This is a genomic window from Methylorubrum podarium (assembly GCF_040270385.1).
GTDB lineage: Bacteria > Pseudomonadota > Alphaproteobacteria > Rhizobiales > Beijerinckiaceae > Methylobacterium > Methylobacterium podarium.
Map to the genome: position 1 here is coordinate 1 of NZ_JBELQE010000067.1, position 55748 is coordinate 55748.

Annotated in this window: 51 protein-coding genes, 1 pseudogene and 1 riboswitch (1 of these 53 running past the window's edge); of the genes and pseudogenes, 28 read left to right on the plus strand and 24 right to left on the minus strand. The window is 70.5% G+C overall.

The window, feature by feature from the left end; translation table 11 throughout:
* Window positions 1–362: 362 nt before the first annotated feature.
* Both aroB and rlmN read left to right on the plus strand, forming a co-directional pair.
* Window positions 363–2102, plus strand: coding sequence for a 3-dehydroquinate synthase (gene aroB, locus ABS772_RS11395; protein WP_350394587.1), 1740 nt, complete (start codon window positions 363–365; stop codon window positions 2100–2102).
* 95 nt (window positions 2103–2197) lie between these two features.
* Entirely contained in the window at window positions 2198–3475 is a 1278-nt protein-coding gene (rlmN, locus tag ABS772_RS11400) for a 23S rRNA (adenine(2503)-C(2))-methyltransferase RlmN (RefSeq protein WP_350394588.1), read from the plus strand.
* A 386-nt stretch (window positions 3476–3861) separates the two neighbouring features.
* Here rlmN and ABS772_RS11405 read toward each other — a convergent pair whose 3' ends face one another.
* Complete coding sequence (locus ABS772_RS11405; protein ID WP_350394590.1) at window positions 3862–5481, minus strand: phosphoenolpyruvate carboxykinase; 1620 nt, start codon at window positions 5479–5481, stop codon at window positions 3862–3864.
* 319 nt (window positions 5482–5800) lie between these two features.
* On the opposite strand from ABS772_RS11405, the gene recR reads away from it, so the two are divergent.
* From recR to truA, 7 genes are all read left to right on the plus strand, one after another.
* Complete coding sequence (recR, locus tag ABS772_RS11410; RefSeq protein WP_350394591.1) at window positions 5801–6406, plus strand: recombination mediator RecR; 606 nt, start codon at window positions 5801–5803, stop codon at window positions 6404–6406.
* Window positions 6407–6643: 237 nt separating this feature from the next.
* Window positions 6644–7849, plus strand: coding sequence for a glycosyltransferase family 87 protein (locus ABS772_RS11415; RefSeq protein ID WP_407942984.1), 1206 nt, complete (start codon window positions 6644–6646; stop codon window positions 7847–7849).
* A 9-nt stretch (window positions 7850–7858) separates the two neighbouring features.
* The gene (locus tag ABS772_RS11420; protein WP_350394595.1) at window positions 7859–9232 is read left to right on the plus strand and encodes an FAD-binding oxidoreductase; all 1374 of its coding nucleotides are present in this window, start codon (window positions 7859–7861) and stop codon (window positions 9230–9232) included.
* Window positions 9232–9969: an SDR family oxidoreductase gene (locus tag ABS772_RS11425; RefSeq protein WP_350394597.1), complete on the plus strand. Its 738-nt coding sequence runs from the start codon at window positions 9232–9234 to the stop codon at window positions 9967–9969. The genes ABS772_RS11420 and ABS772_RS11425 overlap by 1 nt, the downstream gene beginning before the upstream one ends.
* Window positions 9970–10110: 141 nt before the next feature.
* Window positions 10111–10629 carry a peptide deformylase gene (locus tag ABS772_RS11430; RefSeq protein ID WP_238256260.1) on the plus strand — a complete coding sequence of 173 codons (519 nt, stop codon included), beginning with the start codon at window positions 10111–10113 and terminating at the stop codon, window positions 10627–10629.
* A gap of 9 nt (window positions 10630–10638) precedes the next feature.
* Complete coding sequence (fmt, locus tag ABS772_RS11435) at window positions 10639–11580, plus strand: methionyl-tRNA formyltransferase (protein ID WP_350394599.1); 942 nt, start codon at window positions 10639–10641, stop codon at window positions 11578–11580.
* 53 nt (window positions 11581–11633) lie between these two features.
* On the plus strand, window positions 11634–12392 hold the full coding sequence (gene truA / locus ABS772_RS11440; protein WP_350394601.1) for a tRNA pseudouridine(38-40) synthase TruA: 759 nt from the start codon (window positions 11634–11636) through the stop codon (window positions 12390–12392).
* Here truA and dapE read toward each other — a convergent pair.
* Window positions 12377–13540 (minus strand): succinyl-diaminopimelate desuccinylase, encoded by a 1164-nt coding sequence (gene dapE / locus ABS772_RS11445; protein ID WP_350394603.1) that lies wholly within the window; start codon window positions 13538–13540, stop codon window positions 12377–12379. The genes truA and dapE overlap by 16 nt on opposite strands.
* Before the next feature lie 157 nt (window positions 13541–13697).
* On the opposite strand from dapE, the gene ABS772_RS11450 reads away from it, so the two are divergent.
* Window positions 13698–14522, plus strand: coding sequence for a HesA/MoeB/ThiF family protein (locus ABS772_RS11450; RefSeq protein WP_350394605.1), 825 nt, complete (start codon window positions 13698–13700; stop codon window positions 14520–14522).
* Here the strand turns inward: ABS772_RS11450 and ABS772_RS11455 are convergent.
* The 5 genes from ABS772_RS11455 to rpmI all read right to left on the minus strand — a co-directional run bounded on the left by ABS772_RS11455 (window position 14470) and on the right by rpmI (window position 19753).
* Window positions 14470–15345, minus strand: coding sequence for a DUF1186 domain-containing protein (locus tag ABS772_RS11455; RefSeq protein ID WP_350394606.1), 876 nt, complete (start codon window positions 15343–15345; stop codon window positions 14470–14472). The genes ABS772_RS11450 and ABS772_RS11455 overlap by 53 nt on opposite strands.
* A 26-nt stretch (window positions 15346–15371) precedes the next feature.
* Window positions 15372–17795 carry a phenylalanine--tRNA ligase subunit beta gene (gene pheT / locus ABS772_RS11460; RefSeq protein WP_350394608.1) on the minus strand — a complete coding sequence of 808 codons (2424 nt, stop codon included), beginning with the start codon at window positions 17793–17795 and terminating at the stop codon, window positions 15372–15374.
* A 64-nt stretch (window positions 17796–17859) separates the two neighbouring features.
* Window positions 17860–18939, minus strand: a complete 1080-nt coding sequence (pheS, locus tag ABS772_RS11465) for a phenylalanine--tRNA ligase subunit alpha (RefSeq protein ID WP_350394610.1) — start codon at window positions 18937–18939, stop codon at window positions 17860–17862.
* A gap of 191 nt (window positions 18940–19130) precedes the next feature.
* Window positions 19131–19496, minus strand: a complete 366-nt coding sequence (gene rplT, locus ABS772_RS11470; RefSeq protein ID WP_153874972.1) for a 50S ribosomal protein L20 — start codon at window positions 19494–19496, stop codon at window positions 19131–19133.
* A 53-nt stretch (window positions 19497–19549) separates the two neighbouring features.
* Complete coding sequence (gene rpmI / locus ABS772_RS11475) at window positions 19550–19753, minus strand: 50S ribosomal protein L35 (protein WP_009863555.1); 204 nt, start codon at window positions 19751–19753, stop codon at window positions 19550–19552.
* A 604-nt stretch (window positions 19754–20357) separates the two neighbouring features.
* Here rpmI and ABS772_RS11480 point away from each other — a divergent pair.
* From ABS772_RS11480 to ABS772_RS11490, 3 genes are all read left to right on the plus strand, one after another.
* Window positions 20358–21491, plus strand: coding sequence for a glycosyltransferase family 4 protein (locus tag ABS772_RS11480; protein WP_238257973.1), 1134 nt, complete (start codon window positions 20358–20360; stop codon window positions 21489–21491).
* A 160-nt stretch (window positions 21492–21651) separates the two neighbouring features.
* On the plus strand, window positions 21652–23988 hold the full coding sequence (locus ABS772_RS11485; RefSeq protein WP_350394612.1) for an amylo-alpha-1,6-glucosidase: 2337 nt from the start codon (window positions 21652–21654) through the stop codon (window positions 23986–23988).
* A gap of 295 nt (window positions 23989–24283) precedes the next feature.
* Entirely contained in the window at window positions 24284–25051 is a 768-nt protein-coding gene (locus ABS772_RS11490; protein WP_350394613.1) for a carboxylesterase family protein, read from the plus strand.
* A 145-nt stretch (window positions 25052–25196) separates the two neighbouring features.
* On the opposite strand, the gene infC is transcribed toward ABS772_RS11490, so the two are convergent.
* Both infC and ABS772_RS11500 read right to left on the minus strand, forming a co-directional pair.
* Window positions 25197–25718, minus strand: a complete 522-nt coding sequence (gene infC / locus ABS772_RS11495; RefSeq protein WP_231346348.1) for a translation initiation factor IF-3 — start codon at window positions 25716–25718, stop codon at window positions 25197–25199.
* A 197-nt stretch (window positions 25719–25915) separates the two neighbouring features.
* Window positions 25916–27145: a glycosyltransferase family 4 protein gene (locus tag ABS772_RS11500; RefSeq protein ID WP_350394614.1), complete on the minus strand. Its 1230-nt coding sequence runs from the start codon at window positions 27143–27145 to the stop codon at window positions 25916–25918.
* A 138-nt stretch (window positions 27146–27283) separates the two neighbouring features.
* On the opposite strand from ABS772_RS11500, the gene ABS772_RS11505 reads away from it, so the two are divergent.
* Complete coding sequence (locus ABS772_RS11505; RefSeq protein ID WP_350394673.1) at window positions 27284–28069, plus strand: alpha/beta hydrolase; 786 nt, start codon at window positions 27284–27286, stop codon at window positions 28067–28069.
* Between the two features lie 44 nt (window positions 28070–28113).
* Here ABS772_RS11505 and ABS772_RS11510 read toward each other — a convergent pair whose 3' ends face one another.
* Window positions 28114–28398 (minus strand): BQ00720 family protein, encoded by a 285-nt coding sequence (locus tag ABS772_RS11510; RefSeq protein WP_052300104.1) that lies wholly within the window; start codon window positions 28396–28398, stop codon window positions 28114–28116.
* Between the two features lie 164 nt (window positions 28399–28562).
* Window positions 28563–28994, minus strand: coding sequence for an Hsp20 family protein (locus tag ABS772_RS11515; protein ID WP_238256887.1), 432 nt, complete (start codon window positions 28992–28994; stop codon window positions 28563–28565).
* Window positions 28995–29585: 591 nt separating this feature from the next.
* Between ABS772_RS11515 and ABS772_RS11520 the strand changes: the two genes are divergently transcribed.
* The 7 genes and pseudogenes from ABS772_RS11520 to ABS772_RS11550 all read left to right on the plus strand — a co-directional run bounded on the left by ABS772_RS11520 (window position 29586) and on the right by ABS772_RS11550 (window position 34133).
* The gene (locus tag ABS772_RS11520; protein ID WP_350394616.1) at window positions 29586–30092 is read left to right on the plus strand and encodes a Tat pathway signal protein; all 507 of its coding nucleotides are present in this window, start codon (window positions 29586–29588) and stop codon (window positions 30090–30092) included.
* 72 nt (window positions 30093–30164) lie between these two features.
* Window positions 30165–30866, plus strand: coding sequence for a MotA/TolQ/ExbB proton channel family protein (locus ABS772_RS11525; RefSeq protein WP_238256889.1), 702 nt, complete (start codon window positions 30165–30167; stop codon window positions 30864–30866).
* A gap of 87 nt (window positions 30867–30953) precedes the next feature.
* Complete coding sequence (tolR, locus tag ABS772_RS11530) at window positions 30954–31415, plus strand: protein TolR (protein ID WP_238256890.1); 462 nt, start codon at window positions 30954–30956, stop codon at window positions 31413–31415.
* Window positions 31416–31455: 40 nt separating this feature from the next.
* Window positions 31456–32601 (plus strand): TonB family protein, encoded by a 1146-nt coding sequence (locus ABS772_RS11535; protein ID WP_350394617.1) that lies wholly within the window; start codon window positions 31456–31458, stop codon window positions 32599–32601.
* A gap of 98 nt (window positions 32602–32699) precedes the next feature.
* Window positions 32700–33230: pseudogene (locus tag ABS772_RS11540) on the plus strand (metallophosphoesterase family protein); the annotation flags it as partial.
* Window positions 33231–33482: 252 nt separating this feature from the next.
* Window positions 33483–33809: a hypothetical protein gene (locus ABS772_RS11545; RefSeq protein ID WP_238254470.1), complete on the plus strand. Its 327-nt coding sequence runs from the start codon at window positions 33483–33485 to the stop codon at window positions 33807–33809.
* Window positions 33810–33992: 183 nt separating this feature from the next.
* Window positions 33993–34133, plus strand: coding sequence for a hypothetical protein (locus tag ABS772_RS11550; RefSeq protein WP_173807896.1), 141 nt, complete (start codon window positions 33993–33995; stop codon window positions 34131–34133).
* Window positions 34134–34161: 28 nt separating this feature from the next.
* On the opposite strand, the gene ABS772_RS11555 is transcribed toward ABS772_RS11550, so the two are convergent.
* Window positions 34162–34404, minus strand: coding sequence for a hypothetical protein (locus tag ABS772_RS11555; protein ID WP_238254471.1), 243 nt, complete (start codon window positions 34402–34404; stop codon window positions 34162–34164).
* A gap of 176 nt (window positions 34405–34580) precedes the next feature.
* On the opposite strand from ABS772_RS11555, the gene ABS772_RS11560 reads away from it, so the two are divergent.
* Window positions 34581–34955: a flagellar biosynthesis regulator FlaF gene (locus ABS772_RS11560; protein ID WP_350394620.1), complete on the plus strand. Its 375-nt coding sequence runs from the start codon at window positions 34581–34583 to the stop codon at window positions 34953–34955.
* Window positions 34956–35104: 149 nt separating this feature from the next.
* Here the strand turns inward: ABS772_RS11560 and ABS772_RS11565 are convergent, their stop codons facing one another.
* The 3 genes from ABS772_RS11565 to thiC form a co-directional block, all read right to left on the minus strand.
* Entirely contained in the window at window positions 35105–35452 is a 348-nt protein-coding gene (locus tag ABS772_RS11565; RefSeq protein ID WP_350394622.1) for a flagellar protein FlaG, read from the minus strand.
* A 140-nt stretch (window positions 35453–35592) separates the two neighbouring features.
* Complete coding sequence (locus tag ABS772_RS11570) at window positions 35593–35904, minus strand: hypothetical protein (protein WP_350394623.1); 312 nt, start codon at window positions 35902–35904, stop codon at window positions 35593–35595.
* Window positions 35905–36071: 167 nt separating this feature from the next.
* Complete coding sequence (gene thiC, locus ABS772_RS11575) at window positions 36072–37964, minus strand: phosphomethylpyrimidine synthase ThiC (RefSeq protein WP_350394625.1); 1893 nt, start codon at window positions 37962–37964, stop codon at window positions 36072–36074.
* Between the two features lie 73 nt (window positions 37965–38037).
* Window positions 38038–38143: riboswitch (TPP riboswitch) on the minus strand.
* 269 nt (window positions 38144–38412) lie between these two features.
* Between thiC and ABS772_RS11580 the strand changes: the two genes are divergently transcribed.
* The gene (locus tag ABS772_RS11580) at window positions 38413–38673 is read left to right on the plus strand and encodes a hypothetical protein (RefSeq protein WP_350394627.1); all 261 of its coding nucleotides are present in this window, start codon (window positions 38413–38415) and stop codon (window positions 38671–38673) included.
* Between the two features lie 9 nt (window positions 38674–38682).
* Here the strand turns inward: ABS772_RS11580 and trhA are convergent, their stop codons facing one another.
* Together trhA and ABS772_RS11590 are read right to left on the minus strand one after the other, a co-directional pair.
* Window positions 38683–39363 carry a PAQR family membrane homeostasis protein TrhA gene (gene trhA, locus ABS772_RS11585; protein ID WP_350394629.1) on the minus strand — a complete coding sequence of 227 codons (681 nt, stop codon included), beginning with the start codon at window positions 39361–39363 and terminating at the stop codon, window positions 38683–38685.
* Between the two features lie 326 nt (window positions 39364–39689).
* Window positions 39690–40835, minus strand: coding sequence for a COX15/CtaA family protein (locus ABS772_RS11590; protein WP_350394631.1), 1146 nt, complete (start codon window positions 40833–40835; stop codon window positions 39690–39692).
* Window positions 40836–41018: 183 nt separating this feature from the next.
* Between ABS772_RS11590 and ABS772_RS11595 the strand changes: the two genes are divergently transcribed.
* Both ABS772_RS11595 and ABS772_RS11600 read left to right on the plus strand, forming a co-directional pair.
* Window positions 41019–41225, plus strand: a complete 207-nt coding sequence (locus ABS772_RS11595) for a DUF2842 domain-containing protein (protein ID WP_009863569.1) — start codon at window positions 41019–41021, stop codon at window positions 41223–41225.
* Between the two features lie 100 nt (window positions 41226–41325).
* Window positions 41326–41784, plus strand: a complete 459-nt coding sequence (locus tag ABS772_RS11600) for a hypothetical protein (RefSeq protein WP_350394633.1) — start codon at window positions 41326–41328, stop codon at window positions 41782–41784.
* 9 nt (window positions 41785–41793) lie between these two features.
* Here ABS772_RS11600 and ABS772_RS11605 read toward each other — a convergent pair whose 3' ends face one another.
* Entirely contained in the window at window positions 41794–42846 is a 1053-nt protein-coding gene (locus ABS772_RS11605) for a polysaccharide deacetylase family protein (RefSeq protein ID WP_350394635.1), read from the minus strand.
* A 213-nt stretch (window positions 42847–43059) separates the two neighbouring features.
* Here ABS772_RS11605 and ABS772_RS11610 point away from each other — a divergent pair, with 213 nt between their 5' ends.
* Window positions 43060–44274 carry a GNAT family N-acetyltransferase gene (locus ABS772_RS11610; protein ID WP_350394636.1) on the plus strand — a complete coding sequence of 405 codons (1215 nt, stop codon included), beginning with the start codon at window positions 43060–43062 and terminating at the stop codon, window positions 44272–44274.
* 4 nt (window positions 44275–44278) lie between these two features.
* Here the strand turns inward: ABS772_RS11610 and ABS772_RS11615 are convergent, their stop codons facing one another.
* The 6 genes from ABS772_RS11615 to ABS772_RS11640 form a co-directional block, all read right to left on the minus strand.
* Entirely contained in the window at window positions 44279–44494 is a 216-nt protein-coding gene (locus tag ABS772_RS11615; protein WP_350394638.1) for a hypothetical protein, read from the minus strand.
* 157 nt (window positions 44495–44651) lie between these two features.
* Window positions 44652–48404 (minus strand): methionine synthase, encoded by a 3753-nt coding sequence (gene metH, locus ABS772_RS11620; protein WP_350394640.1) that lies wholly within the window; start codon window positions 48402–48404, stop codon window positions 44652–44654.
* A 76-nt stretch (window positions 48405–48480) separates the two neighbouring features.
* Window positions 48481–48714 (minus strand): hypothetical protein, encoded by a 234-nt coding sequence (locus tag ABS772_RS11625; RefSeq protein WP_350394641.1) that lies wholly within the window; start codon window positions 48712–48714, stop codon window positions 48481–48483.
* Between the two features lie 46 nt (window positions 48715–48760).
* A complete protein-coding gene (gene metF, locus ABS772_RS11630; RefSeq protein ID WP_238255037.1) occupies window positions 48761–49687 on the minus strand; it encodes a methylenetetrahydrofolate reductase [NAD(P)H] in 927 nt (308 codons plus the stop codon).
* Between the two features lie 45 nt (window positions 49688–49732).
* Window positions 49733–50761, minus strand: a complete 1029-nt coding sequence (locus tag ABS772_RS11635; RefSeq protein WP_238255036.1) for an ArsR/SmtB family transcription factor — start codon at window positions 50759–50761, stop codon at window positions 49733–49735.
* Between the two features lie 358 nt (window positions 50762–51119).
* Window positions 51120–52358: a patatin-like phospholipase family protein gene (locus tag ABS772_RS11640; protein ID WP_350394644.1), complete on the minus strand. Its 1239-nt coding sequence runs from the start codon at window positions 52356–52358 to the stop codon at window positions 51120–51122.
* 371 nt (window positions 52359–52729) lie between these two features.
* Here ABS772_RS11640 and ispG point away from each other — a divergent pair, with 371 nt between their 5' ends.
* Complete coding sequence (ispG, locus tag ABS772_RS11645; RefSeq protein WP_238255034.1) at window positions 52730–54058, plus strand: flavodoxin-dependent (E)-4-hydroxy-3-methylbut-2-enyl-diphosphate synthase; 1329 nt, start codon at window positions 52730–52732, stop codon at window positions 54056–54058.
* A gap of 289 nt (window positions 54059–54347) precedes the next feature.
* Window positions 54348–55748, plus strand: partial view of a potassium transporter Kup gene (locus tag ABS772_RS11650; RefSeq protein ID WP_350394646.1) — the 5' portion only. Its footprint extends 636 nt past the window's final position; only the first 1401 of its 2037 coding nucleotides appear in the window; the start codon lies at window positions 54348–54350; the stop codon falls past the right edge of the window.

Genomic DNA, 55748 nt, shown 5'->3' on the forward strand with positions numbered 1-55748 from the left:
GAGCCGCGGGGTGCGGGGGGGGCCGACACGCGGATCGGAGATCGGATCGCTCGCCTCCCTCTCGGTGTCGGTTCGGGTGACGGGAAGGGAGACAGATCCGTACGGCGACATGACTTTCCTGGCACTGAGACAACCAGCGTGGGGGCACTCGACCAGGCAAGCCTGATCGAGAGCGGTGCCGTCCCACGCGCTCGCGTACGAGCCTTCCCGTCCACGCGCCACTTTGCAACCCCTCCCGGTCCGGGTTTTTGTGCGGATCTCGGTTGGCGTACACGCAGAGCGCGATCGAGGGGCTTCCGGCGCGGCGTGGACGGCGATAGCCGACGCTTCGCCGCATCCGCAAAACCGTCTATGACCGCCCGATGACCCTGCCCCTGCCGCCGGCGCCACCGCCCGGCGAACCGATCGAAGCACGCCTGCGCCGCGGCCTTGGAGCCCGGTCGATCGTGCTCGTCGGCCTCATGGGAGCGGGCAAGAGCACGGTCGGACGCCGCCTCGCCGGCCGCCTCGGGCTGATGTTCAAGGATGCCGACCACGAGATCGAGGCGGCGGCCAAGCTCACCATCGCCGACATCTTCGCGATCTACGGCGAGGCAAGCTTTCGCGAGGGCGAGGAGCGCGTGATCGCGCGCCTGCTGCGCGAGGGGCCGATGGTGCTGGCCACCGGCGGCGGCGCCTTCATGCGCGAGGCGACGCGGGCGCGGATCGCCGAGGGCGGCCTCTCGGTCTGGCTCAAGGCCGATCTCGAGGTGCTGATGCGCCGCGTGCGCAAGCGCAACACGCGTCCGCTCCTCCAGACCGAGGATCCGGAAGCGACCATGCGCGCGCTGATGGAGGTGCGCCATCCGGTCTATGCCCAGGCCGACGTCACGGTGCTGTCCCGCGACGTCTCCCACGACCGCGTGGTGGAAGACGTGATGGAAGCGCTCGACGTCCACATCAATCCGTCCCGCGTGGCCCAGACGCAACATTTGACATTTTCCATGAAGCAACAACCCTCACGCGTGAACGTTCCCCTCTCGGGCGGGCGCGACTACGACATCCGGATCGGCCGCGGCCTCATCGACGCCGTGGGCGCGGAAGCGCGGGATCTCGGCGCCCGGGCCGCCGGCATCGTCACCGACGAGACGGTCGCCGGCCTCTACGGCGAGCGGGTGCGGGCGAGCCTGGAGGCGGCCGGTCTGCGCTGCGGGATCACCACCGTGCCCCCGGGCGAGGCCTCGAAGAGCTATGCGGAGTTCGCCCGCGTCTGCGACGGGCTGCTGACCCAGAGGATCGAGCGCGGCGACCTCGTCGTGGCGCTCGGCGGCGGCGTGGTGGGCGATCTCGCCGGCTTCGCGGCGGCGTCCCTGCGGCGCGGCGTCCGCTTCCTCCAGGTTCCGACGACCCTGCTCGCCCAGGTTGATTCGTCGGTCGGCGGCAAGACGGGCATCAATTCGCCGCTCGGCAAGAACCTGATCGGCGCCTTCCACCAGCCGCGGCTCGTGCTCGCCGACACCGCGACCCTCGACACGCTCTCGGAACGCGAGATGCGGGCGGGCTACGCCGAGGTCGCCAAGTACGGCCTGATCGGCGATGCCGACTTCTTCGAATGGTGCGAGGCGAACTGGGCCGGCATCTTCTCCGGCGGCCCGGAGCGCGACGAGGCGGTGGCCGCCTGCTGCCGCGCCAAGGCCGGCGTCGTGACCCGCGACGAGCGGGAGGACGGCGAGCGCGCCCTGCTCAATCTCGGCCACACCTTCGGCCACGCCCTGGAGCGGCTGACCGGCTACGACGCCGCCCGCCTCGTCCACGGCGAGGGCGTCGCGATCGGGCTGGCGCTGGCCTTCCGCTTCTCGGCCCGGCTCGGCCTCTGCCCCGGCCAGGATGCGGGCCGCGTCGCCAACCATCTCGCGCTCGCCGGCCTGCCGACCCGCCTGCAGCAGGTGCCGGGCGGCTGCGGCGACCCGGAGGCGCTCCTCGACGCCATGGCCCAGGACAAGAAGGTCCGCGACGGCCAGCTCACCTTCATCCTCGCCCGCGGCATCGGCCAGAGCTTCATCGCGCCGGGGATCGATTCCGCGGAGGTGCGGGCGTTCCTGGAGGAGGAGTTGCGGGGCTGAGCCGGCTTCGGAGGTCTCCCATTCCGGTGTGCGGTCGCGTTCCCGCCCGATTGCGCCTATATGAGAGCCGTTCCAGCTTCCTAAGGTCCTGAGCCATGGCGACGGCGTCGTTCGACTCCGCCCCGGGCGCATCGCGCGCCCTCCCCGCAATCGAGAAGGCCCCCGAGGTCACCGCCCTCTCGACCCTGCCCGGCCGCAAGGCCTCCCTCGTCGGCCTGACCCGCGAGGGCATCAAGCAGGCGCTCATCGGCATCGGCGTGCCCGAGCGCGAGACGCGGATGCGGGTGAGCCAGATCTGGCACTGGGTCTACGTGCGCGGTGCCCGCGACTTCGCCGAGATGACCAATGTCGGCAAGGGGCTGAAGGCGCAGCTCGCGGACCACTTCACCCTCGACCGGCCGGAGATCGTCACCGAGCAGGTTTCTCGCGATGGCACCCGCAAGTGGCTGCTGCGCATGGCGCCCACCGGCGCCCACGACCACAACCGCGGCGCCGAGATCGAGTGCGTCTACATCCCCGGCGACGACCGCGGCACGCTCTGCGTCTCGTCCCAGGTCGGCTGCACCCTCACCTGCTCGTTCTGCCACACCGGCACGCAGCGCCTCGTGCGCAACCTCTCGACGGCGGAGATCGTCGCGCAGCTCGTCGTCGCCCGCGACGCGCTCGGCGACTTCACCGGCCAGATGCCGGGCAAGGACGGCGGCGAGCCCGGCCGGCTCGTCACCAACATCGTGTTCATGGGCATGGGCGAGCCGCTCTACAACCTGGATGCGGTGATCGACGCCATCGCGGTGATGTCGGACCAGGAGGGCCTCGGCCTGTCGCGGCGGCGCATCACGGTTTCGACCTCCGGCGTGGTGCCGCAGATCGAGCGGCTCGGGCTCGAGGCCAACGCCATGCTGGCGATCTCGCTGCACGCCGTGCGCGACGAGCTGCGCGACGAGCTGGTGCCCCTGAACCGCAAATACCCGATCGAGCAGCTGCTCGACGCCTGCCGCACCTATCCAGGCCTGAGCAACGCCCGGCGCATCACCTTCGAGTACGTGATGCTGAAGGGCGTCAACGATTCCGACGCCGACGCCCGCGCCCTGGTGCGGCTGCTCAAGGGCATCCCGGCCAAGATCAACCTGATCCCGTTCAATCCCTGGCCCGGCTCGAAATACGAGTGCTCGGACTGGGAGCGGATCGAGCGCTTCTCCGAATTCGTCTTCAACGCCGGCTACGCCTCGCCGGTGCGCACCCCGCGCGGGCGCGACATCCTGGCGGCCTGCGGCCAGCTCAAGAGCGAGACGGAGAAGCTGCGGGCGCGGGCCCGGATGATGCTCGAAGAGGGCATGGGCGCCGAGGCCGTCTACGCCGACCAGGTCGACTGATTCTTTTGTCCGCTTGATTCCTTCGGTACTGTCTCCCCCGTCATCCCGGGGCCGCGCAGCGGAACCCGGGATCCATCCGTGATGCGAGGCTCACGGCCACGTCGAGGCCCGCCACCGTCATTCCGGGTTCGCCTTCGGCGTCCCGGAATGACGGTGGCGGGGGCTGAACCTCACCAATCAGCCGGAAACCGTATGCGTGGCCAGCCTCGCCGTCATGGCGAGGCGAAGCCATCCAGACCGCCGCCTTTTCCGGAAAGGGCGCACCGCTGGATCGCTTCGCCGACGCGCGCGATGACGACGGGTGATGCAGGCGGCAGCCCCCCGCTTCATCCTGCACCACCCCTACCCCTGACCCCTCCCCGCACGGGGGAGGGGAAGCGCGCTCGTTACGCCGCGATCGGGGCGGCGACCGGCTCGGCGGCGCGCACGTCGGCGTCGACGTGGCTCTCGAAGCGGGTGAAGTTCTCGCGGAACATCGTGACGAGGCGCGTGGCGGTCTCGGCAAAGGCTGCCTTGTTGGTCCAGGTCTCCACCGGCGAGAGCACCTGCGTCTCGACGCCGGGCACCTCGACCGGCACCGAGAAGCCGAAATACGGGTCGCGGCGGAACGCGGTCTGCGCCAGCGAGCCGTCGAGCGCCGCCGTGAGCAGCCGGCGGGTGACGCGGATCGGCATGCGCCGCCCGGTGCCGACCCCGCCGCCGGTCCAGCCGGTGTTGACGAGCCAGCAATCGACGCCGTGCTCGGCCATCAGCTTGCGCAGCAGGTTGCCGTAGACGCTCGGATGGCGCGGCATGAAGGGCGCGCCGAAGCAGGTCGAGAAGGTCGCCTCCGGCGCGGTCAGGCCGCGCTCGGTCCCCGCCACCTTGGCGGTGTAGCCGGACAGGAAGTGGTACATCGCCTCCGCGCCCGTCAGCTTGGCGATCGGCGGCATCACGCCGAAGGCGTCGCAGGTCAGCATCACGATGTTCTTGGGGTGCCCGGCCCGCCCGGTGGCGCTCGCGTTGGCGATGAAGTCGAGCGGGTAGGCGCAGCGGGTGTTTTCCGTGAGCGAGGCGTCGTCGAAATCCGGCACGCGGGTGAGCGGATCGATGACGACGTTCTCCATCACCGTGCCGAAGCGCTCGGTGGTGGCGTAGATCTCCGGCTCGGCGTTGCGCGAGAGCCGGATGGTCTTGGCGTAGCAGCCGCCCTCGAAGTTGAAGATGCCGTCCCGGCTCCAGCCGTGCTCGTCGTCGCCGATCAGTTTTCGCGACGAGTCGTTCGACAGGGTCGTCTTGCCGGTGCCGGACAGGCCGAAGAACAGGGCCGAGTCGCCGGTCTCGTCGAGCGCCGCGTTGGCCGAGCAGTGCATCGGCATCACGCCGGCACCGGGGAGCACGTAATTGAGGTAGGTGAAGACCGACTTCTTCATCTCGCCGGCATAGGCCGAGCCGCCGATCAGCACGATCTTCTGCGAGAAGTCGATGGCGATCACGGTCTTGGAGCGGCAGCCGTGCCAGGCCGGGTCGGCCTGGAAGCTCGGCAGGTCGATGATCGTCAGCTCGGGCACGTAACCCGCCAGCGCCTCGCGCTCGGGGCGGATCAGCAGGTTGCGGATGAACAGCGAGTGCCAGGCGAGCTCGGTATAGACCCGTGCCCGCACCCGGTGGGCCGGGTCGGCGCCGCCGTAGAGATCCTGGGCGAACAGCTCCTTGCCCCGCGCATGGGCGCGAAAGTCGTCGAGCAGGGTCGCGAACTGGTCGGGCGTGATCGAACCGTTGTTGTCCCACCAGATCTCGTTCTCGGTGCCGGCGTCGCGCACCACGTACTTGTCCTTGGGCGAGCGGCCGGTATGGCTGCCGGTGGTGGCCACCAGCGCGCCACCGCGGGCGAGCTCCGCCTCGCTGCGGCGCAGGGCCTCCTCGTAGAGACGGGGCGCTTCGAGGTTCCAGTGCACGGCGGCGAGATCGGTCAGGCCGATCGCCTCCGGACCGTGGGCCGCATTGCATTCACCGATGGTCTTCACGGGTCGTTCCTCCCTCGCGGCCCTGATCGCGTCGCAATGGCGCCGGCTTCGGCGCCGGCCCTGCGTGATGGTCGGCGAGGCGTCCGTGCGGTCGGTCAGGGCCGCCGCACGCAGGTTCTCCGCTCCGCTCGGCTCAATGGATCGATGCCGGCCGCGGCCGTCAACGAATCTTTGGTAGGGGTACAAATTAAATTTGCACGCCGGCTCCTCATGGAGCGGCCGGGCTGTCGCAATCCTGAACGGGCAAAATTCCGCCGGAAAGCCTATGTGAGGGGAGGCCGCCGCCGTCCCTCCTCAGCCACAGCCGTTTCGCACCCGCATGCCCCAAGCCGTCGCCGGCCCCGAGATCGAGCGCCTGATCCAGCTTCTCGGGCGGATGCCGGGCCTCGGACCCCGCTCCGCCCGCCGGGCCGCGCTCCAGCTCATCAAGAAGCGCGAGACCCTGCTGAGCCCCCTCGCCGACGCGATGCGGATCGCCGCCGACCGCATCGTGGTCTGCCATTCCTGCGGCAACGTCGATACCAGCGACCCCTGCACCATCTGCCGGGACGAGAGCCGCGATCCCACCACCCTCGTCGTGGTGGAGGACGTGTCCGACCTCTGGGCCCTGGAGCGCTCCGGCGCGGTCAAGGCGCGCTACCACGTGCTCGGCGGCGTGCTCTCGGCGCTCGACGGGGTGCGGCCCGAGCACCTCACCATCGGCCGCCTCGTGGAGCGGGCGAGCGAGCCGGGGGTGAAGGAGATCATCCTGGCGCTGAACGCCACGGTCGATGGCCAGACCACGGCCCACTACATCACCGAGTCGATCAAGCATCTCGGATTGACGATCACGCGCCTCGCCCACGGCGTGCCGGTCGGCGGCGAGCTCGATTATCTCGACGAGGGCACGCTCACGGCGGCAATCCGCAGCCGCACGGCGTTCTGACGAGGGTCCTTCGCAGCACACGGGGCGTCCCGGGAGGAGGCCGTAACGGCTTCTTAAAGCGCGCCGTGACAAGTCTGGGGGCGGACCGGCGCGGCCGTGCCGAAACACAGTATTCCCCGCACGGACCGTCTCGGCGCGACCATGATGGATCTTCGACCGGAACCGGATCCCGGCCGCGCAGCGAGCGTCCAACACCCGAGACTTCACGAGCGGCTCGCCACGCCCTTCGTCGTGCGGATGCTCCTCCTGAGCCTCGCGGCGGTGATGCTCAGCAAGGCGGTCCGCTACGCCGGACTCCTCCCCGCTCAGGACCTCACGGATTTCGATGCCTTCCACATCGCCGGCCGGATGGTGTGGCGGGGCGACATCGCGCAGGCCTACCATCTCCCGGCCCTGCTGGAGGTGCAGCGGGCCCTGACCGGCGATCAGGCCTTCCTGCCCTGGACCTATCCCCCGCCCTTCAACCTCGTGGTGGCGGCGCTCGCCCCCCTGCCGATCGGCCTCGCCTACCTCGTCTTCGTCGGCGCGACGCTCGCGGCCTACCTGCTCGTCCTGCGCCGGATCGCCGGCCCGCACTTCGCGACCGTCGTCGTCGCGCTGGCGCCAAGCCTGTTCGTCGCCGTGGCCGGCGGCCAGAACGGCTTCCTCACCGGCACGCTCGCCGGGCTGACCGGCCTCGGCCTTCTTCGCGGGCGGGCGCGGGCCGGCCTGCCCCTCGGATTGATGGTGATCAAGCCGCATCTCGCGGTCGGGCTCGCGGTCTGCGCCCTCGTCACGCGCCGCTGGGGATGTCTCGCGGTCGCCGCCGCGACGGCGGCGCTGGCGCTCGCCCTCTCCACCGCCGTGCTCGGCCCGGCGATCTGGCCGGCCTTCCTCGGCGGCGTCGAGGAGGCCAAGGCGTTTCTCGCCGCGGGCGCCTACCCTCTGTTCCGCATGGTCTCGGTCTATGCGTGGCTGCGCAGCCTCGATGTTCCGGCCGCCCTCGCCCTGGCCGCGCAGATGGCGATCGCCGTGGCGGTCCTCGGCCTGATTCCGCTCGCCCTCCGGCGCGGGATGCCGCCGCGGCAGATCGTGGGGCTTGCCGCTCTGGCGAGCCTGTTCGTCAGCCCCTACGCCTACGACTACGACCTGCCGCTCTACGGCGTCGCCCTCGCCCTGCTGCTGCCGGATCTGCTCGGGCGGGCGAGCCGCGGCGAGGCGGTCGCCCTGTTCGGGCTCGGCTGGATGGCGGGCGGCTACGGCTTCGTCGCCGGCGGGCTGCACGACGCCCTGGTCGGAACGCAGGCCGCGTCCTCCGTCGAGGTCGCGCTGGCCGCCCCGCCCTTCCTCCTCCTGCTCGCGCTGATCTGGCGCATCCTGCGCCGGGAGCGGGCCGCGGCCATGCCCGGCGCGGCCGGCCCCTTGGTCGGACCGGTCGGACCGGTCAGCCCGGTTCCCGCCTGAGGACCGGCGATGCAGGCGAATCATGCCCTCGCCGCAGCGGGACCGGCTTTGCATAGCCGGCGCATGATCTCCGGCTGGGGGCTCTATCCCCGCGCCGCCAGCGAGATCCTGGCGGCGGATGCGCCCGAGACCCTGCCCGCGCTCCTGCGCGGCCGGCAGGGCGTGATCGCGCGGGGCGCCGGGCGCGCCTACGGCGACGCGGCGGTCGGCCTGCGCGCCACCTGCCTGACCGGCGGCCTCGACCGGATGCGCGGCTTCGATCCCGCCACCGGGCGGCTGCGGGCCGAGGCCGGCGTGACGCTCGCCGACATCGTCCGGACCTTCCTGCCCCGGGGCTTCTTCCCGCCGGTCGTTCCCGGCACGCAGTTCGTGACGCTGGGCGGGATGATCGCCTCCGACGTCCACGGTAAGAACCACCACCGCGAGGGCGGCTTCGGCGCCCATGTCGAGGCGCTGACCCTGCTGACGCCCGACGGCGTCCCGCGCCCCTGCGCGCGCGACCGGGAGCCCGAGCTCTTCGCCATGACGCTCGGCGGAATGGGGCTGACCGGCACGATCCTCGACGCCACCTTCCGCCTGCGGCCGGTCGAGAGCGGCTGGATCCGCCAGGAGACCCGCGTCGCCACCGACCTTGCGGCGATGCTGCGTGCGCTGGACGAGGACGAGGCGGCGACCTACTCGGTCGCCTGGATCGACTGCCTCGCCCGCGGGTCCGCCCTCGGGCGCGGCCTGGTCTATCGCGGCGAGCATGCCGGCCGCGACACCTGCCGCGCCGCCGGGCTCGAGCTGTTTCCGACCCCGGCCCGTCGCCGGCTCACGGTGCCGCCGGGACTGCCGGGCTGGACCCTGAACCGCGCCTCCGTCACGGCCTTCAACGCGCTGTATTTTCGCCGCGGGGCGACGGCGGGTGGTTCGAGCCTCGTGCCGTGGCAGGGCTACTTCTTCCCCCTCGACGGGCTGGCGGCCTGGAACCGCCTCTACGGCGCCCGCGGCTTCGTGCAGCACCAGTGCGTCGTCCCCCGGCGCGGCGCCGAGGCCGTCCTGGCCGGGATCCTCGACCGGGTCGCCCGCCTCGGCACCGCCTCGCCGCTGGCGGTGCTCAAGCGGCTCGGCCCCGGCGGCGGCGGGATGTCCTTCCCGATGGAGGGCTACACGCTGGCCCTCGACCTGCCGGCCCATGCGGCGACCTTCGCCCTGCTCGACGACCTCGACCGAAGCGTCGTCGCCGCGGGCGGGCGCCTCTACCTCGCCAAAGACGCCCGGCAGAGCCGCGACACCTTCGAGGCGGGCTATCCCGCCCTCCCCGCTTTCCGAGACCTCCGGCGGCAGCTCGGCGCCGACGGGGCGCTCGCCTCCCGCCTCTCCGCGCGCCTGGGATTGTGATGGCCGGAACCCTGCTCCTCGTCGGGGCCACCTCCGAGATCGGCCACGCCGTGGCCGCGCGCTACGCCGAGGCCGGCTGGCGCATCCTGCTGGCGGCGCGCGACCCCGAGCGGGCGAAGCGCAACGCCGACGACCTCGCCGCGCGCCACCGGGCCGAGGTCGTGCTGCTGCGCCTCGACATCCTCGAGACGGAGGGCTTCGCCGCATGGCTCGACGGGCTGCCGACCCTGCCCGACACCGTGGTCTGCGCGGTCGGCGAACTCGGCGACCAGGGCCGGGCCGAGGGCGACCTCGCCCATGCCGAGCAGGTGATGCGGACGAATTTCCTGGGGCCGTCGCTGCTGCTCGGCCTCATCGCCGAGCGCTTCGCCGCGCGGGGAAGCGGCGCCCTCGTCGGGATCAGCTCGGTGGCGGGCGACCGGGGCCGCGGCTCGAACTACGTCTACGGCGCCGGCAAGGCCGGCTTCACCGCCTTCCTCTCCGGCCTGCGCAACCGCTTGGCCAAGAGCGGCGTCCGGGTGGTGACGGTGAAGCCCGGCTTCGTGCGCACCCGGATGACGCGGGGCCTACGCCTGCCGCCGCTCCTGACCGCCGAACCCTCCGAGGTCGGGCAGGCCGTCTACGCCGCCGCGGAAGGGCGCGGGGGCGAGGTGATCTACGTGCGCAAGGTCTGGCGCCTCGTCATGACGGTGATCGGCGCGATCCCCGAGCCCGTCTTCAAGCGCCTGCGGCTCTGACCGCGGCCTCGGCCCTCTGGCGTCGGACTCGTTCCCGCCATTTGACCGCCCCCGCGCCGCCGCCTATCTCCGGATCGGGCCACGCGTTTTCGCGCGTCCTCACCCCTTCCCACCGCCTCGCCCCCTCCGGCCCGGAAAGCCATGACCGTCCGTCCCCTCGTGATCCTGCCCGACGCGCAGCTGCGCCTCATCTCCGAGCCGGTGGGCGCGGTCACCGACGAGATCCGGACGCTCGCCCGCGACATGATCGAGACGATGTACGACGCCCCCGGCGTCGGCCTCGCCGCGATCCAGATCGGGGTCGCCAAGCGCGTCGTCACCATCGACACCTCGAAGGACGAGAACGCGCGGAACCCGACCGTCTACCTCAATCCGGAGATCGTCTGGTCCTCCGAGGAGAAGCGGGTCTACGACGAGGGCTGCCTGTCGATCCCCGAATTCTACGGCGAGGTCGAGCGGCCGGACCGCGTCCGGGTGCGCTACATGACCCTCGACGGCGAGACGGTGGAGCAGGAGGCCGACGGCCTGCTCGCCACCTGCCTCCAGCACGAGATCGACCATCTCAACGGCGTGCTGTTCATCGACCACCTGTCGAAGCTCAAGCGCGACCGGGTGATGAAGAAGTTCACCAAGGCCGCCAAGCGCGACGCCGCCGCCTGACGGGACCGGATGCGCATCGTCTTCATGGGGACGCCGGACTTCGCCGTCCCCACCCTGGACCGTCTCCACGCCGACGGCCACGCCCTCGTCGCCGCCTACACCCGCGCCCCGGCCAAGGCCGGCCGCGGCATGGCGCTGAAGCCCTCGCCCGTCCATGCCCGCGCCGAGGCGCTCGGCATCCCCGTGCTGACGCCCGCGACCCTGAAGAGCGAGGAGGCCGCCCGGACCTTCGCCGGGCACGGGGCCGACGTCGCGGTCGTCGTCGCCTACGGCATGCTGCTCCCGCAGACCATCCTCGACGCGCCGCGCTTCGGCTGCCTCAACCTGCACGGCTCGCTGCTGCCGCGCTGGCGCGGCGCCGCCCCGATCCAGCGGGCGGTGATGGCGGGCGACACGGAGAGCGGCGTCGGCGTGATGCGGATGGAGGCCGGGCTCGATACCGGGCCGGTGGCGATGGAGGCGCGCGTCCCGATTCCCGAGGGGATGAGCGCGGGCGAACTGCACGACGCGCTGATGCCGCTCGGCGCCGACCTGATGGGGCGGGCGATCCGGGCGCTGGAGCGGGACGGCCTGACCTTCACGCCGCAGCCGGCGGAGGGCGTCGTCTACGCCCACAAGATCAGCAACGAGGAGGCGCGGATCGACTGGTCGCGCCCAGCGGCGGCGGTCGCGCGCCACATCAACGGCCTGTCGCCGTTTCCGGGCGCCTATTTCGAGGCCGATCTCGGCAAAGGGGCAGACAAGGGACCGGAGCGGGTGAAGGTGCTGCGGGCGCTGCCCGCGGACGGATCGGGCGTGCCGGGCACGCTGCTCGATGCCGCCGGCACGGTCGCCTGCGGCACGGGGGCCGTCCGGCTCCTCGAACTGCGCCGGGCCGGCAAGGGCGGCGTCGCGAGCGGCGAGGAGTTTTTGAGGGGCGCGCGGCTGGCGGCCGGAGCGCGGCTCGCGTGATGGGTATCCAGCATGTCCCTCTCCCCTCTGCGGGAGAGGGGGCGACAACCTAGATGCCCCGCTACAAGCTCGTCATCGAGTACGACGGCGCGCCGTTCTGCGGCTGGCAGCGGCAGGCCGACGACCCGACCGTGCAGGCCGCCATCGAGACCGCCGTGACGCGCTTCTCCGGCGAGACGGCGCGGCTGACCTGCGCCGGCCGCACCGATGCGGGGGTGCACGCGATCCATCAGGTCGCGCATCTCGACCTCGCGAGGGACTGGCGCACCGACACCGTGCGCGACGCCCTCAACGCCCATCTGCGCCCGCAGCCGATCGCCGTCGTCTCCGCCGAGATCGTCGGACAAGACTTCGACGCGCGGCACTCGGCGATCCGGCGGCACTACCGCTACCGCATCTTCAACCGCCGCAGCCCCGCCGCGCTGACCCGCGCCCATGTCTGGCACGTGCCCTGGCCGCTCGATGCCGGCCTGATGCACGCCGCCGCCCAGCGCCTCCTCGGCCGCCACGACTTTTCCGCGTTTCGCGCCGCGGAATGTCAGGCGGCGAGCCCCGTGCGCACGCTCGAACAGCTCGACGTGACGCGCCGGCCGATGGGCCTGTTCGAGGAGATCGTGATCGCGACCGCGGCCCGCTCCTTCCTGCATCATCAGGTGCGGGCCATGGCCGGCACGCTGATGCTCGCCGGATGCGGGCGTCTCTCCGCCGACGACGTGGCGGAAATCCTGGCGACGCGGGCCAAGCACCGCTGCGGCCCGCTGGCGCCGGCCTGCGGGCTGACCTTCGTCGGCGTCGACTACGACGGGAAGTAGGCGTCCAGCACCCTGCCGTAGATCGCGGTCAGCCGCTCCAGATCGGCCAAAGCCACCCGCTCGTCGGTCTCGTGCATGGTGCGCCCGACGAGGCCGAACTCGATCACCGGGCAGGCATCCTTGATGAAGCGGGCATCCGAGGTGCCCCCCGTGGTCGAGAGCGCCGGGCGCCGCCCGGTCTCGGCCTCGATCGCGTCCGCCACCAGATCGACGAAGGCGTCGGGCTGGGTCAGGAAGGCGGGGGCGTTCGAGGGCTGGAGGTCGAGGCTGAAGCGCACCGCGTTGCCGGCCGCCGCCTCCAGCCGGCGCCGGATCTCGGCGCCCAGCGTCTCCGCCGTCCAGTCGTCGTTGAAGCGCACGTTGAACACGGCTTTCGCCGAGGCCGGGATCACGTTGGTGGCGGGGTTGCCGACGTCGATCGTCGTGAATTCGAGGTTCGAGGCGTCGAAATGCGCGGTGCCGCCATCGAGCGGGTCGGCGATCAGCGCCGAGGCGAGGCGCAGCAGGCCGGGGATCGGGTTCTCGGCCCGGTGCGGGTAGGCGACGTGGCCCTGGCGCCCGTGCACGGTGATGCGGCCGGTGAGCGAGCCGCGCCGGCCGATCTTGATCATCTCGCCGAGCGTCTCCGGGTTGGTCGGCTCGCCGAGCAGGCAATGGTCGAAGCGCTCGCCCCGCCCCTTCGCCCAATCGAGCAGCTTCACCGTGCCGTTGACCGCCGGCCCCTCCTCGTCGCCGGTGACGAGGAAGGCGATCGAGCCGCCGAAATCCGGTCCGCGCCGGTCGAGGAAGGCCAGCGTCGCCGCGAGCATGCAGGCGATGCCGCCCTTCATGTCCACGGCGCCGCGGCCGTAGAGGAAGCCGTCGGCGACCGCGCCGGAGAACGGCCCGTGCGTCCAGGTCGCCCCCTCGCCCGGCGGCACCACGTCGGTATGGCCGGCGAGGACGAGGACCGGCCCCGCGGTGCCGATGCGCGCGTAGAGGTTTTGGATGTCCGGCGTATCGGCTTCCGAGAAAACCAGGCGCTCGACGGAGAAGCCGGCCCGCGCGAGACGATCCGCCAGGAAGGACAGGGCGCCCCCCTCCTCCGGGGTGACGGAGGGGCAGCGGATCAGCGCCTGGGCGAGGGCGAGGGGCGTGTGGTCGAACATCCGTATCGATCGTGTGCGAGCCGCCGAGCGCCGTGCCTTCCCCTCCCCGCAAGGGGGAGGGAAGAAGGGCGCGCCGTTTCGTACGCAGCCGTAGGCATCCCTTGCCCGAAGCGCAACGCCGCTTCCGCTCCCCGCCCGCGGCGCTTACATGGCGGGCATGGCCCTTTCCTCCGACGAAATCGAACGCTACGCCCGCCACCTCGTCCTGCGCGAGGTCGGCGGCCCGGGCCAGGCCCGGCTGAAGGCGGGGCGCGTGCTGGTGATCGGCGCGGGCGGGCTCGGCGCGCCGCTGATCCAGTATCTCGCCGCCGCCGGCGTCGGCACCATCGGCATCGTCGACGACGACACCGTCTCGCTGTCGAACCTGCAGCGGCAGGTCATCCATGGCACGCCGGATGTCGGCCGCCCGAAGGTCGAGAGCGCGGCCGAGGCGGTCGGTCGGCTCAACCCGCATGTGCGCGTCGAGACCCATGCCTGCCGGCTGACGCCGGAGAACGCCCCGGCGCTGCTCGACGGCTACGATCTCGTCGCCGACGGCTCCGACAATTTCTCCACCCGCTACGCCGTCTCGGACGCTTGCTTTGCCGGCAAAAAGCCTCTGGTGACGGCGGCCCTCGGCGCCTTCGACGGCTCGCTCACCACGATCCGCGCCCACGAGACCGGCCCGGACGGGCAACCGAACCCGACCTATCGCTGCCTGTTCCCGAGCCCGCCGCCGCCGGGCAGCGTCGCGCCCTGTTCCGAGGCCGGCGTGCTCGGGGCGCTCGCCGGCGTCATGGGCTCGCTGATGGCGATGGAGGTGATCCGGGCGCTCGCCGATTTCGGCGAGCCCCTGGTCGGGCGTCTCTTGATGGTGGATGCCCGCTCGATGCGCTTCGAGACGCTCCACTATGCCTGGGACCCGGACAACCCGCTGAACGGGACCGGGGTCAGGACAGGCCCGGAAGCCGCACCGGCGGGAGCGCCGCTTCCGGCGCGTTGAGGCAGCACTTCTTGTACTTCTTGCCCGAGCCGCAGGGACAAGGGTCGTTGCGGCCGACATCCTTGAACGGGTTCGTGACCGGCTGGCCGTAGCTCTCCGCGGTCCAGTCCAGCGCGCCGACCGGATCGTCGAGATAGCTGTAGTGGCGGGCCTCGAAGGCGCTGAGATCCGGCGGCTCGGCGCTCGCCTGGCGCAGCGCCTTGCGGAACCACGGCAGGTCGCTGAACTCGTCGGTGATGCGGCCGTCGCGCCGGGCCGCCTCCACCCGCGGGGCGAGGCCGGCCAGCCCGAGATAGGCGATCGTCTCCTCCCAGGCGGTCCAGGCCGGTCCTTCCTCGACGCCTGCGCGCGCCTCGTCGAAGCGCACCAGCAGGGTTTCCGCCTCCGCCAGCGGGATCCGGCCCTGCCGCGTCAGGAAGCCCAGCGCGCTGAAGGCCGCGCCGCGGACGAAATCGTCGGCGGTGCTGTCGAGGATCAGCCGGGCGAGTTTCCCGGTGTCGCCGTCGAAGGTCGAAGCGATCATCGGCGACAGGGCCTCGGTGATGCCGTCGCCGAGAAGCCCCTCCACAGCCTCGCCGTCCTGATGCAGCAGGCGCATCAGGGGCGGGAAGATGCGGGTGTCGCGGGCCGCGGCCAGGGCGTGCAGGCCCCAGAACAGGAGGTTGACCTCCTCGTCCTCGATCGCCCCGGCATCCTCCGCAGCCCGTTCGAGAAGGGCGAGCACCGGCTCGGCCACTGCCTCCGGATTCGCGGCGGCCCGCCTCAGCGCCTCGGCCGGGAGGTGGTTCTCCTGTCTCAGGATCGCGACGAGATCCGTATCCATGACCACCCTCCCTCGGCCTCTCTCGATCAGGAGCGCAGGGTCGCGCCGGTCTTCTTCGACACCTCGGCGACGATCTTGGCGCTCACCGCCTCGATCTCCGCATCGGTCAACGTGCGCTCGGAGGGCTGCAGCCGCACCGCCACCGCGACCGACTTCGCGCCGTCCGGGATGCCGGCGCCCTCGTAGAGGTCGAACACCTCGATGCCGGTGATCAGCTTGCGCTCGGCTCCCTGCGCCGCCTTCAGGATGTCGGCGGCGGCCACGTCGCGGGGGACGACGAAGGCGAAGTCGCGGGAGATCGCCTGGAGGTCGGACAGCGCGAGCGCCGGTTTGGCCTTGGTCGGCCGGTGGCGCGGCAGCGGCAGCGAGTCGAGAGTGATCTCGAAGGCGACCAGCGTGCCCTTGAGGTCCATCGCCTTCAGGAGCCGCGGGTGCAGCTCGCCGAAATGGCCGACCACGGTCTTCGGCCCGAACTGCAGCGTGCCCGAGCGGCCGGGATGCAGCCAGTCGGGACCGCCGGCCACGACCTGTAGCCCGCCGGTCGGCACGCCGAGGGCGGCGAGCAGCGCCAGCGCGTCGGCCTTGGCCTCGAAGGCGTCGACCGTCCCGGCCGCGCCGGTCCAGTGTCGCCCGGAGCCGGCATGGCGGGCGGTGCCGCGGCGCAGGCCGGCGGCGCGCAGGGACTGGCCCTCCGGCTCGTCGCTGGCGAAGCACTGGCCGACCTCGAACAGGGCGGTGTCGGGGAAACCGCGGTCGGCATTGGCCTGGGCCGCCCGCAGCAGGCCCGGAACGAGGCTCGGGCGCATGTCGGAGAGGTCGGCGGCGATCGGGTTGGCGAGCGCCAGATCGGCCCCGCCGCCGCCGAACAGCCGCGCATCCGCGTGCGGGATGAAGGAGTAGGTCACCGCCTCCAGCATGCCGCGGCCCGCCAGCGCCCGCTTGGCGAGGCGCCCGCGCCGCTGCAGCACGGTCAGCATCGGCTCGACCGCCACCGTCTCGATCCGCGGCAGCGGCTTCGGCTCGATCCGGTCGAGGCCGGCGATGCGCACGATCTCCTCGACGAGATCGGCCTTGCCCTCCACGTCCGGCCGCCAGGACGGCGGCAGCACCTTCACCCGGTCGCCCGAACCGGAGATGTGGAAGCCGAGCGATTCCAGCGTCACCTTCATCTCGGCCCGCGACAGCTCGATGCCGGCGAGCCGCCGCACCTCGGTCCAGGGGAAGTCGATGACGTGGGAGAGTTCCGGGATCTCGCCGGCGATGCGGACGTCGCTCGGGGTGCCGCCGCACAGGTCGATCACGAGGCGGGTGGCGAGGTCGAGGCCCGGCAGGGCGAAGGCCGGATCGACGCCGCGCTCGAAGCGGTAGCGCGCGTCGGTGATGATGCCGAGCCGCCGCCCGGTGCGGGCGATGTTGCGCGGGTCCCAGAGGGCCGACTCGATCAGCACGTCGGTGGTGCTCTCGTCGCAGCCCGACGCCTGCCCGCCCATGATGCCGCCGATCGACTCGACGCCGTTGGCATCGGCGATCACCACCGTGTCCGAGTCGAGCCGGTAGGTCTTGCCATCGAGGGCCACGAGGCTCTCGCCGTCGTCCGCCCGACGCACGATCAAGGCCCCGGCGACCTTGTTCGCGTCGAACACGTGCAGCGGCCGGCCGCGGTCGAAGGTCATGTAGTTGGTGATGTCGACGAGCGCGTTGATCGGGCGCAGGCCGATCGCCCGCAGCCGCTTCTGCATCCAGTCCGGCGAGGGGCCGTTCTTCACGCCGCGCACGAGGCGGAGGGCGAAGAACGGGCAGAGACCCGTGTCGTGCGCGTCGAACTGCAGCGTGACGGCGGTCGGGCAGGCGCCCTCGCCGCGCACCGGCGGCATCGGCTCGCGCTTCAGGGTGCCGAGGCCGGTGGCGGCGAGATCGCGGGCGATGCCGTGGATCGAGGCGCAGTCCGAGCGGTTCGGCGTCAGGTTGATCTCGATCACCGGATCGTCGAGCCCGGCCCAGACGGCGTAGGCGGTGCCGACGGGTGCGTCGGCGGGCAGATCGAGGATGCCGTCGTGGTCCTCGCCGAGGCCCAGCTCCGCCCCGGAGCAGAGCATGCCGCGGCTCTCGACCCCGCGGATCGTGCCCACCGAGAGGGTGATGTCCTTGCCCGGCACGTAGGTGCCCGGCGGCGCGAAGACCGAGAGCATGCCGGCCCGCGCGTTCGGCGCGCCGCACACGACCTGGAGCGGCTGCCCGTCCCCGGTATCGACCTGGCAGACCCGCAGGCGGTCGGCGTTGGGGTGCTGCTCGGCGGAGATCACCCGCGCGATGACGTAGGGACGAAGCGCGGCGGCCTTGTCCTCGATGCCTTCGACTTCGAGGCCGATCCGCGTCAGCGTCTCCGCGATCGCGTCGAGGGATGCCTCGGTGTCGAGGTGGTCCTTGAGCCAGGAGAGGGTGAATTTCATCTCAGAACATCCTCGCGGCCGCCGGAGCGGGCCGGGCCGGGATCGAAAGGCGGGGCGGTGGGGCTCAGGCGGTCAAGCCACCCACGAGGCTCGGCACGTCGATCGGCCGGAAGCCGTAATGCTCCAGCCAGCGCACATCCGCCTCGAAGAAGGGGCGCAGGTCCGGCATGCCGTATTTGAGCATGGCGAGCCGGTCGATGCCCATGCCGAAGGCGAAGCCCTGGACCTGATCCGGGTCGAGCCCGCCGCTGCGCAGCACGTTGGGATGCACCATGCCGCAGCCCAGAATCTCCAGCCAGTCGGTGCCCTCGCCGAAGCGGAGTTCGCCGCCCTTGCGCGAGCACTGGATATCGACCTCCGCCGACGGCTCGGTGAAGGGGAAGAACGAGGGGCGGAAGCGCATCGTCACCGCCTCGACCTCGAAGAAGGCGCGGCAGAACGATTCCAGCACCCATTTCAGGTTGGCGATGTTGGCCGAGCGGTCGATGACGAGGCCCTCGACCTGATGGAACATCGGAGTGTGGGTCTGGTCGGAATCGTGGCGGTAGGTGCGGCCGGGCATGATCACGCGGATCGGCGGCTGCTTGGCCCGCATGGTGCGCACCTGGACCGGCGAGGTGTGGGTGCGCAGGAGCTTGCGCCGCCCGAGATGGTCGGGGGCGAGGAAGAAGGTGTCGTGCATCTCCCGCGCCGGGTGCCCCTCGGGGAAGTTGAGCGCGGTGAAGTTCAGCTCGTCCGTCTCGATGTCGGGCCCTTCCGCCACCGAGAAGCCGAGGTCGGCGAAGATCGCCGTGATCTCCTCGATCACCTGGCTGATCGGGTGGATGCGGCCGCGGATCTCCGGCGCCTCGCGAAGGGGAAGCGTCACGTCGATCCGCTCGGCGGCGAGCCGCGCGTCGAGGGCGGCGTTCGCCATCGCCTCGCGCTTCTGCGACAGCGCGCCCTGCACCCGGTCGCGCAGGCCGTTGATGAGGGGGCCGCGCTCCTTGCGCTCGTCGGGCGTCATCGCGCCGAGCGTCTTGAGCAGCTCCGAGACGCTGCCCTTCTTGCCGAGCGCCGCCACGCGCACGGCCTCGAGGCCGGCCTCGTCCCCGGTCCGCTCGATCTGCCCGAGAAGGTCGCGTTCGAGAGCGTCGAGATCCATCACCGCTGTCCTTGGCCAGTCGTCCGAGAGCTGCCTTCGCGCGTCGTTTGCATTCCGTTTGCATTCCTGCAAGCGCGCAAACGTGACGAGGCGCGACCGTCGCGCAAATCGCCCCGGTCCAAACAAAGAAGGCGCGGCGCTTGCCGCGCCGCGCCTTGTCTAAGGGGTCGGTCCGCCGGAGGGCGGAGCGATCAGGCGGCCTTCGGCAGGGCCGACTTGGCCTTCTCGACCACCGCCGCGAAGGCGGCCGGCTCGTGGATGGCGAGCTCGGACAGCGCCTTGCGGTCCACCTCGATGCCCGACTTGGCGAGCGCGTCGATGAAGCGGGAATAGGTCAGGCCGTGCTCGCGCACCGCCGCGTTGAGCCGCTGGATCCAGAGGGCGCGGAAGGTGCGCTTCTTGTTCTTGCGGTCGCGGTAGGCGTACTGCAGACCCTTCTCCACCGCCTGCTTGGCGATGCGGATCGTATTCTTGCGCCGGCCGTAATAGCCCTTGGCGGCCTTCAGAACCTTCTTGTGCTTCGCGTGACTGGTCACGCCGCGCTTGACGCGGGCCATGGGAGATCTCCTGGAACGTTAAGACAAAAACAGATCGCGAAGGGCGGAAGGACTTACCGCTGGTTCGGCAGGAAGTACTTCTTCACGTTGGCGGCATCGCCCTCGAACAGGGTCGTGGTGCCGCGCAGGTTGCGGATCTGCTTGTTGGTCCGCTTGATCATCCCGTGGCGCTTGCCGGCCTGGGCGTAGACCACCTTACCGGTGCCGGTAACCTTGAAGCGCTTCTTGGCGCCCGACTTCGTCTTCAGCTTGGGCATTTGGCTCTCCTGAACGCGACAGCGATCCGACCGGCGGCCGGCACCTCGCGCTTGAATGCTGCTGGAGCAACGGGAACCGCCACGGCAGCCCTGATCGGCCGGGCGGTTCAACGCGGGCAGCTTATGGCAGAAACCTTTCGCGGTTTCAATCAACCGATGCGCGCGACCCAGGGCGATCGCTTGAAAGCGATCGCCCTGGTTTTTTGCCGGACTCAGTCGCCGGCGCCCGCCTCCGCGGGCTCAGGCTTTCGCTCCGCTCGATGCTTTCCGGGGCTGACGCCCCGGAAAGCCCGCTGCGCGCGGCGCTCTTCGCGCCGCGAAGCTGCCAACGCAGCTTCGAGCGATCGCCCTGGCGCGCGACTCATCCCTGGACGGGTTTTTGCATGCGGCCCGTGGAGACCGGTCGGCCCCCCGCCCCCGGATCGACGCTCTGGAGCGCCCCTGTGGAAAGCCGGCATTCGGTGGGCTTGCAAAGATTGCCGCTCGCCCCAGTCGCCGGGCGGAACCATAAACCTTGGCTGTCTGTTTCGTTCATGTCCTGCTCAGGCCGCGTCCCCCATTCCTTGCGTCAACATCCCTATTTCCTGTCACAGGAGACGTCTTCGTGCGCATTGCCCAGGTTGCCCCGCTCGCGGAAGCCGTGCCGCCGAAGTTCTATGGCGGCACCGAGCGTGTCGTTTCGTGGATTACGGAAGAACTCGTCCGCCAGGGTCACGACGTGACCCTGTTCGCGAGCGGTGATTCCCAGACTTCGGCCAAGCTCGCCGCCTGCCATCCGGAGGGCCTGCGCCTTCTCGGCTACCGCGACCACACCGCGGGCCACCTCGCCATGCTGCACCACGTGCATCGCCGGGCGCACGAGTTCGACGTGATCCACTTCCACATCGATCTGCTGCAGTATCCGATGTTCGAGGACCTGTATCACAAGTGCCTGACGACCATGCACGGTCGCCTCGACGTGCCGGACTTCATGCCGGTCTACAACACGTTCACGGGCATGCCGCTGGTCTCGATCTCGGACAACCAGCGCGAGCCGATGCCGGAGAGCTCCAACTGGCTGGCCACGATCCATCATGGCCTGCCGAAGGAGAACTGCCCTTACTACCCGGAGGCCAAGGGCGGCTACCTCGCCTTCCTCGGCCGCATCTCGCCCGAGAAGCGCCCCGACCGCGCGATCGAGATGGCGATCCGCTCCGGCATCCCGCTGAAGATCGCCGCCAAGGTCGACAAGGCGGACCAGGAGTACTGGGACGAGACGATCGAGCCGATGATCCACCACCCGCTGGTGGAGTATATCGGCGAGATCAACGAGGAGCAGAAGAAGGACTTCCTCGGCAACGCCCTGGCGCTTGCCTTCCCGATCGACTGGCCGGAGCCCTTCGGCCTCGTGATGATCGAGGCGATGTCGGCCGGCACGCCGGTGATCGCCTTCGGCAACGGCTCGGTGCCGGAAGTGATCAAGGACGGCGTCTCGGGCTTCATCGTCAAGACGATGGACGAGGCGGTCGAGGCCTGCCGCAAGGTCAAGGATCTGCCCCGCGCCGGCGTCCGCGCCCATTTCGAGGGCCGCTTCACCGCGGAGGTGATGGTGCGCAAGTACGTCTCGGCCTACGAGCAGCTGCTGGCCGGCCAGGGCAACGTGATCAAGATGCCCGCCGCGGGCGCCTTCTCGCCGCAGTATGGCGAGCTGAACGGCACCGCCCACGGCCCGATCCACGTCGCCGCGATGCCGGCCTGAACGGCTCGACAAACTCTCTTCCGGCCCCTCGCCGGGGCCGGGGGCGCGCCTAACTGAACGGGTCCGACAGGGCCGCCGGTTGCCTCGGGGCGACCGGCGGCCTTCGATTTGCGAGGGGGATCCCCGCTCGCATCGGATCAACGGCAGAGAGGCGCTTCGCATGGCGGCACAGGACGACGCAGCCCACATCCACGCCGACGGCTCCGAGGAGCGGACGGCTTCGAAATTCGGCCTGCTCGACGCCGACGAGAACCTGCCGCAATACCATATCGAGGCGCAGGCCTCCCTGGTGGACCGCCCGCTTCGCGCCCTCAAATACGGCGAGGCCTTCGCCGTCCTCGACAGCTACGGCGACATCGGCTGGACTCCGGGGCCGGAGGGGCTCTACTTCCAGGACACCCGCTACCTCTCGCGCCTCGCGCTGACGATCGAGGACGAGCGGCCGATGATGCTGTCCTCGGCGATCCAGGACGACAACGGGTCGCTCAGCGTCGATCTCACCACGCCCGACATCCGGCTCGATGCGGGCGACGAGACGTCGATCCCCCGCGAGCTGATCGCCATCGAGCGCACCAAGTTCCTGTTCAAGGGCGCCTGCTACGACCGCATCGGCCTGCGCAACTACGACACCCGCCGCCGCCGCCTGCGCATCGGCGTCACCTTCGATGCCGATTACCGCGACCTGTTCGAGGTGCGCGGCTCCGACCGGACGAACCGCGGCAAGCGCACGGTCGAGCGCCGCAGCGAGACCGAAGTGCAGTTCCGCTACGCCGGCCTCGACGAGATCGTGCGCACCACCTCGGTGCATTTCGGGCCGAAGCCGCGGACCCTGGAGCCGGGCAAGGCCGAGTTCGTGGTCGAACTGGAGCCGCAGGCCAACACCTCGCTGTTCATCCGCGTGGTCTGCCAGTCGCACCGCGCCTATACCTCCGCGCCGGGTCCGGAGAAGGCGGGCGAATCCGCGGCGCTTGCCCTGTCGCGCGCCGCCGGCAGCCTCGCCGAGCAGCCGGACCGGCACTTGAGCGAGGGCCGCATCTTCGCCCGCGCCTACCGCGACAACCGCCGCGACCAGCGCCAGATCACCGCCGGCATCACCACGATCATCTCCTCGAACGACCAGTTCAACGAGGGCCTCTGCCGGGCGACCGCCGACCTCTACATGCTGGCGACCCGCACGCAGGAGGGCATCTACCCCTTCGCCGGCATCCCCTGGTACTCCACGGTGTTCGGGCGCGACGGCATCATCACCGCGATGATGGCGCTCTGGATCGACCCGAATTTCGGCAAGGGCGTGCTGCGCTTCCTCGCCGCGACCCAGGCCAAGGAGGTCGATCCGGCCGCCGACGCCCAGCCCGGCAAGGTCCTCCACGAGACCCGCCGCGGCGAGATGGCGATGCTCGGCGAGGTGCCCTTCCGCCACTATTACGGCACCATCGACGGCACGCCGCTCTTCGTGATGCTGGCGGCGCAGTACCACGAGGTGACCGGCGACCTCGACACGATCCGGGCGATCTGGCCGCAGCTCAAGCTGGCGCTGGACTGGATCGACCGGTACGGCGACCGCGACGGCGACGGCTTCGTCGAATATGCCCGCGAGACCGAGCAGGGCCTGGCCAACCAGGGCTGGAAGGACAGCCACGACTCGATCTTCCACGCCGACGGCGCCATGGCCAAGGGGCCGATCGCCCTGTGCGAGGTCCAGGGCTACGTCTACGCCGCCAAGCGCGGCGCGGCGCGGCTCGCGAGCCTGCTCGGCGAGGACGACCTGTCGGTCCGCCTGACCGGACAGGCCAACACCCTGCGCGAAAACTTCGACCGGGCGTTCTGGTGCGAGGAGATCGGCACCTACGCGCTCGCCCTCGACGGCGCCAAGCGGCAATGCGCCGTGCGCTCCTCCAATACCGGCCACGCCCTGTTCACGGACATCGCCCTGCCGGAGCGGGCGCCGCTCGTGGCGGCGCAGCTCCTGTCCAACGACGGCTTCAACGGCTGGGGCATCCGCACCATCGCCAAGGGCGAGGCGCGCTACAACCCGATGTCCTACCACAACGGCTCGATCTGGCCGCACGACAACGCGATCTGCGCCCTCGGCCTCGCCCGCTACGGCCTCAAGGACGAGGCGGCGCAGGTGTTCGAGGGCATGTTCGACACGAGCCTGTACTACGACCAGAAGCGGTTGCCGGAGCTGTTCTGCGGCTTCATGCGGCGGCGCCAGCGCGGACCGGTGAGCTACCCGGTGGCCTGCTCGCCGCAGGCCTGGGCGGCGGCGGCGCCGTTCGCCTTCCTGGCGGCCTGCCTCGGGCTCGAGATCGACCACGCCCGCAACCGCATCCGCTTCCGCAACCCGATCCTGCCGCGCTTCCTCGAAGCGGTCGAGCTGTTCAACCTCAAGCTCGGCGACTCGCGGATCAACGTCCGCCTGCACCGCCACGGGAGCGACGTGACGGTGGCGGTGACGCGGCGCACCGGCGACGTGCAGATCTCGATGCTGAAGTAGGCGCGACGGGGCGGCGGCGACCGATTCGAATCAACCCATTCCGGTTGGTCGCCTCGGGTTTTGCCCACGCCGTCATCGCGAGCGGCAGCGAAGCGATCCAGGGCGCGCCCTCTCCGGAGAGGTCGCGGACTGGATTGCTTCGGCTCCGCCTCGCAATGACGAAAGGAGAGGCTGAAGCGATCAGCGGATCGCCCGCATCCGCTCGCACCCCGCATGCACGCCACAATTGTGGGCACGATGGCTCCGCTTGGCCGGACGGCGAAGGGATTCGCCTCTCGGCCGCGCCGGAGGGATCATGATGCACCCTTGGCTGGCTGCCGCTCTCCTGGTCGGCTCTCTGGCCGTCCCGGGCACGGCCCTCGGCGCCGAAGCCTCCGACCCGGCGCCGGAGGGTGAGCAGACGATCCGGTCGGCGCCGGACACCGCGTCCTACCGTCTGTTCGTGCCGCGCGGCTATGCGGCGATGCCGGCTCAGCAATGGCCGCTGCTCGTCTTCCTTCACGACCGGGACGAACCGGGCGACGATGCGGACCGGCTCGCGCGCTCCGGGCCCGCGGCCTTCCTCGCGGCCCATCGCGGGCTTCCGCTGCTCGTCGTCTCACCGCGGGCGGACGGGACCGGAGGAGCCTGGGATCTGGACCGCCTGGAGCGGCTCCTGACGCATCTGAGAGCCACCTACCGGATCGATCCGGCGCGGATCTACCTGAGCGGCGCGGGAGCCGGCGGACGGGCGACGTGGACGTGGATGTTGGAGCGGCCCCGTCTGTTCGCCGCCGGGACGCCGGTCGGTGGGCACGACGTCGTGACCGCGGACGAGGGGCTGGAGCGGATCTGTCTGCTGAAGGACGTGCCGATCCGAGCCTCCGCCATCGAGACGCCCCTCATCGCCGGAGAAGGGATCCTCAAGGCGATGTCCGCTCAGGCGCGATGCCCCGGCGGAACGCGGCCCGCCCGGCTCGAGGTCTCGAATGACAAACGGCTCTCGGTCCGGAAGTCTGCCATCTACAACCGCCCGGACTGGTGGCTGTGGCTGCTGGAGCAGCGGCGGCCGACGACCGAGTGAGGGTCGGGCGGGCGGACAAAATGGAAGCGCCGTTCCGGCCGGAACGGCGCCCATCATCCTTGCCACCCGAACTTGCCACGCGCACCCAACGGCTCGCTCCGAGGGGGCCCGGCGAGGCGCCGGCGGCGACCGGGACCGCCTGCGGTCAGCGCGGCGCCAGGATCATGATCATCTGGCGGCCTTCGAGCATCGGCTCGCTCTCGACCTTGGCGATCTCCTGGGTCTCCTGCTTCACGCGCTCGAGGAGGCGGAGGCCGATATCCTGGTGGGCGATCTCGCGGCCGCGGAAGCGGAGGGTGACCTTGACCTTGTCGCCTTCCTCGAAGAACCGCTGCACGGCCTTCATCTTCACGTCGTAATCGTGCTTGTCGATGCCGGGGCGGAGCTTGATCTCCTTCACCTCGACCGTCTTCTGCCGCTTGCGGGCCTCGTTCTGCTTCTTCTGTTCGTTGAAGCGGAAGCGCCCGTAATCGAGGAACTTGCAGACGGGAGGGACGGAGTTCGGCGCGATCTCGACGAGATCGAGACCAACCTCTTCAGCCATGGCCAGCGCGTCGAAGAAGGGCACGACACCCCGGTTCTGCCCGTCCTGGTCGATGAGCTGGACGTCGCGGACGCCGCGGATGTCCCGGTTTGCGCGCGGCCCGTCCTTCTGCGGGGCCGGCATGGCTCTCATTGGTCTGCGAATGGCTCAGTTCTCCTGTATCAACGACAAAACGGCAGCCTGAGAGCCACCGCGTCTGGCGAGCCCCGGCCACCGATTGATCCGGCTCGGCCGGACGGCACTAACTTGGCAAATCTTCTTGCCGAGTCAACTCATGGGGCTGATTTCGGTTCATCCCTATCACGGACCTGTCACGGGCCTCACGGGTTCGCCCGGTTCAGGAGATCGGCGTAGACGCCCAGCGTCGCTCCGGTCATCCGGTCGAGGGAGAAGTTCGCCTCGACATGGCCTTGCGCCCGGCGGGCGAGGGCGTCGCGGGCGCTGGCGCCGAGCGACAGCGCCTCCTTCAGCGCGTCGGCGAGCGCGGCGGCGTCGCCCGGCGGCACCCGCCAGCCGGTTCGCTGGCCGGGCTCGACGTCGGGGGGCGCCAGCACCGTCTCCGGCACGGCGCCGAGATCGGAGACGACCACGGGGATGCCGAGCGCCTGCGCCTCGACCGCGGAGCGGCCGAAGGCCTCCGGCTCGACCGAGGGCACCGCGACGACGGAGGCCGCGCGGAAGGCCGCCGGCATGTCGGTGCAGTGGCCGACCCGGCGCACGATGCCCGTCAGGCGGCGCGCCTCGATCAGCGCGTCGAGCTCGCGCTCGTAGGCCGAGCGCCCCTGCGGATCGCCCGCGAGCACGACGGCGAAGTCGGCGAGGCCCTGGTCGCGCAGGCGGGCGGCGGCCTCGATGAGCACGCGCTGCCCCTTCCAGGCGGTGAGGCGGGCGGCGAGCAGCACGACGCGCTCGTGCGGCGCCACGTTCCAGGCCCGACGCAGGCTCTCGACCCGCGCGGCGGCCACCGCCGAGGGGGTGAACGCCGCCAGATCCGTGCCGCGGTGGATCACGATGATCCGCCCCCCGGCCTGTTCGGGATGGGTCCGGCGGATCAGGTCGGCGGTGTAGTGCGAGTTGGCGATCACCACGTCGCCCCGCGCCATCACCGAATTGTAGAGGATCTTGACGCTGGTCCGGCCGGAATAGCTGCCGTGATAGGTCGTCACGAAGGGGAGCTTCAGCCGGCGCGCGGCGCCCAGCGCCACCCAGGCCGGGGCGCGGGAGCGGGCGTGCAGGATCTGCACGCCCTCCCGGCGGCAGAGCCGCGCGAGCCGCTCGACGTTGAGCGCCATGGCGAGCGGGTTCTTGGTGTTGGCCGGGAACGGCACCCAGATCCCGCCCTTGGCCTGCAGCTCGCCGACGAGCCGCCCGCCCTCCGTCGCCACGAGCGGGCGCGCGCCGGCCTCGGCCAGCGCCGCCGCCACGTCGACGGTGGTGCGCTCGGCGCCGCCCGCCTCCAGCGCCGGGATGATCTGCAGCACCGTGACGCCCGCCAGCGGCGAGGTCTCGGACAGCTGCACCGGGCCGCCGGACGGGCTGCCGCCGTTCATCGCGTCACCCGAGGCGGGACGGTCGCTTGGAACTGGGTCATGGGGTAAGGATCGTCCCCGCGGCTTTACGGTTCGGTAAACGAAGCGTCGTCGGCTTGTTTCAGAATCACAGGATTTTCCGCGCCCGTGACTCAACCCATGCGTCCGTCCGAGACTTCTCCGAGCGACCTGCCCGTCGCGACGCTCGATGTCGGAGGCCCGCCCCCGCGCCGGCTCGCGGTGCGGGTCCGCGAGGGTGGGGGACCGCCCGTGGTCTGGCTCGGCGGCTTCCGCTCCGACATGCGGGCGACGAAGGCCGCCGCCCTCGACGCCTGGGCCGCGGGCAGCGGCCGGCGCATGGTGCGGTTCGACTATTCCGGGCACGGCGAGTCGGAGGGGCGTTTCGAGGACGGCACGATCTCCGACTGGCTGGCGGATGCCTGCGCCGTCATCGACCGCTTCGCGGACGAGGGGCCGATCCTCGTCGGCTCCTCCATGGGCGGCTGGATCGCCTGCCTCGTCGCCCGCGAGCGGGCGCGGCGCGGAGCGCCTGTCGGCGGGATGGTGCTGATCGCGCCCGCCCTCGACTTCACCGAGGCGCTGATGTGGGACGCCTTCCCGCCGGAGGTCCGGGAGACCCTGGAGCGCGACGGCGTGTGGTATCGGGAGACGCCCTACGCGCCGGAGCCCGATCCGATCCGCATGGCGCTGATCGCCGACGGGCGGCGCCACCTGTTGCTGGATCAAGGTCTGGAGCCGGGCTGTCCGGTCCACATCCTCCAGGGCATGGCCGACCCGGACGTGCCCTACCCCCACGCCCTGCGCATCCTGGAGCGCCTGCCGGCGCGCGGGGCGCGGCTGACGCTGATCAAGGACGGCGACCACCGCCTGTCGCGGCCCGAGGATATCGACCTCCTCGTGCGCACGGTCGCGGCGATGGCCTGAGATGGTCCGAGACGCGTCCCCGCCCTCCGGCGGGGATGCGCCGTTCAGTGCAGGCTCACCGGGTAGAGCTGGTGGGCCATGGCGTTCGCCACGGCGACCTCGCGGGAATCGGTGAGCAGGATCGGCGCGCCGCTCGCCGAGAGCAGGGCGAACAGGTCGAGGCCGGGGCTCATCTCGGGCGCCTGCGGGAACAGGCTGCGCACCTCGTCCGAGCGGATCGGACGGACATAGGCGATGTGCCCTTCGCCGAGGGCGGCGAACTCCGCCGGATCGATGGCGGGGGTGGCTGTGGTGTCGATGGTCAGGTCGGTCGTCGTGACGTCGGTCATGGGATGCCCTCCTTCCGAGGCAGAGCGTTGAACCGGATATGGTCCCGCGCATCGGCGGCGACAAATCCGGGTTGGGGTCGAGGTGTGGGCGACGGGCGGGCGCGGTCCGCGGTGCATCGACGCGGGATCGCCCGCATCGCCGGCCGTGACCCGTCTCGGGATCCTCACGGATCCTTGGCGGCGATGGCGATCTTGCGCACGATGCGCTCCGGCTCCGGGCGCGCGAGATCGATCGCGAGCAGGCCGTTCGACAGTTCCGCCCCCAGCACCTCCATGCCGTCGGCGAGGAGGAAGGCCCGCTGGAACTGCCGCGCCGCGATGCCGCGGTGCAGGAATTGGCGGGCCTTGTCATCGACCTGCCGTCCCCGCACGACGAGCTGGTTCTCCTCCAGGGAGACGTCGAGCTGATCCTGCGTAAATCCGGCGACTGCCAGCGTTATGCGCAAGCGTTCCGGCTCGTGCTCGCTGCGGGCGATGCGTTCGATGTTGTAGGGCGGATACCCGTCGCTCGCCGCCTTGGAGACGCGGTCGAGTGCCTGCTCGATCTCGTCGAAGCCGAGCAGGAACGGATACCCGAACGGGGACGGCCGCGTCATCGTCACTCAAACCTCCGGCAAGGCCCTGGGGGTCGAACGGCGTCGAGCCCTTGGCGGCACCTCGCGGTGTCGAGCCCGCCTCGCGGCAGCGCTCTTGAGACGGGATATGGAAAGCGCAACAGCGCCGATCAAGGGCGCGATCCGGGTCGCCGGACCCCCCTCGATAGGGCTCGGATGGGCGATATCCGGGATGAAACGGCAAGGATGAGCGGGATGATTGGGAAAGGCGACCCGATCGCGGGCGTGTCCTCCAATAGTTTGGAATTGCTCTGAAATTCTTGGCAAACCTTGATCAACACCCTGCTTGTCGGATAGGCACGCCCGCAAACGTACACGGTGCTGTGGGGAGCGCCGGGCGTGACCTTTGCTGTATCCGCACATCGCCGAGCGGCCGGAGAGCGTGCCGCGGTGATCCGGTCCGGGAAGACGAGGCCCGTCGGTGCCGTCGCGACCCGGTCGAGGAGACCTTTGGCGAGGAGACCTTCGGGACAGCCGCCGTCCTTCGGCCTTCGGGTCGAGCGGTCCGCTCCGGATTCTCCGGGGCACCGCGAGTGGGGAGATGAGATCGTCGTGATTCAGGGAGGCTGGGGAATGGGGCGTGCAATGCCGGGATGCCGCGGGATCGGGGGACGCCTCCGGGCGGGCTTCGTCCTCGTCGCGACCCTGACCGCCTCGATTTCGGGCGCCGCGGCACAGGACGCGTCGCCCGCGGCCAAGCCGGACGTCAAGTCGGAGGCCAAATCCGACGCCCCTCCCCTGAAGATCGAACTGAACCGGCTCGAGCCCGCGGGCGACGCCTGCCGCACCTACATGCTCGTCGACAACGGCCGCGGCCCCGCGCTGAAGTCGCTCAAGGTCGACCTGTTCGCCTTCGACACCGAGGGCGTCGCCCAGAAGCGCCTCGCCGTCGAGCTGGGACCGGTCCAGGAGAAGAAGACCGTGGTCCGGCTCTTCGACTTCGCCGGCCTCGCCTGCCCGAAGATCGGCCGCCTGCTGCTCAACGACGTGCTCGCCTGCGAGGGCGGCGACGCCACCCGCGAGAGCTGCCTGGAGCGGATCGAGACCACCAGCAAGACGTCGGCCGCCTTCGATCGCTGAAGGCCGGCCACGCCCGTCCCATCGGCGCGGCCGGGGGCGACGGGCGAACATTGGAGCCACGAGGAGTAACACATGGATCCGACCTCCGTGCCCGCCGAGGCGGTCGCCACAGCTCACGACATGTCGTTCATCGGCCTGTTCCTTCAGGCCGACCCGATCGTCAAAAGCGTGATGATCCTGCTCGTGGTGGCCTCGCTCGCCTGCTGGACCGTCGTCTTCGAGAAGCTCGTGCGGCTCGCCGCCGCCAAGCGGCAGGCCAAGGCGTTCGAGGCGATGGTGCGCTCGGAGGGCACCATCGATACGGGGCAGAAGGGCATCGCCGGCCACGTGGTCAAGGCCGGTCTCGACGCGTGGCGTGACCAGGATTCCAGCGAGAGCCGGGCCGAGCGCCGCGAGCGGATCGAGCGCGCCATGAAGGGCGCGCTCGGCGTCGAGGTGAAGCGTCTCCAGGCGGGCCTGTCGCTGCTGGCGACCTCCGGCTCCACCGCGCCCTTCGTCGGCCTGTTCGGCACGGTCTGGGGCATCATGAACTCGTTCTCGTCGATCGCGAAGAGCCAGGATACCAGCCTCGCGGTGGTGGCCCCCGGCATTGCCGAGGCGCTGTTCGCCACCGCCATCGGCCTCGTCGTCGCGATCCCGGCGGTCATGGCCTACAACAAGCTCTCCGGCGACGTCGCCCGCATCCAGTCGGGCTTCGTGTCCTGCATCGCGGTGCTCGGCAACCGCCTCGCCCGTGACCGTGGGCCCCACGCCCGCGCCGCCGCGGCCGAGTAGTCTTCCGCCTCGCGCTAACACCCCGAAACCCTCGACGCGACGCCCGCCCTCCGGCGGGACGCCGCCGACGCCCGGGAGGGCGAAGTCATGGCCATGGGAACCGCTCGTTCGGCGAGTGACGACGAGGACGGCCTCGACGCGACGCCGATGTCCGAGATCAACGTCACGCCGATGGTCGACGTGATGCTGGTGCTGCTGATCATCTTCATGGTCGCGGCGCCGCTGATGACGACCGGCGTGCCGGTGCAGCTGCCGAAGACGACCGCCGCCAAGGTGGCGCAGTCGCAGAAGCCGCTCGAAGTCTCCATCGACAAGGACGGCATCCCCTACATCGCCAAGGACGGCTTCACGCCGGAGACGCTCATGCCGCGGCTGAAGCAGCTCAAGGCGGAGAACCCGGATCAGGTCGTGCTCGTGCGCGGCGACCGGGACGTACCCTACGGCAAGATCATGGAGGTGATGGGCCTCGTCGGCCAGGCGGGCTTCACCAAGGTCTCGCTGATCGCCCAGTCGGGCGGCGGCGCGCCGGCCGCAGGGACCGCCCGTTAAGCCGATGGCCGCTCCCAAGCCAGCTCCGAGGCCCGCGCCCATGCCGCCGACGCCGGCTCCGATGCCCGCCCCCATGCCTGCCCCTACGCCCGCCCATGGCGGGTACGGGCTCCCTTCGGGTCCCTCCGAGGGGGGCGGCCAGGGCCGCCTCGCGGCCGCCTTCGTCGTGGCGCTCGCCCTGCACGCCGCGGGATTGCTCGGCATCGCCTATCTGCGCCTGACGCCGCCCTCCCCCCCCGGCGACCAGGAGATCACCATCGATCTCGCGCCGCAGATGGCGGAGGCCGAGACCCAGGCGCCCGCCGAGACGGCGCAGTCCGAGGCGGTTCCCGAGGAGGCCAAGCCCGAGGGCGAGCCGGAGACGGCCCAGCCGGTCGAGACGCCCCAGGAGGTGCCGCCCCCGCCGCCGCCGGAGATGACCCAGGTCGCGCCGGAGGAGGTCCAGCCGCCCCCGCCCACCGAGATGACGCAGGTGATGCCGGAGGAGGTGCAGCCGCCGCCTCCGCCGCCGGAGGCCGTCACCGAGGTCCCGCCCGACACGCCGCCCCCGCCGCCGGAGGAGCAGATCATCACCTCGCAGGCGCAGGAGGCGGAGCCGCTGGCGCCGCCCCCGCCGGTGGCGGCCAAGACCGAGCCGCCCAAGCCCGATCCCAAGATCGAGGAGCGCCGCAAGGCCGCGCTGGAGAAGAAGCGCGAGGCCGAGCGCGAGGCGCGCCGCAAGGAGATCCTGGAGAAGAAGCGCGAGGAGGCGCAGAAGGAAGCGCGGATCAAGGCCGCCAAGGCGAAGGCCGAGCGCGACGCCGCCCGGCGCGCCCAGGCTGCGCAGGCCGGCAATGCCCAGCGCAACTCCGCCGCCACCTCGCGGCAGAGCGCGACGGGCGCGGCCGCCGCGGCCAGCGACGCCAACGCCATGGCCGCCTGGAAGGGCTCCATCGCCGCAACGATCCGCGGCCGGATGAACCGCGAGGCCGCGGCCGGAACCGCCGGCGGCGTGGCCACCGTGCGGTTCACCGTGAGCCGCTCCGGCGCGGTGAGCGGCGCGGCCGTGGTCGGCAGCAGCGGGGTCGGGGTCATCGACGGCGCCGCGCTCGCGGCGGTGCGCGGCAGCCTGCCGCCCGCGCCGTCCGGGGTGACGCAGCCGAGCCTCGCGGTCACCGTGCCGCTGCGCTTCAGCCCTGGGCGCTGATTCTCGGGCGCTGATTTTCGGCGCCGACCTCGAAGGCGAAGGCCGGCATCGTTCTCCCCTCCGCCGCGTTGTCCCGCTCACAGCGGACGGCGCGGCGGATGACGGTCTTCTTCACGAGCGATACGCATTTCGGCGACCCGCGGATCCTGCGGATCGACCGGCGGCCCTTCCCGGACCTGCCGACGCACGACGCGGCGCTGGTCGAGGCCTGGAACGCCGTGGTCTCCCCCGAGGACACCGTCTGGCATCTCGGCGATTTCGCCCTCGGCCCGCCGCCGGAGCGCGTCGCGGCCCTGCTCGCCGCGCTCCACGGCCGCAAGCATCTCATCGTCGGCAACAACGACGGCCCGGCCACCCTGTCGGCGCCCGGCTGGGCCTCGGTGGCGCATTACGCCGAGACCGAGGTCGAGGGCCGCCGGCTCGTGCTGTGCCACTACGCCTTCCGGACCTGGAACGGCCTCGGCCGGGGCGCGATCAACCTGCACGGCCACTCGCACGGCCGGCTCAAGCCGATCCCGCGCCAGTACGATGTCGGGATCGACGCCCAGGGCTTGGCGCCGGTCACCCTCGACCGGATCCTCGTCTCGCGCCGCGGCCGCGCCGGACAGGCTCCCGGCCGGACGGAGGCCACCGGGGTGACGGAGAGGCCGCAGGACGGATCGCAGGCCAATTCGATCGCCCCCGAGCCGGCGGAAGGTTCCGTCAAGAAACGCGGCAGATCCCGTCAAGACGTCTCGGAACCATCGGCTTAGCGTCGCCGTTCAAAACACCGACACGGACGGCGGCGCGACGGTGGCAGCAGTGACGGCACTGCGGAACCTGCGCGTCGAGCGCTCCCTCACCTTTTCATGACCTCGGTCGAACCAGCGTCGGTCTGCCCCATGCGTCACCTCATGCGACACACCGCTCTCGCCGGCCTCGCGGCCTCCCTCGTCGGCGTCTCCCTCGTTTCCTCCGCGCTCGCCGCGCCCGGCTGCCTCGACGGCCGCCGCAAGATCCAGGAGGCCAGCGCCCTGCGCTACCAGGCCCGCCAGGAGGCGCGGCTCGGCAACCGCGACCGGGTCTGCGACACCCTCGACGAGATCGGCGACCGCTATCACGAGGCGCAGGACGCCTTCGAGGATTGCGGGGCCGACATCGTCTCGATCGACCTGCGCAGCGAGCTCCGCTCCCTGCGGGTCGCCAAGCACGTCAACCGCTGCGACTGAGCGGGCCTCAGCCCCCACCATCGACGGATCACCGTGCAACGCGGTGTTGCGAAAGCCGGAACCGCCCCGGGGACGGGTGTGGTCCCGCACCGCGAAGCGTTGCCTTAAGGCGCAGATTCACGTCAACGAAACCGATCGCCCCCGCGCCGGACGAACCCTCTCATCGGCCTCAGGAATCCTGCCATGATCACCACCGACAGCACGCTCCGCCAGCCCTCCGCCGAGATGCGGACCGGACCGTCCTTCACCGCGGCTCTGTGCGGCTTCCTCGGCAGCACCGTCGCGACGACGATGGTGATGTTCCTGCTCAGCAGCAGCGTCTGATTCGCCGCGACCGGCAGACGACCGGTTTTCAGGGCGCGACCGACCACAGGCGGCTGCGCGAGAACAGCATCTCCGGCTTGCCGACCTGCATCGCGGCCTTCGGGGCCGGGCATTGGGGGGTCGTCTCCGGGCGCGGGGGCGGGGTGACCGCCGCCTGAGCGGGCGGAACGAGACCCAGCCGCAACTGCACCGTCGGATGCCGCGCTGCGGTGATGGTGACGACGCCGGCGATGATGCAGCCGGCCATCAATCCGAGGAAGAAGTTCGTCATCTGAGGCGGGTTCCGGACCCGGTGCGGCGCGGATTGGCGACAAGGCCGGCCACGGCGAAGCACTCTCCCCCTTTCGGGGCGCCAATGGGGCAGAACCGTTGCATACCCGCTTTTAACAAACCGCATGCATGATTCGCCCAGCGCTGGCCGAGGGCGGCGCGGGGAGACCTCCGATCATGCAGTATGCGGCCAATGCCTACGCGAAAGTCGCGCGCGTGGCGCTCTCGCCTCGGGAGGCCGAAGCCGCCGTGTTGCTGAAGGCCGCCGGCCGCCTCCGGGCCCTCGGGACCCAGGTCGAGACGGGCCCGGCCCTCAACGACGCCCTCACTTTCAATCAGCGGGTCTGGACGATTCTGGCCTCCGCCGCGACCGAGCCGGGCAGCCCGCTCCCGGTCGAGGTCCGCAACGGCATGGCCCAGCTCTCTGCCTACGTGTTCCACACGATCGTCGACACGATGATCGAGCCGACGGCGGCGAAGATCGAGTCCCTGGTCTCGCTCAACAACCACATCGCCGCGGGCCTCCAGGGCGATGCCGGGCCGGGGGCGTGAGCGTCCCGGAGGCGATGTCCCCCTAGACGAATCAGCACGACCGGACGATCCGCGGATCCGCCTCTCGGCGTCGCGTGATCTCCGGAGACGTCGGAACCCCGTCCGCACCGCATCCTGCGGGGAGTGGCCGGGCGGCAGTCAGGCGGCGGTCAGGCGGTCTTGGCGATGCGCTCGCCCGGGAAGGGGGCCGATTCCCGCGCATAGGCGCGCGCCTTGAGGATCACCTCGTCGGGGATCTGCATCACCACGTCCCCGGTCTGCGGATCGGTGACCCGGAAGACGAGGCTCTGACTCTCCGCATCGCGGACATAGGCACGCCGCTCCGGTTCGGACGGCTTCGCCTCGGTGTTCTCGGGATTCACCGCGAGGGTGACCGCGGGGTCGAGCACGCGAGAGGCAGGGGCCTCGCTGCGGGGCGTCTCGGCGACGGGGCGGACGGGGGTGACGGGGGCGGTCGAGATGGGCGGCGTGGCGGCCGCAGCCCTGATCGGATCCATGGCTGCATTCCTTCGAGTTCCGGCGAGAAGCCGGCCCTCAGAAGATTGCGCGCGTCGCTACCGGAGTCTTAAGCGGCGCCGCTTGTCCCCCGGGAACGGGTGCCAGCCTCACCGATCCGTAAAGATTGCCTGAAGGTTTTTCACGAATCGCCGGCGGGTGACGGCGCGACGGACCCGTGACCGCCAGGCTTCCACTGCTGCGCGTCCTCCAGGCTGCTTCCGAACAGAGCGGAAAAGCGTTCGTCGAGCGCCGCGAAGGGGAGCCCGATCTCCCGGGCGAGGGTCGCCAACCGATCGAGCGGTGTCTCGGACAGCGCCTGATAGATCCGCGCCCGCTCGGCCTCCGAGGGCGCATCCCCGAGAAGGACCGCGCGCAGGCGCGGGGCCGGCAGCGCCCCGTAGCTGACACTGCCGTGGGCCGCGGCGGATTCCAGCGCCGTCCTCCGCTGCATCGTGCCCTCCGTTCGACCGCCCGCGGATTCCTACGCGCATCCGGTGATCGGCATCAACGCGCGGAGCGGGCGATCCCGCGCATCGCACGATGCAAAAAAGTCGGGGCAGTACACACTGCCCCGACCTGAGTTTTGGACGCGAAGCGTTTTCCCAGTCGAAGGGCGCGTTACTCCGCCGCGTCGACGTAGAGCTTGCCGCCCTCGGCCAGGAACTCCTGCGACTTGGCCGCCATGCCGGCCTCGCGCTCCGCCTCGGAGAGCGGCTTGGCTTGGCCCAGCACCACGCCGGCCTCCTCCATGGCGAGCACGTCGGCGCGCAGATCCTGCGTGATCTTCATCGAGCAGAATTTCGGGCCGCACATCGAGCAGAAATGCGCGACCTTGTGCGCGTCCTTCGGCAGGGTCTCGTCGTGGAAGCTGCGCGCCGTGTCGGGGTCGAGCGAGAGGTTGAACTGGTCCTCCCAACGGAAGTCGAACCGGGCGCGGCTGAGCGCGTCGTCGCGCAGCTGCGCGGCGGGGTGGCCCTTGGCGAGGTCGGCGGCGTGGGCGGCGATCTTGTAGGTGATCACGCCGGTCTTCACGTCGTCGCGGTTCGGCAGCCCCAGATGCTCCTTCGGCGTGACGTAGCAGAGCATCGCCGTGCCGAACCAGCCGATCATCGCCGCGCCGATGCCCGAGGTGATGTGGTCGTAGCCGGGCGCGATGTCGGTGGTCAGCGGGCCCAGCGTGTAGAACGGCGCCTCGCCGCACTCGCGCAGCTGCTTCTCCATGTTGACCTTGATCTTGTGCATCGGCACGTGGCCGGGGCCCTCGATCATCACCTGACAGCCCTTGTCCCAGGCGATCTTGGTGAGTTCGCCCAAGGTCTCCAGCTCGGCGAACTGGGCCGCGTCGTTGGCGTCGGCGATCGAGCCGGGGCGCAGGCCGTCGCCGAGCGAGAACGACACGTCGTAGGCCCGCATGATGTCGCAGATCTCGTCGAACCGCTCGTAGAGGAACGATTCCCGGTGCCCGGCGAGGCACCAGCGCGCCATGATCGAGCCGCCGCGCGAGACGATGCCGGTGGTGCGCCGCGCGGTGAGCGGCACGTGGGCGAGCCGCACGCCGGCATGGATCGTGAAGTAGTCGATGCCCTGCTCGGCCTGCTCGATCAGCGTGTCCTTGAAGACCTCCCAATCGAGCTTGAGCGGGTCGCCGCCGACCTTCTCCAGCGCCTGGTAGATCGGCACGGTGCCGATCGGCACGGGGGAGTTGCGCACGATCCACGAGCGGATGTTGTGGATGTTGCGCCCCGTCGAGAGGTCCATGACCGTGTCCGCACCCCAGCGGATCGACCAGACCAGCTTCTCGACCTCTTCCGCCGCCGAGGAGGTGACGGCCGAGTTGCCGATATTGGCGTTGATCTTCACCAGGAAGTTGCGGCCGATCGCCATCGGCTCGAGTTCGAGGTGGTTGATGTTGGCCGGGATGATGGCGCGCCCGCGGGCCACCTCCTCGCGCACGAATTCGGGGGTGATGAAGGGCGGCACCGCCGCGCCGAAGTTCTGGCCGTCCGCCAGCGCGGCCTCGGCGCGCTCCAGCATCTGCTCGCGGCAGGCGTTTTCGCGATGCGCGACGTAGATCATCTCCTCGGTGATGATCCCGGCGCGGGCGAACTCGTACTGCGTCACCATCTGCCCGGCCTCGGCCCGGCGGATCGTGCGCTCGGCCGGGCACGGGGCGACGAGCTTGTCGGCCGCGGCGAAGCCGTTGTCCTCGGGCTTCACGTCGCGGGGTTTGACCGCGGCGTAGCCGCGCCCGACGATCCAGGGCTCGCGCACCGGGGCGAGACCCTTCTCGAGGTCGATCGCCGCATCGGTCTCGGTATAGGGGCCCGACGGATCGTAGACCCGCACCGCCTCCTCCTTCGGATCGGAGAGGGCGATCTCCCGGAAGGGCACGCGGATGTCGGGCCGGCCGGGGGCCCCGGCATAGACTTTTCGCGAGCCCTGGACCGGGCCGGTGGTGACGCTGGCAGGGCTGCCGTTGGGAAGATCTTTGGGACGGACGGGTGCGTTCATCGCTGTCGCTCCTGATGGGGGAGGCGACCCGTGGTCCCGACGATGGTGCGGATGGCCGACGCTGCTTCGAGCAGCGGCCAGTGGTTCCCGTCCCTCCGCCGGTACGAGCCGGATCAGGTTCAAGGGTCAGGGCGCCAGCCCACTCTCAGCCCCTTTTCGGGGCCCCCCTCGGAACGATTCCAACCTCTGCCTCGACGCGATCCTTGTCAATCCTTTGCCGGGACCGTCCGATTCGGAGGAGACATTTTTCCGGTTCGGAAGGACTCGGCCGTGACGGCGGGAGCACGGCGCGAAAGCTTGATCGGGTGGCACGGATGCGAGCCACGGTTTCGACGAAAAACTCACCAATTGCGGCAGGAACTCCCTTTTGGCGACCGCGAGGCGCGGCTTGGGTGTGGATGACGCCCGGTCGGCGGGTGGCCATGCGCCCGCCTTTTCGCGACACACGATGGCGATGAGCACGATCATCCCTTTCCGCCGCCCTGCCCCCGCGAAACCGGCCCGCGCCGGTTGCGACGTGGCGGCCGTCGCGGGCGACCTCCTGGTCGTGCTGGATCAGCTCGAAGGGCTGGTGGCGCGGGCCGCCGTGATGGACCGGCCGCGGATCGAGGTGGAGCGCAGCGTGCAGCACCTGCTCGACGCGATCAGCGCGGTCGAGCGCGCCTCGGATACGCTGGGCGAGGGCAGCAGCATCTCCGAGCCGGCCTGACGGCAGGGCTCACGCCCCGGCGTGGAGCACGCTCGCCATGATCGTCCCGTAATGGCACGCGGTCGCGGCGAGGACGAAGCTGTGCCAGATCGCGTTCTGGAACGGCAGGCTCCGCCAGACGTGGAACACCACGCCCACCGAGTAGAGCAGGCCGCCGACGGCGAGGAAGCCGAGGGCCGACGGAGTGAGCCCCGAGATCACCGATTCGTAGGCGAGCACGCCGCTCCAGCCCAGCATCAGGTAGAGCACGATCGAGACCCGGTCCCAGCGGCCGGGCATCAGGATCTTGATGGCGATGCCGGCGAGCGCCACCGTCCAGATCAGGGCGAGCAGGATCCAGGCGACGGGGCCGGAGCCCACCAGCGCCACCACGGGCGTGTAGGTGCCGGCGATCATCAGGTAGATGAAGGCGTGGTCGAACCGGCGCAGGATCCACTTGCGCGGACTCACCGGCCACATGTTGTAGGCGGCCGACGCGCCGAGCATCGCCAGCATCGCGGTGGCGTAGACCAGCAGAGAGGCGCGCTCGATCCAGCCGAGATGCGTCAAAGTCGCGGTGACCACCAAGCAGACCGCGCCGAGAAGCCCGAGGACGAGACCCGCGATGTGAACCGCACCGTCCGCCCGCAATTCGTGCGGCGTGTAGTTCCAGGTCAGCGCAAGCGGGCGTCCGTCCTCGGCCAGAAACATCCTCTGCTCCCGTGTTGGCGAGGTATTTAATTCTATAGTGCCGCGAGTCGTTCCATCATCGAACTAACGACCAAGTGGTCTTCCACCGAAATTGTCTCCGCGACGACTGGCCTCCAACCATTGCGCCGCAAGATAAGCCAAATTTTATGCTGCATCGCAGTCGCCCGCGGCGCTGTTTCCAGCATCGGGACCGACAGCGACGGTTTCGTGACCCTGCCCGGCCGGCGAGGCAGGTTTCGCGCCAGACGGACGGGATGACGCGGGGGGGCCTCACCGGATCGGGTCGATCCTTTCGAGAGGGCGGATCCGGGCCAGGACGGGCGCCGTCAGGCGCCGCGGCCGGCGAGCGTCTCCAGGCCGATCGGCACCTCCGCCACCTCGGGCGCGGAGGCGGCGCGCACGCCCAGGCTGAGGCGGGCGTGGACGGTCGCCATGATCAGCACCGCCATGGCGAAGACCTGATGCGCGAGGCCCGCCCAGAGCGGCACCTGCAGGAGCAGGGTGACGATGCCGAGGCCCATCTGCGCGAGAGCGAGCGCGGCCACGCCCATCGCCCGGCCCGCGGCGCTGCCGGGCGCCGCGCGGACGGCCTGGATCGCGTGGGCGAGGGCCGCCAGCACCACGAGATAGGCGAAGAGGCGGTGGTTGAGCTGCACCAGGGCGACGTTGTCGACGAAGTTCTCGATCAGGGGCACCTTGTCGAACAGCACCCGGGCCGGCGGCACGAGGACGCCGTCCATGTCGGGCCAGGTATTGTAGAGCAGGCCCGCCTTCGAGCCGGCGACGAGGCCGCCGAGCCAGATCTGGATCAGCACCAGAACCGGCAGGAGGCCGGCGAAGAGCCGCACCGGCTCGGGCGCGGGGGCGAGCGCGCGGGGACGCGTGCCGGCGGCGAGCCAGACGAGGCCGGCGAGGATCAGGCTCGCGGTGGTGAGGTGGAGCGCGAGCTTGAGCGGCGCCACCGCCGTCATGCCGGGCTGGAGCCCCGAGGCCACCATGATCCAGCCGATCGCCCCCTGGAGCCCGCCGAGCAGGCCGAGGCCGAGGAGGCCGAGCAGGAGGCGGCGCCCGAGCATGCCGCGGATCCAGAACCACGCGAAGGGAAGGAAGAAGACGAGGCCGACGATCCGCCCGAGCAGGCGATGGCCCCATTCCCACCAGTAGAGCGTCTTGAAGCCGTCGAGCCCGATGCCCTGGTTGAGGATGCGGTATTGCGGCGTGTCGCGGTACTTGTCGAACTCTACCGCCCAGTCGGCGGCGTTGAGCGGCGGGACCACGCCGGTCACCGGCCGCCACTCGGTGATCGAGAGACCCGAACCGGTGAGCCGCGTCGCGCCGCCGATGGCGACCATCGCCACCACCAGCACGGCGAGCCCGTAGAGCCACGCGCGCACCGCGCCGTGTCCGGGACGGTAGGAGGCCGCCGGGACCGCATCGAAGCGGTCGAGGGTCGGATGGGTCGACAGTCTCATGGTCTCGCGCGTCAGGTCCGGCGGCCGGGAACGTTCGGGTGTGGCTTACGGGAAACAGGCCCCCGCGCGCAACGCGACCTATGACGCAGGTTGCCTGCATTGCGGCGCGGGGATCGGCCCGGTACGACCCGTCCCGGCGCCCGGACCGGCGCGCCGTCCCGACGTGAGAGAACGAAGGCCCCCATGCGCCGCCGCACGCGCACCCTGCTCGGAACTTTCGGGATCCTGGCCTTCGTGATCGTCTACGCGCCGCTCGCCATGGCGCTCGCCGACAGCCGCATCTCGGAGACCCATCCGGCGGTGCAGACGGTGATCTACTCGATCCTCGGCATCGCCTGGATCTTTCCGCTGATGCCGCTGATCCGCTGGATGGATCGGCCGGACGATTAGGGATTCGGACACGGGCGGCCCCTTTTTTCGCCGCACTCCCCGGCGAGAAGGCGGGACGTCCTACGCTCAAGGTACGTCTCCGAAGGTCGCCCGCCGCCCGATGCGCTCCTCCTCGCGCCCCTCCCCGCGCCGTCCCGCGCTCCCGTTCCGGCCCTACGGCCTCGTCGTCTCGCTGCTGATGCTCGCCGCGCCGGTCCTGGCCCAGCCAGCGGCTGCCCAGGGGACGCCGCGCTCGATGGCGGAATGCGAGCGGCTGAAGAACGACCTCGCCTACAACCAGTGCCTCGCCATGTTCGGGCCGCCCGCCCGGAACGTGGCGAGCAGCGGCGGCTATGTCGGCGGCGGTGACGCCGCCTCCGGCACCTCCTCGGTCGCCTCGACCGCGACGATCCCCGGCATCCCCTCGATCGAGGAGCCCGACGTCGAGCCGGTGCGGCGCCGGGGCCGGCGCTCCGGCCGCCGCGGACGGGCCAGCGCCAGCTTCACCGTCGGCAGCGCCGATACGGCCGTGGGCGAGTCGGAGGGCGGCTCGTCCCGCTCGCGCCGCCGCCGCCGCTGACGCCGAACCTCACGCCACGTTGAGACGCCGCCCGCGGTTCCAGGCCAGGAACGGCACGCCCGACAGGAGGCTCGCCAGCGCGGCGTCGCTCTGGTGCAGGCCGTTCACCGAGACCCGCGGCAGGGCGTGGCGATGCTCCGCATGCTCCGCGAACAGATGGCCCGGCCGGGTCGTCACCGCGGTGGCGAAGCCGCGTTTTTTCGCGAGGTCGAACTCGCGCGGTCCCGCGGAGGTCGGGTCGCCCACCGGATAGGACAGGTGGCGCACCGGGCGGTCGAGCTCCGCCTCGATCCGCGCCCGGCTCCCGGCGATCTCCCGCTCCGCGACGGCGGCCTCGTGCTTGGCGAGCATCGGGTGCGAGAGCGTGTGCGCGCCGATGGTGACGCCCGGATCGCGGGCGAGCGCGCGCAGGTCGTCCCAGGTCAGGCAGAGTTCGCGGGCGAGCCCGCCCGGCGCGAACCCGGCCTCGCAGCACAGGCGCGCGATCTCGTCGAGCAGCACCGGCTCCGGGCCGGCGCGAAGGGTGCGGTAGACGGTCTCGAAGGCGGCCGTCTTCTCCGCCTCGGTCCGGGCCGGCAGAACCGGTCCGGAGCCGACCCGCACCGCGTCGAGCCGGGCGACCGCCCGCTCCAGTTCGAGCCACCACAGCCGCCCGCGCCCGTCGGCGAAATCGCTGGTGACGAACAGCGTCCAGGGCGCGCCGTGCCGGGCCAGGACGGGCCGGGCGTGCTCGACGTTGTCGCGATAGCCGTCGTCGAAGGTCAGCACCGCGAAGGGGCGCCCGGTCTCCGGGGCCGCGAGCCGCTCGGGCACGTCGTCGAGACCGACGAGTTCGAAGCCGCGGGCGGCCAACAGGGTCAGCGTCCGGTCGAGGAAGGCCGGGGTGATCGAGAGGAGGGCGTTCGGCGCGAAACCGGGCGCCGGCTCCGGGCGCACGTGGTGGAAGGTCAGGATCACGCCGCGCCCGCGGGCGGCGGGGGCGAGCCAGCGGTCGGCCCCTGTGGCGGCGATGGCGTGAAAGCCGGCGCGGAACAGGCTGTGTCGGGTGCGGGGCGAGAGCATGGCGCGTCACGGCTCGAAACGCCGGGCGATCCCGGCATCGTCGCGAGCCTAGCGGCGGACGCGAAAAGCTTTCGTTACCCATCCCCGCAGATCGCACCCTTGCGTCAACCCGGGCTTGAGGACGAACCGGACAGGGTTCGCCGCAGGGTTTTTTCGCGCGGCCTGTCCGTGACGGGCATGCGCGCCGGGGATGATGGGCCGGGGGATAGGGGCATGGTGGCTCTCGCCGAGGATCTGGGGCAACCCGCGCGCGCGGCGGCGCGGCGGGGCGGCCTCACCGCCGAGGTGTTTTCCGATCTCGCCGCGGTCGAGGGGCTGTGGCGAGACCTCGAAGCCGACCCCGCCGTCCTGATGACGCCCTACCAGCGCTTCGACTGGGTGGCGGCCTATCGCGGCGCCGGGATCGATGCGGGCGAGGCGACCTGCATCCTCGTGCTGCGCGACGGGCTCGGGCGGGCGCGGGTGCTGCTCCCGCTCACCGTCGGGCGCCAGGGCCCGTTGCGGGTCGCGCGGGTGGTCGGCGACCGGCACGCCAACTTCCACATGCCGCTCTTCGCCTCCCGCGAGGCGGCGGCGATGCCGGCCGGGGATCTCACCTCGGCGCTGGTCGAGGCCGGCCGCGCGGCGGGCATCGACGCCTTCGCCTTCCGTAACCAGCCGCGCTTCTGGGACGGGACCCCGAACCCGCTGGCCGGCGGCGGCCTGCCGGCGCCGAGCGACGCCTACGGCATGCTGCTCGGCCCCGACGCCGAGGCCACCCTGCGCCGGGTGTTCAGCGGCGACACCCGCAAGAAGCTGCGGGCCAAGGAGCGCAAGCTCGTCGAGTTCCTGGGGCCGGTCGAGCACCGCGTCGCCGGGACGCCGGAGGCCGCGGCCGAGATCCAGGCGGTGTTCTACGCGCAGAAGGCGGCGCGCTTCGCCGGCCTCGGGGTCGCCGACCCCTACGCGGACGCGGCGGTGCGCCGCTTCATCGCCGCCGCGACCGCGCCGGGCGGCGCGGGCGGCGCGCCGGCCATCGAGGTCCACGCCCTGGTGGCGAGCGAGAGCGGGCGCATCCTGGCGACCTTCGGCGGCGCGGTGGACGGCGCCCGCTTCTGCGGGATGTGGACCTCGTTCGACACCGATCCCGAACTCGGCCGGTTCAGCCCCGGCGAGATCCTGCTGCACCGGCTCGTCGGCGATCAGGCCGCGCGGGGCCGGAGCGCCCTCGACCTCGGCGTCGGCGAGGCGGGCTACAAGGCCAAGACCTGCGACGAGACCATCGAACTCGTGGAGCAGACCCTTCCGGTGAGTCCGGCGAGCCACGCGCTCGCCCTCGCCTCACGGGTCGCGGTGCGGCTCAAGCACCGGATCAAGCGCTCGCCGCGGCTCTGGGCGGCGGCCCAGGGCCTGCGGCGGCGGCTCGGGCGGTCCGCCGCCGGAGCCTGACGGATCAGTTTCCGCGGTTGATGATGGAGGGCAGCGAGGGCTGCGTGTAGGTGCGGTTCACGTCCCGGCGGGTCTGGGTGCCGTTGGTGTCGGAGGACTGACGGAAGTTGCTCGGCTCGAAGCTCGAGGACAGGCTGCGGCCGCCGGAATCGGCGCTGTTGCAGGCCGACAGCCCGCCGGCGAGGACGGCGGCGGCGAGGACGAGGAGCGTGGGGCGCATGGGGACTTCCTGTCGGAGGCGGGGCGGCCCCGCGGGTCGGACGGCAGGCGTGCCGCGCTCCGCCCGCCCTCGGCAAGGAAAAAGTCGCGGCGCGGGAGCGCTGCCGTGCGATCCCGCGCCGAGTGTGACCTATTCAGCGTGACCGGTTCAGCGTGACCTATTCGGCCGCCGCCTTGAGGTAGCGGGCCGGGTCGTAGTTGAGGATCGGCCCGAGCCAGCGCTCGACCGCGGCGACATCCATGCCCTTGCGCAGGGCGTAATCCTCGACCTGGTCGCGCTCGACCTTGGCGACGCCGAAATAATGCGCCTCCGGATGGGCGAGGTAGAGGCCCGAGACCGAGGAGCCCGGCCACATGGCGTAGGACTCGGTCAGCTTCACGCCGATGCGGCTCTCCGCCTTGAGGAGGTCGAACAGCGTGACCTTCTCGGTGTGGTCGGGCTGGGCCGGGTAGCCCGGCGCGGGCCGGATGCCGTCGTACTTCTCGTGCACCAGCTCATCCGCGGTGAAGGCCTCGTCGGGGGCGTATCCCCAAAACTCCCGGCGGACCCGCTCGTGCATGCGCTCGGCGAAGGCTTCGGCGATGCGGTCGGCGAGCGCCTTGACGAGGATCGAGCGGTAATCGTCGTTGGCCCGCTCGAAGCGCTCACTGATGCGCACCTCCTCCAGCCCCGCGGTGACGACGAAGGCGCCGACATAGTCGGCGATGCCGGTCTCGGCCGGCGCCACGAAGTCGGAGATGCAGGTGTTGGCGCGCCCGTCCCGCTTCGACAGCTGCTGGCGCAGGCCGTGGAAGGTCGCCAGCGTCTCCTGCCGGCTTTCGCCGGTGAAGAGCCGGATGTCGTCGCCGACGCTGTTGGCCGGCCAGAAGCCGATCACCGCCTTCGGGTTGAACCAGCGCTCCTCGACGATCTGCTTCAGCATCGCCTGCGCGTCCTCGAACAGCGCCTTGGCCGCCGGCCCCTGCTCCGGATCATCGAGGATCGCGGGGAAGCGGCCCTTGAACTCGTAGGTCTGCAGGAACGGCGTCCAGTCGATGTAGGGGACGAGATCGGCCACCTCGTAGGAGCCGTAAACGCGGGTGCCGGTGAAGCTGGGCTTCGCCGGCTTGTAGCCCGACCAGTCGACCTTGAAGGCGTTGGCGCGCGCCTTGGCGATCGGCAGGCGCTGCTTGTCGGCCTCCGAGCGGCGATGGGCGTCGGCCACCTTGGCGTACTCGGCCCGCACCCGCTCGATGGTCGATCCGCGGGTCTCCTTCGAGATCAGGCTGGAGACGACGCCGACGGCGCGGCTCGCATCGGTGACGTAGACCGCCTGACCCTTCTCGTAGGCCGGGTGGATCTTCACCGCCGTGTGGACGCGGCTGGTGGTGGCGCCGCCGATCAGGAGCGGCATCTCCATGCCCTCGCGCTCCATCTCGGAGGCGACGTGGACCATCTCGTCGAGGGACGGCGTGATCAGCCCCGAGAGACCGATGATGTCGACGTTCTCGCGCTTGGCCGTCTCGAGGATCTTGGCGGCCGGCACCATCACGCCGAGATCGATGATCTCGTAGTTGTTGCAGGCGAGCACGACGCCGACGATGTTCTTGCCGATGTCGTGGACGTCGCCCTTCACGGTCGCCATCAGCACCTTGCCCGCGGCCTGGCGCTGGCCGGTGCCGCCGTTGGCCCGCTTCTCCTCCTCCATGAAGGGTTCGAGATAGGCCACCGCCTGCTTCATCACGCGGGCGGACTTCACCACCTGCGGCAGGAACATCTTGCCCGAGCCGAACAGGTCGCCGACCACGTTCATGCCGGCCATCAGCGGGCCCTCGATGACGTGGAGCGGGCGCTCGGCCTCTTGGCGTGCCTCCTCGGTGTCGGCGACGATGTACTCGGTGATGCCGTTGACCAGCGCGTGCTCGATGCGCTTGGCGACCGGGGCCTCGCGCCACGACAGGTCGGCGGTCTTGGCCTGGGCCGAGGCGCCGGTCTTGAACCGCTCGGCGGCCTCCAGCAGGCGCTCGGTCGAATCCTCGCGCCGGTTGAGGACGACGTCCTCGCAGAGTTCGCGCAGCTCCGCCGGGATCTCGTCGTAGACCGCGAGCTGGCCCGCGTTGACGATGCCCATGTCCATGCCCGCCTTGATGCAGTGGAACAGGAACACCGCGTGCATCGCCTCGCGCACCGGTTCGTTGCCGCGGAAGGCGAAGGACAGGTTCGAGACGCCGCCCGAGATGTGGGCGTGGGGGAGCGTCTCGCGGATCGTGCGGGTCGCCTCGATGAAGGCGACGCCGTAGGGGTTGTGCTCCTCGATGCCGGTGGCGACGGCGAAGATGTTGGGGTCGAAGATGATGTCTTCCGGCGGGAAGCCGACCTGCTCGGTCAGGATCTTATAGGCGCGGGTGCAGATCTCGACCTTGCGCTCGTAGCTGTCGGCCTGCCCCTGCTCGTCGAAGGCCATCACGACCACCGCGGCGCCGTAGGAGCGGCACACCTTCGCGTCGTGGATGAACTTCTCGATGCCCTCCTTCATGGAGATCGAGTTCACGATCGGCTTGCCCTGGAGGCATTTCAGCCCGGCCTCGATCACCTCGAACTTCGAGGAATCGACCATCACCGGCACGCGGGCGATGTCGGGCTCGGCGGCCACGAGGTTGAGGAACTCGACCATCGCCTTCTGCGAGTCGAGCAGGCCCTCGTCCATGTTGACGTCGATGACCTGGGCGCCGGCCGCGACCTGATCGCGGGCGACGTCCAGCGCGGCGGCGTAGTCGCCGTTGGTGATGAGCTTCCTGAACTTGGCCGAGCCGGTGACGTTGGTGCGCTCGCCGACGTTGACGAAGGGAATCTCCTTCGTGAGCACGAACGGCTCCAGGCCCGAGAGCCGCATCAGCCGCGGGATCTCCGGGATCTCGCGGGGCTTCTTGTCGGCGACGGCCTCACTGATCGCGCGGATATGGTCCGGCGTGGTGCCGCAGCAGCCGCCGACCATGTTGACGAGGCCGGAGGCGGCAAACTCGCCCACCAGCTTGCCCATCGCCTCCGGGCTCTCGTCGTAGAGGCCGAACTCGTTGGGGAGACCCGCATTCGGATAGGCGCAGACCAGCGTGTCGCAGATGCGGGACAATTCGGCGATGTGGCCGCGCATCTCCTTGGCGCCGAGCGCGCAGTTGAGGCCGAAGGTCAGCGGATCGGAGTGGCGCAGGGAGTTCCAGAAGGCGGCCGGCGTCTGGCCCGAGAGGGTGCGACCCGACAGGTCGGTGATCGTGCCCGAGATCTGGATCGGCAGGCGGATGCCGGTCTCGTCGAACACCTGCCACGCGGCGGCGATGGCGGCCTTGGCGTTCAGCGTGTCGAAGATCGTCTCGATCAGGATGAGTTCGGCGCCGCCGTCGATGAGGCCGCGCACCTGCTCGACATAGGCCTGCTTCACCTGGTCGAAGGTCACGGCGCGGTAGCCGGGATTGTTCACGTCCGGCGAGATCGACAGCGTGCGATTGGTCGGGCCGATGGCGCCGGCGACGAACCGGCGGCGGCCGTCCTTCGCTTCCGCGAGCTTCGCCGCCTGGCGGGCGAGCCGCGCGCCTTCCGCGTTCAGCTCGTGGATGATCGATTCCATGCCGTAATCGGCCTGGGCGATCGTGGTGCCGGAGAAGGTGTTGGTCTCGCAGACGTCGGCGCCGGCGAGGAAGTAGTCGAGGTGGATCTGCCGGATCGCGTCGGGCTGCGTCAGGATCAGCAGGTCGTTGTTGCCCTTCTGATCGTGGCCGTGATCCTTGAAGCGGTCTGCGCGAAAATCCTCTTCCGTGAATTTCAGGCGCTGGATCACCGTGCCCATCGCCCCGTCGAGGACGAGGATCTTCTCGGACGCACGCTGGCGCAGCGCGCGCTCGATCTCGGTGCCGTCGACGGGGGGGAAGGTGGTCATCGGGTCTCTCGGGCAATCGACATGAGCATCGGCGGAGCCGAACGACATCCGCTCCGATGGGGAACTGACGGCAGTTTCAGGAGCGCGATTCGAGAGACGCGAGCCGTCTCTCGATGATCTCCAGGCGTTCTTCGACCTCGGCTGCGGCGTAGCGCCCGAGAACGGACTCGCCGTTGATGGCCTCCCGCATGTTCGCGAGACGACCTTCGATCCGCTCAAGTCGCTCGTTCACCGTCGTGAACTGGCGCTCGTTGTTCAGACCGAGATCTTTGATCTCGGCGCGCATTTCCCGCAGGAGCGGCAGGATCATGTCTTGCGGGTCGGCCACGGCTGATTCTCCGAAAGTCCGCCTTGATTTAAGCCGCCGCCTTCGCCGTTGCCACCTTCGCCGGCGCCTGCGAGCGCAGGCCCAAGAGGTGGCAGATGGCGTAGACGAGATCCGAGCGGTTCATCGAGTAGAAGTGGAAGTCCTCCACGCCCTCGTCGACGAGGTCGAGCACCTGCTCGGCGGCCACCGCGGCGGCGACGAGGCGACGGGTCTCCACGTCGTTGTCGAGGCCCTCGAACCGGGCGGCGAGCCAGTACGGCACCGAGGCGCCGGTGCGGCGGGCGAAGTTGGCCGCCTGCTTGAAGTTCTGCACCGGCAGGATGCCGGGGATGATCGGGATCTCGATCCCGGCCGCGCGCACCTTGTCGCGATAGCGCAGATAGATCTCGTTATCGAAGAAGAACTGGGTGATCGCCTGGTCGGCGCCGGCATCGACCTTCGCCTTCAGGGCGTCGATGTCGGCGTCGAGCGAGGCGGCCTCCGGGTGCTTCTCCGGGTAGGCCGAGACCGAGACCTTGAAGTCGCCGATCCGCTTGATGCCGGCGACCAGGTCGCAGGTCTGAGCGTAGCCGCCGGGATGCGGCCGGTAGGTGTGGCCGACGCCCTCGGCCGGGTCGCCGCGCAGGGCCACGATGTGGCGCACGCCCGCATCCCAGTAGGACTGCACCACCGCGTCGATCTCCTCGCGGGTGGCGTTGACGCAGGTGAGGTGGGCAGCGGGCTTGAGGCTGGTCTCGCGCACCATGCGCGCCACGGTGTTGTGGGTGCGCTCGCGGGTGGAGCCGCCCGCGCCGTAGGTCACGGACACGAATTTCGGCTGGAGCGGCGCGAGGCGCTCGATCGAGGACCAGAGGATGTTTTCCATCTCCTCGGTCTTGGGCGGGAAGAACTCGATCGAGACGCGGATCGGGCGGAAGCCGTCGCGGCTGGCGCGGTGCCGGGAATCGCTGGGCATCTGTCGTCCCCTTTTTGAAATCGTTGCGTCGTGCGGGGCCGCGGCTCAGGCCACGGCGCGTTCGGGAGTCACCGTCCCGATTCCGGCGGAGGCATCGTGCGCCAGCCAGAGCGTGACGGTGAGAGGCAGTGCGGTGCCGTCCTCGGGCGCGAGGTCGCGGCTCTCGACGGCGCCGAGACCCGCCTGGACCAGCCAGCCCGTGACCTGGTCGGCCGCGAAGCCGAGGCGGCGGTGGGCCTGGCTCTCGCGCAGCTGTTCGAGGTTGTGCGGTGCAAAATCGACGACGAGAAGGCGCCCGCCCGGCGCGACGAGGCGAGCCGCCTCGCGCAGCGCCCGGGCCGGGTCGTCGAGATAGTGCAGGACTTGGTGCAGCACCACGAGGTCGAAGCCGCCGCGGCCGAAGGGCGGCGCGTGCAGGTCGCCCTGGCGCAGATCGACTCGCGACAGGCCGAGCCGTTCGAGGTTCGCCCGGGCGACGGAGAGCATGGCGTGGCTCGAATCGAGCCCGGTGGCGCGGCCGGCGAGCGGCGCCAGCAGGCCGAGCATCTTGCCGGTGCCGGTGCCGAGATCGACCACGTGGCGGATCGGCCGGTCGCCAAGGACGTCGAGCACCGCCGCCTCGACGGTGGCCTCGGGCACGTGCAGGGAGCGCAGGCCGTCCCATTTGGGCGCGAGCCGGGCGAAGAAGGCCTGCGCGGCCTCCGCGCGCTGGGCCCGGACCGAGTCGAGCCGGGCACGGTCCTCCGAGAGCGGCGGGGCCGCGTGCTCCAGCGCCGAGATCAGCGGCTCGACGAAACCGATGGCCGCCTCGCGCAGGCGAAAAAACGCCCAGGCCCCCTCGCGGTGGCGCTCGATCAGGCCGGATTCGACCAGAAGCTTGAGGTGGCGCGAGATGCGCGGCTGCGACTGGCCGAGGATGTCGGTGAGGTCGGAGACCGAGAGTTCGCCCTCGGCCAGCAGCGCCAGGATGCGCAGCCGCGTCTCCTCCGCCGCCGCCCGCAACACGGCGAGCGCCTCGGCGAAGGGCACCGGGGCCGGGTCGAGGCTGTTCCTCGGGCTGCTCTCGCTAGACATAAAGATATCTTTATGTGCGTAGCTGGCTCGGCGCAAGAGGGTTTCGTGAGTCCGCATCGACGCGTTGGATAGGGCGGGGTTCCCTCATACGGTTTCCGGTTGATCACTTCGGGTTTGCCCGCACTCCGTCATCGCGAGCGTCAGCGAAGCGATCCAGAGCGCGACCTATCCGGATTATGCGGAGCCCTGGATTGCCACGGCTTCGCCTCGCAATGACGAAGGAGAGACCGAAGCGATCAAACGGAAATGCTATCAGTCGTCATTCCGGGTTCCACTGCGCGGCTCCGGAACGACAGGCCTGCGCGGGAGAGGCGATGGTCCATCCTGAACCCGCCGGCGCCCGGAGCGCCGCCGGCCGCTACTGATAGGCCTGCTTCAGGTCGAGCGAGCAGCGGACGCCGACCTCGGCGTAGCCCGTGTCGAGCCACGCCTTCGCCGCGGCGCGGCCCTTGTCGCGCAGGCGCTCGATGACCCGCCAGCGGGCGTCGAGGCGCGTGGAGGCGGCGTAGTCGTCGAGCCGATCGGTCCCGTCGATCCGGTGCAGGAACACCCGCTCCAGGCCCGGCACCGCCTGCCCTCCCTCCTCGATCAGGCCATGGACGAAGTCGATGGCGCGCAGTTCCCGCATCAGGTTGGCGTTGAAGGTGATCTCGTTGAGGCGGTTCTGGATGTCCTGCGACGTGCGCGGCGTCTCACGGCGCTCGACCGGGTTGATCTGCACCAGCAGGATGTCGCGGGTGCTCGCCCCGTGCAGCGGGTAGAGCGCCGGATTGCCGAGATAGCCGCCGTCCCAGTAGGGCACGCCGTCGATCTCCACCGCCTGGAACACGGTCGGCAGGCAGGCCGAGGCCATGAGATGGTCGGCGGTCAGCCGCTCGCGCTCGAACACGGCGAGCTTGCCGGTCCAGACATTGGTGGCGGAGACGAACACGTTCGCGGTCTCGGCCGCGCGCAGGCGGTCGAAATCGACCGTGCGCTCCAGCGCCCCGCGCAGGGGATTGATGTTGAGCGGATTGGTCTTGTAGGGGCCGGGATTGAGCACCCTCAGCCACGCTTCCATGAAGGGATTGCCCTTCCAGACATGGAAGAGGCCGTCGATCCAGTTCTGCTGGACCGGCTTCAGGTCGGCATCGAGGCTCGCCTCGCGCCAGAATCGTTCGAGCGCCGCCCGCGCCCCGTCGGGGCCGCCCGCGAGCCAGCCGTCCACGAGGACGACGGCGTTCATCGCCCCCGCGCTCGCGCCCGTCACCGCCTCGAAGGCGAGGCGCCCGTCCTCGATCAGCGCATCGAGCACGCCCCAGGTGAAGGCGCCGTGCGAGCCGCCGCCCTGGAGCGCCAGCGAGACCGCCTTCTCGGCCCGCGGCCCGGCGAGCCCGCGGAAGCCGTTTCCGACCCGCGTCGAATCGGCGATCGGGGCGGGCACGGCGGTCGCTGGGTTGTGGGCGTCGTCGGCTTGGGCGTCCTCGGCTTGGGCGTCGTCGGCTTGGGCGTCGTCGGCTTGGGCGTCCTCGGCTTGGGCGTCCTCGGCTTGGGCGTCCTCGTGCGGCACGTCGGGCCGGCCGCCGTCGAGGGCCGGATCGGGGGGAGAGCTGTCCATGCTGCCTCGCACGGTTGTTGCGGTGCACCCATAGATGGTGCGTCGCGATAAAAAGCCTGTGCGGTTCTTTGCCTCGCGCGTCGGCGATGCCATATGAGATAGCGCGCGTGGCGGCCTCCGCATCGTTTGCCTGCCTCTTGGCCTTGCATCCTTGCATCCTTGCATCCGCACGGCACACGCTCGACATCCCGCTCGGGATGCGACATGGAAGCGGCCTTGTATCGAGGCGCGCTGCGCATCCGTTCGCGCGGGCGCGGCGCGGCCAGGATCCCCAGGTCGCGGATCGCGCCGGATTCGGATAGGATCGTTTCCGCGCCCGCGGGACGTCCGAGACCGGCACGCGCGGACGAAACCTGACCCGCGAAGGCACGATGGAAGTCATGGAAGCTCCCGACGCCCTGGCAAACCCGCTCGAATCCCGGAGCCCGAACATGAAGGGGCCGGAGATCGCGGGGCCGGCACCGCGCCACCGCACCGTCGGCGTGCAGATCGGACAGGGCGAGGGGGCGGTCACCGTCGGCGGCGGCGCGCCGATCGTCGTCCAGTCGATGACCAACACCGACACCGCCGACATCGACGGCACCGTGGCCCAGGTCGCCCAGCTCGCCCGCGCCGGCTCGGAGCTGGTGCGCATCACCGTCGATCGCGACGAGGCGGCGGCGGCGGTGCCGAAGATCCGCGAGCGGCTCGACCGCATCGGCTGCCACGTGCCGCTGGTGGGCGACTTCCACTATATCGGCCACAAGCTCCTGTCCGACCATCCGGCCTGCGCCGAGGCACTCGCCAAGTACCGGATCAATCCGGGCAATGTCGGCTTCAAGGAGAAGAAGGACACGCAGTTCTCGACCATCGTCGAGCAGGCGATCAAGTACGGCAAGACCGTGCGCATCGGCGCGAACTGGGGCTCGCTCGACGGCGAGCTCCTGACGCACCTGATGGACGAGAACGCCCGCTCGCCGACTCCGATCGACGCCCGCGCGGTGATGCGCGAGGCGATGGTGCAGTCGGCCCTGACCTCGGCCGACCGCGCGGTGTCCCTCGGCCTGCCCAAGGACCGCATCATCCTCTCGGCCAAGGTCTCGGCGGTGCAGGACCTGATCGCGGTCTACCGCGAGGTGGCGCGCCGCTCCGACTACGCGATCCATCTCGGCCTCACCGAGGCCGGCATGGGCTCGAAGGGCATCGTCGCCGCCTCCGCCGCCATCGGCGTGCTGCTGCAGGAGGGCATCGGCGACACGATCCGCTACTCGCTGACGCCGGAGCCCGGCGGCGACCGGACGGTCGAGGTGAAGGCGGCGCAGGAACTCCTGCAGACCATGGGTTTCCGGACCTTCGTGCCGCTTGTCGCCGCCTGCCCCGGCTGCGGCCGCACCACCTCGACGACCTTCCAGGAACTGGCCCGCGACATCCAGAACTGGATCACCACCTCCATGCCGGAGTGGAAGAAGACTTATCCGGGGGTCGAGGGCCTCAACGTCGCGGTGATGGGCTGCATCGTCAACGGACCCGGTGAGTCGAAGCACGCCGATATCGGCATCTCGCTGCCCGGCACCGGCGAGAGCCCGAGCGCCCCGGTCTTCATCGACGGCAAGAAGGCGATGACCCTGCGCGGCGCGACCCTCGCCAAGGATTTCGAGACGATCGTGATCGACTACATCGAGCGCCGTTTCGGCCAGGGCAAGCGCGACGCCGCCGAGTGAGTCTTTCCGGTGAGACGGCCGCCTTCATCCCCCGCGCGGGTGGATGGGGCGGCCGTCTTTCCGTTTCGGGTCGGGACGCCTGCTCCGATCCGCGTTCCGCCTTTCCGGCCGTCGTGACGTCCGGTCCGAGCCCCGCGAGCCGACCCCGCCCCGCCCGGCCTCCGGCGAGCCGCCCTTACGCGGCCCGATCGTCGTGTCGGCGTGGTCGATTGGCACCACCGACGCATTTCCTTCATGCGCCTCCGCCACATCCGGTCGGACGACGCACGAGCCCAGGCAAGCCTGCCCGATGACCCAGCCTGCCAGCCCAAGTGCCGCGAATTCGGGCGCCGCGAGTTCGAGCGTCGCGAATTCGAGCGCTGAGAACCCGACGGCCGCGCCCGTCGTGGACGGTCCGGCCCCCGGCGAGGGCGGCCCGGTCGCGGCCTCGGCCGGGGCGCACGATCCCACCGACGCTTCGGCCGAGGGCCACTCCAAGGCCGGCTTCTGGGCGCTCACCGTCGGCTCCGTCGGCGTGGTCTACGGCGATATCGGCACGAGCCCGCTCTACGCCTTCCGCGAGGCGCTCGGCCCCTCGCGCACCGACGGCATCCTTCTCGCCGAGGAGGTGATCGGCACCGCCTCACTGATCATCTGGGCGCTGCTCCTGATCGTCACGATCAAGTACGTCGCGATCCTGCTGCGGATGGACAACAACGGCGAGGGCGGCATCCTCTCGCTCATGGCCCAGGCCCGCCACGCGCTCGGCGGCTCCAAGATCGTGTTCATGCTGGGCCTGCTCGGCGCCTCGCTGTTCTACGGCGATTCCGTCATCACGCCGGCGATCTCGGTGCTCTCGGCGGTGGAGGGCCTCAAGCTCGTCACCCCGGCCTTCAGCGACTACGTCCTGCCGATCACGGTGGCGATCATCCTCGGCCTGTTCGCGGTCCAGAGCCACGGCACGGCGCGGGTCGCAACCTTCTTCGGGCCGGCCATGGTGGTGTGGTTCCTGGCCATGGCCGCGGCGGCGCTGCCCCACATCGCCGGCAATCCGGGCGTGCTCGCCGCCTTCAATCCCTGGTACGCGCTGCATTACCTCCTCGGCCACGGCACCGGCGCCCTGGTGGCGCTCGGCGCCGTCTTCCTGGCGGTGACCGGCGCCGAGGCGCTGTTCGCCGATCTCGGCCATTTCGGGCGCCGCCCGATCCAGGTGGCGTGGCTCGGCCTCGTCGCCCCCTGCCTCGTCCTGAACTATCTCGGCCAGACCGCCCTGGTGCTGGCCAAGCCCGAGACCACCGATCCGTTCTACCAGCTCGTGCCGGAATGGGGTTTGATCCCGATGGTGCTGCTGGCCACCATCGCCACCGTGACGGCGAGCCAGGCGGTGATCACCGGCGCCTTCTCCCTGTCGCGGCAGGCGATCCAGCTCGGCATGCTGCCGCGCATGGAGATCCGCCACACCTCCGAGGCGCATTCCGGCCAGATCTACCTGCCGCAGATCAACACCCTGCTCTGCCTCGGCGTGGTGATCCTCGCGGTCACCTTCCGCTCCTCCTCGGCGCTGGCCTCCGCCTACGGCATCGCCGTGACCGGAACGATGCTGCTCACCGCCAGCATGGCCTACGTGGTGCTGTGGAAGGTCATGCGGTTCTCGCCGCTGGTCTCGGCGGCGATCATCATGCCCTTCATCGTGCTGGAAACCCTGTTCCTG

Bases quoted from the DNA above. Each gene is read 5' to 3' on its own strand.
- ABS772_RS11420 (WP_350394595.1), top strand. From the start codon at position 7,859: ATGCAGGCGAATCATGCCCTCGCCGCAGCGGGACCGGCTTTGCATAGC.
- ABS772_RS11615 (WP_350394638.1), bottom strand. From the start codon at position 44,494: ATGCGCCCCACGCTCCTCGTCCTCGCCGCCGCCGTCCTCGCCGGCGGG.
- rlmN (WP_350394588.1), top strand. From the start codon at position 2,198: ATGGCGACGGCGTCGTTCGACTCCGCCCCGGGCGCATCGCGCGCCCTC.
- ABS772_RS11600 (WP_350394633.1), top strand. From the start codon at position 41,326: ATGCGCTCCTCCTCGCGCCCCTCCCCGCGCCGTCCCGCGCTCCCGTTC.
- ABS772_RS11450 (WP_350394605.1), top strand. From the start codon at position 13,698: ATGGCCCTTTCCTCCGACGAAATCGAACGCTACGCCCGCCACCTCGTC.
- ABS772_RS11610 (WP_350394636.1), top strand. From the start codon at position 43,060: ATGGTGGCTCTCGCCGAGGATCTGGGGCAACCCGCGCGCGCGGCGGCG.
- ABS772_RS11490 (WP_350394613.1), top strand. From the start codon at position 24,284: ATGATGCACCCTTGGCTGGCTGCCGCTCTCCTGGTCGGCTCTCTGGCC.
- truA (WP_350394601.1), top strand. From the start codon at position 11,634: ATGCCCCGCTACAAGCTCGTCATCGAGTACGACGGCGCGCCGTTCTGC.
- thiC (WP_350394625.1), bottom strand. From the start codon at position 37,964: ATGAACGCACCCGTCCGTCCCAAAGATCTTCCCAACGGCAGCCCTGCC.
- ABS772_RS11430 (WP_238256260.1), top strand. From the start codon at position 10,111: ATGACCGTCCGTCCCCTCGTGATCCTGCCCGACGCGCAGCTGCGCCTC.
- ABS772_RS11415 (WP_407942984.1), top strand. From the start codon at position 6,644: ATGCTCCTCCTGAGCCTCGCGGCGGTGATGCTCAGCAAGGCGGTCCGC.
- dapE (WP_350394603.1), bottom strand. From the start codon at position 13,540: ATGTTCGACCACACGCCCCTCGCCCTCGCCCAGGCGCTGATCCGCTGC.
- ispG (WP_238255034.1), top strand. From the start codon at position 52,730: ATGGAAGTCATGGAAGCTCCCGACGCCCTGGCAAACCCGCTCGAATCC.
- ABS772_RS11510 (WP_052300104.1), bottom strand. From the start codon at position 28,398: ATGACCGACGTCACGACGACCGACCTGACCATCGACACCACAGCCACC.
- ABS772_RS11535 (WP_350394617.1), top strand. From the start codon at position 31,456: ATGCCGCCGACGCCGGCTCCGATGCCCGCCCCCATGCCTGCCCCTACG.
- ABS772_RS11570 (WP_350394623.1), bottom strand. From the start codon at position 35,904: ATGCAGCGGAGGACGGCGCTGGAATCCGCCGCGGCCCACGGCAGTGTC.
- ABS772_RS11560 (WP_350394620.1), top strand. From the start codon at position 34,581: ATGCAGTATGCGGCCAATGCCTACGCGAAAGTCGCGCGCGTGGCGCTC.
- ABS772_RS11520 (WP_350394616.1), top strand. From the start codon at position 29,586: ATGGGGCGTGCAATGCCGGGATGCCGCGGGATCGGGGGACGCCTCCGG.
- ABS772_RS11545 (WP_238254470.1), top strand. From the start codon at position 33,483: ATGCGTCACCTCATGCGACACACCGCTCTCGCCGGCCTCGCGGCCTCC.
- ABS772_RS11455 (WP_350394606.1), bottom strand. From the start codon at position 15,345: ATGGATACGGATCTCGTCGCGATCCTGAGACAGGAGAACCACCTCCCG.
- rpmI (WP_009863555.1), bottom strand. From the start codon at position 19,753: ATGCCCAAGCTGAAGACGAAGTCGGGCGCCAAGAAGCGCTTCAAGGTT.
- recR (WP_350394591.1), top strand. From the start codon at position 5,801: ATGCCCCAAGCCGTCGCCGGCCCCGAGATCGAGCGCCTGATCCAGCTT.
- ABS772_RS11625 (WP_350394641.1), bottom strand. From the start codon at position 48,714: ATGATCCTGCCGCTCCTGCGGGAAATGCGCGCCGAGATCAAAGATCTC.
- pheS (WP_350394610.1), bottom strand. From the start codon at position 18,939: ATGGATCTCGACGCTCTCGAACGCGACCTTCTCGGGCAGATCGAGCGG.
- ABS772_RS11550 (WP_173807896.1), top strand. From the start codon at position 33,993: ATGATCACCACCGACAGCACGCTCCGCCAGCCCTCCGCCGAGATGCGG.
- ABS772_RS11500 (WP_350394614.1), bottom strand. From the start codon at position 27,145: ATGAACGGCGGCAGCCCGTCCGGCGGCCCGGTGCAGCTGTCCGAGACC.
- trhA (WP_350394629.1), bottom strand. From the start codon at position 39,363: ATGTTTCTGGCCGAGGACGGACGCCCGCTTGCGCTGACCTGGAACTAC.
- ABS772_RS11555 (WP_238254471.1), bottom strand. From the start codon at position 34,404: ATGACGAACTTCTTCCTCGGATTGATGGCCGGCTGCATCATCGCCGGC.
- ABS772_RS11590 (WP_350394631.1), bottom strand. From the start codon at position 40,835: ATGAGACTGTCGACCCATCCGACCCTCGACCGCTTCGATGCGGTCCCG.
- ABS772_RS11525 (WP_238256889.1), top strand. From the start codon at position 30,165: ATGGATCCGACCTCCGTGCCCGCCGAGGCGGTCGCCACAGCTCACGAC.
- ABS772_RS11485 (WP_350394612.1), top strand. From the start codon at position 21,652: ATGGCGGCACAGGACGACGCAGCCCACATCCACGCCGACGGCTCCGAG.
- pheT (WP_350394608.1), bottom strand. From the start codon at position 17,795: ATGAAATTCACCCTCTCCTGGCTCAAGGACCACCTCGACACCGAGGCA.
- ABS772_RS11565 (WP_350394622.1), bottom strand. From the start codon at position 35,452: ATGGATCCGATCAGGGCTGCGGCCGCCACGCCGCCCATCTCGACCGCC.
- rplT (WP_153874972.1), bottom strand. From the start codon at position 19,496: ATGGCCCGCGTCAAGCGCGGCGTGACCAGTCACGCGAAGCACAAGAAG.
- ABS772_RS11580 (WP_350394627.1), top strand. From the start codon at position 38,413: ATGGCGATGAGCACGATCATCCCTTTCCGCCGCCCTGCCCCCGCGAAA.
- ABS772_RS11425 (WP_350394597.1), top strand. From the start codon at position 9,232: ATGGCCGGAACCCTGCTCCTCGTCGGGGCCACCTCCGAGATCGGCCAC.
- aroB (WP_350394587.1), top strand. From the start codon at position 363: ATGACCCTGCCCCTGCCGCCGGCGCCACCGCCCGGCGAACCGATCGAA.
- ABS772_RS11635 (WP_238255036.1), bottom strand. From the start codon at position 50,761: ATGTCTAGCGAGAGCAGCCCGAGGAACAGCCTCGACCCGGCCCCGGTG.
- ABS772_RS11605 (WP_350394635.1), bottom strand. From the start codon at position 42,846: ATGCTCTCGCCCCGCACCCGACACAGCCTGTTCCGCGCCGGCTTTCAC.
- metH (WP_350394640.1), bottom strand. From the start codon at position 48,404: ATGACCACCTTCCCCCCCGTCGACGGCACCGAGATCGAGCGCGCGCTG.
- ABS772_RS11595 (WP_009863569.1), top strand. From the start codon at position 41,019: ATGCGCCGCCGCACGCGCACCCTGCTCGGAACTTTCGGGATCCTGGCC.
- tolR (WP_238256890.1), top strand. From the start codon at position 30,954: ATGGCCATGGGAACCGCTCGTTCGGCGAGTGACGACGAGGACGGCCTC.
- ABS772_RS11515 (WP_238256887.1), bottom strand. From the start codon at position 28,994: ATGACGCGGCCGTCCCCGTTCGGGTATCCGTTCCTGCTCGGCTTCGAC.
- ABS772_RS11505 (WP_350394673.1), top strand. From the start codon at position 27,284: ATGCGTCCGTCCGAGACTTCTCCGAGCGACCTGCCCGTCGCGACGCTC.
- infC (WP_231346348.1), bottom strand. From the start codon at position 25,718: ATGCCGGCCCCGCAGAAGGACGGGCCGCGCGCAAACCGGGACATCCGC.
- fmt (WP_350394599.1), top strand. From the start codon at position 10,639: ATGCGCATCGTCTTCATGGGGACGCCGGACTTCGCCGTCCCCACCCTG.
- ABS772_RS11640 (WP_350394644.1), bottom strand. From the start codon at position 52,358: ATGGACAGCTCTCCCCCCGATCCGGCCCTCGACGGCGGCCGGCCCGAC.
- metF (WP_238255037.1), bottom strand. From the start codon at position 49,687: ATGCCCAGCGATTCCCGGCACCGCGCCAGCCGCGACGGCTTCCGCCCG.